Origin of the sequence: Streptomyces sp. NPDC058632, from assembly GCF_042717095.1 — a bacterium.
Lineage (GTDB): Bacteria > Actinomycetota > Actinomycetes > Streptomycetales > Streptomycetaceae > Streptomyces.
On the sequence record NZ_JBHXQZ010000034.1, the window covers coordinates 1 to 55495 of the forward strand.

A 55495-nucleotide genomic window follows, 5' to 3' on the forward strand; every position below is an offset into this window, starting at 1 on the left:
GTACGCGCCACCGTCGTCCTCGTCACCGAAGGTGCCGCGGTTGCCGAGGTGGCCGGGGCCGCCCGTCAGCTCGGGGCGCTGCTCGGAGGGCGGGGCCGCCTTCTGCAGGGAGAGCGCCGGTGCTCCGGCGGCCTGGTGCTCGGGGGCCGGCGGGATCAGCGTCGGCTCGATGCCGGCCGCCGCCAGACCCGCCGGGGCCGTCTCGGCGAGGGGGACGCCGAACTTGGCCAGGCGCAGCGGCATCAGGGACTCCACCGGGGCCTTGCGGCGCCAGCTCCGGCCGAAGCGGGAGCGCATGCGGGCCTGGTAGACGAGGCGTTCCTGCTCCAGCTTGATGACCTGGTCGTAGGAACGCAGTTCCCACAGCTTCATCCGCCGCCACAGCAGGAACGTGGGTATCGGCGAGAGCAGCCACCGGGTGAGGCGGACGCCCTCCATGTGCTTGTCCGCGGTGATGTCGGCGATCCGGCCGACCGCGTGCCGGGCCGCCTCCACGGACACCACGAACAGGATGGGGATCACGCTGTGCATGCCCACGCCGAGCGGGTCCGGCCAGGCCGCCGCGCCGTTGAAGGCGATCGTCGCCGCCGTCAGCAGCCACGCCGTCTGACGCAGCAGCGGAAAGGGGATACGGATCCAGGTCAGCAGCAGATCCAGGGCCAGCAGGACGCAGATGCCCGCGTCGATACCGATCGGGAACACGTAGCTGAAGTTGCCGAAGCCCTTCTGCAGGGCCAGTTCACGAACGGCCGCGTACGACCCCGCGAAGCCGATGCCGGCGATGACCACGGCTCCGGCGACGACCACGCCGATGAGAATCCGGTGCGTCCGTGTCAGCTGAATGGGCGCTGCCACCCGTACTCCCCTCCTCAAGCGTGTTGTTGCGCGCAACAGAGTGGCACATGTGTGCGGACAACGAGTGGCCGGTTCCGTATCGGAGCTTCACCACGCGCCTTCGGGCACGTCGCCGCGGCCGCCGGACCTCAGTCCTTGGACGGCGCCGAGGAGGACGCCGAGGAGGACGCCGACTTCGACGGCGGAGCGCTCTCACCGGACCCGGTCACGGTCGTCACCGCTTCCTTCGCCGCCTTCTTCGCGTCCTTCATCAGGTCGTCGGCGCTCGGCGCCTTGTCACCGGCGAGACCCGCCCCGTTGTAGTCGAGGGTGATGACCACGTTCTCGACGCGGGCCACGACCGTCTGCTGCTTGAAGGTGCCTTCCTTCTTCTTCAGGTCGTAGCGCACGGCCGTCGCCTCGTCGCCGGTACCCGTGACCGGCTCCGCCTTCGTGCCCCTGGCATCCTCGGCGGCCTGGACGTCCTTGACCTGCTTGTCGTAGTACTCCTTGGCCAGTTCGTCGCCCGCGCCACGCGTGGTGTCCGACTCGAAGCGCAGCATCGACACGCTCAGCCAGCGGAACTGCGAGCCGTCCACACCGTTGTTGGCGAGGCTGTCCCAGGAGCAGCCGGCCCGCGTCGAGATGTCGTCGGACTGGCTCTCCTTGCCCGACTTCGCCTTCGGGACGAGGTCGTCCAGGGTCTTCTCGGACAGGACGTCGCACGCGTCCGGCAGGTCCTTGTACACCGCCGCCCGCACCGTCGGGGACGGGCTCGCCGACGCCGACGCCGGGCTGTCGGCCGCCTCGCCCTTGCCGTCGTCGGAACCGGAGTCCGAGGAGCAGCCCGCGACGATCAGCATCGCCGGGACGGCCGCGGCGCCGACAAGGGCGCGGCGGAGGCGCTTCGCTCCCCCCCACTGCCTGAACGACGTGGGAGCTACCCCCACGTCTCGCTGTGCTCGTCGCTGCATGGTTCCTTCACTCATGACGCTTGTGTTCCCTGCGGTCAGAACGGGGGCCGAGGGGCCACGGTACGCGGTGAGCCATCCGTGTGGTCTTCCTTCGGACGCTTTGCGCGGGGCCGTGAAGGAGGCGTGTACGAGGCTCAGCCGCCCAGCGAATCGGCCAGCAGGAACGCCAGTTTCCGTGCCCTGTCCTGCATTTCCTTGCTGTCCGGGACGGCGCCGACGGTCGTCGGCTGCTCCGCGTACTCGATCGTCACGATCACGTTGGACGTGCGGAACGCCACAGTCACCGTGCGCTGCTTGACGGTCGATCCGGAGCTGCTCAGCTCGTCGTCGATGAAGGCCTCGTCGCCGAACTCGTCCAGGAGACGGGGCTGGAGGTCGGCGGGCGGGACGGACGGCGACGCGGATCCGGAGGTCCCGGACGTCCCGGCGGACGACGGGGAGCCGGAACCGGAGGCAACGGAAGAACCGGAAGGATCGGGGGAGTCGGGGGAGTCGGATGCGTCGGTCGAAGGGGACTCGGACGCGTCCGGATCGGCGGACGCGGTGCCGCCCTCCTCGTCGGCGCCGTCGGCGTCGTCCGGGCCCGCGGAACCGGACTCGGTGGCCGGCGGCTCCGGAAGGCCGGCCGCGTCCTGCTTCGTCGCGAAGAGCTCCTCGGCCTGGTTGTCGTCGCTGACGGCGTTGTCGTAGGAGACGACCCGCTCGAAGTCGATCGCCAGGCGGCTGGTCGCCCCGGCCGACTCCACCTTCCAGCCGCAGCCCACCTTGCGGTCGGTGTCGTACGTGAGCGTCGGCTCGCCCCCGTACGCCTTCGTCCGCTGGGCCTCGTCGGTCATCTCCCGGATGCCGGGAAGGAGTTGGTCGAGCGTCTCGGCGCCGACCGCGCCGCAGGGCTCCGGAAGCGTGGCGTACCTGCCCGGCTGGGCCGCCTGCGACGCCGTACCGGCGCTGCCCGGGTTGGAGTCGTCCGACTGGCTCCCGTCGCCCGAGCTGCCGGTGCATCCGGCCAGCAGGGCCGCGAGGAGCGCGGCGACGCCGGGTACGTAGGCCCTCCGCTGCACGGCCGGGCTCCTCTCGACGGTGGGCGCGGGCCTCGGCCCGCCGGGTCTACCAGTGTCCCCGCTGGTTAATCGCTTGCCGCACGGGGGCACCCCCGGCAGACAATGTGTACCGCACGCACCGCCGTGAACGCCGGTTCGAAGTCCCTTTCGTCGATCCTGGCGCCGGTTTTTGCGCTTTCGCACTTCTGTTGCTTTTCGGGGGAATGAGGAAAACATGTCGTACGTGGAGATGCCGGGTGCGAAGGTGCCCATCCGCATGTGGACGGACCCGGCGTCGGTGGAGGAGGTCGCCCTCCAGCAGCTGCGGAACGTGGCGACCCTGCCCTGGATCAAGGGCCTCGCCGTGATGCCGGACGTGCACTACGGCAAGGGGGCGACGGTCGGCTCGGTCATCGCGATGCGGGGCGCCGTGTGCCCGGCGGCGGTGGGGGTCGACATCGGCTGCGGAATGTCGGCGGTGAAGACGTCCCTGACGGCGAACGACCTGCCGGGCGACCTGTCCCGGCTGCGCTCGAAGGTCGAGCAGGTGATCCCGGTCGGACGCGGGATGCACGACACTCCCGTGGACCCGGGCCGCCTGCACGGTTTCGCGACCGGCGGCTGGGACGACTTCTGGGGACGCTTCGACGGCGTGGCGGAAGCGGTCAAGTTCCGCCAGGAGAGGGCCGGAAAGCAGATGGGAACGCTCGGCGGAGGAAATCATTTCGTCGAAATATGCACAGATACGACCGGTTCGGTCTGGCTGATGCTGCACTCCGGTTCCCGGAACATCGGCAAGGAACTGGCCGAGCACCACATCGGCGTGGCCCAGAAGCTCCCGCACAACCAGGGCCTGGTCGACCGCGACCTCGCCGTCTTCGTGGCGGACACCCCGCAGATGGCGGCGTACCGCAACGACCTGTTCTGGGCGCAGGAGTACGCGAAGCGGAACCGTTCGATCATGATGGCGCTGCTGAAGGACGTCGTCCGCAAGGAGTTCAAGAAGGCGAAGCCGACCTTCGAGGCGGAGATCAGCGCGCACCACAACTACGTGGCCGAGGAGCGCTACGACGGCATGGACCTGCTCGTCACCCGTAAGGGGGCGATCCGCGCGGGCTCCGGCGAGTTCGGGATCATCCCGGGCTCCATGGGCACGGGTTCGTACATCGTCAAGGGCCTCGGGAACGCCGCCTCCTTCAACTCGGCGTCCCACGGAGCCGGCCGCCGTATGAGCCGCAACGCGGCGAAGCGGCGCTTCTCGACCAAGGACCTGGAGGAGCAGACACGGGGTGTGGAGTGCCGCAAGGACTCCGGTGTCGTGGACGAGATCCCGGGCGCGTACAAGCCGATCGAGCAGGTCATCGACCAGCAGCGGGACCTCGTGGAGGTCGTCGCGAAGCTGAAGCAGGTCGTCTGCGTGAAGGGTTGAACGGGTCCGAGCGGGTCCGAGCGGGTCCGGTCGGACCCGCTCGTCAGCGTTCCCGGTGGACCTTGCTGTTCGACGCCTGGGCGCGGGGGCGGACGACCAGCAGGTCGATGTTGACGTGGCTGGGGCGGGTCACCGCCCAGGTGATGGTGTCGGCGACGTCCGCCGCGGTGAGGGGCTCGGCGACGCCGTCGTACACCTGGGCGGCCTTCGTCTCGTCGCCGCCGAAGCGGGTGAGGGCGAACTCGTCGGTCTTCACCATGCCGGGCGCGATCTCGATGACGCGGACCGGCCGGCCGACGATCTCGAGGCGCAGGGTCTCGGCGAGGACGTGGGCGCCGTGCTTGGCGGCGACATAGCCGGCGCCGCCCTCGTAGGTGGCGTGCCCGGCCGTCGAGGACACGACGACGACCGTGCCGTCGCCGCTCGCCTCCAGCTTGGGCAGCAGGGCCTGGGTGAGGTGCAGGGTGCCGATGACGTTCGTCTCGTACATCCGGCGCCAGTCATCGGGGTCGCCGGTCGCGACCGGGTCGGCGCCCAGCGCGCCGCCGGCGTTGTTGACCAGGACGCCGATGCTCTTGAACGCGGTGGCGAACTCGTCGACGGCCGCGCGGTCGGTGACGTCGAGCGGGTACGCGGTCGCCGCGTGGCCCGCCGCGTTCAGCTCCTCGGCGAGTGCCTCGATCCGGTCCTTGCGGCGGGCGGTGAGGACGACGCGGTAACCGGCCTCGGCGAGTCCACGTGCCGTGGCGGCCCCGATCCCGCTGCTCGCGCCGGTGACGACGGCGATGCGCGACGCTGCGGACGGTGTTGCGGCGGCCATGGGGCTCCTCCATGCGGGTGGCTGCGGTACCGGGCCCGGTCAGGATATGCGGGGGTGTCCGGGCCCGGCCGGCCGCGGCCGGCCCTTTCGTCCGCCCGGCCGGTCAGCCGTTGCGCGGGGCCCACATGATCACGGCCATCCCGGTCAGGCAGATCAGCGCGCCCGCGATGTCCCAGCGGTCCGGACGGTAGCCGTCGGCGACCGCGCCCCACAGGAGCGAACCGGCGACGAAGATCCCCCCGTACGCGGCGAGGACGCGGCCGAAGTGCGCGTCGGGCTGGAAGGTCGCGACGAACCCGTACGCGCCGAGGGCGAGGACACCGCCGGCCGCCCACATCCAGCCGCGGTTGTCCCGTACGCCCTGCCAGACCAGCCAGGCGCCGCCGATCTCCAGGATCGCGGCGAGGACGAACAGGGCGGCGGAGCGGACGATCGGCATGCGGGCAGCTTCGCACGCGGATTCCGGAATAACGGGGGCAGGGGACCTGTTCACCAATGTAGTTGAATCATGAACAATCTGGAGGGTGAGCGGTCATGCAGTTCGGGATCTTCAGCGTCGGCGACGTCACGCCCGACCCCACGACGGGGCGTACCCCCACCGAGCGCGAGCGGATCAAGGCCATGGTCGCCTTCGCGCTGAAGGCCGAAGAGGTGGGCCTGGACGTGTTCGCCACCGGCGAGCACCACAACCCGCCGTTCGTCCCGTCCTCGCCGACGACCATGCTCGGCTACATCGCGGCGCGCACCGAGCGGCTGATCCTCTCCACCTCGACCACCCTCATCACCACCAACGACCCGGTGAAGATCGCCGAGGACTTCGCCATGCTCCAGCACCTGGCCGACGGCCGGGTGGACGTGATGATGGGGCGCGGCAACACCGGGCCGGTCTACCCCTGGTTCGGCAAGGACATCCGCGAGGGCATCAACCTGGCCATCGAGAACTACGCCCTGCTGCGCCGTCTGTGGCGCGAGGACGTCGTCGACTGGGAGGGCACGTTCCGCACCCCGCTGCAGGGCTTCACCTCCACGCCCCGCCCGCTGGACGACGTACCGCCGTTCGTCTGGCACGGGTCGATCCGCTCGCCCGAGATCGCCGAGCAGGCGGCCTACTACGGCGACGGCTTCTTCCACAACAACATCTTCTGGCCCGCCGACCACACCAAGCGGATGATCGAGCTGTACCGCGCCCGGTACGCGCACTACGGGCACGGCACGCCCGAGCAGGCGATCGTCGGCCTCGGCGGCCAGGTGTTCATGCGGAAGAACTCGCAGGACGCGGTGCGCGAGTTCCGTCCGTACTTCGACGTCGCCCCCGTCTACGGGCACGGACCCTCGCTGGAGGAGTTCACCGAGCAGACCCCGCTGACCGTGGGCTCCCCGCAGGAGGTCATCGAGAAGACGCTGGCCTTCCGTGACTACGCGGGCGACTACCAGCGCCAGCTGTTCCTCGTGGACCACGCGGGGCTGCCGCTGAAGACCGTGCTCGAGCAGCTCGACCTGCTCGGCGAGGAAGTGGTGCCGGTGCTGCGCAAGGAGTTCGCGAAGGACCGTCCGGCCGACGTGCCCGACGCGCCGACCCACTCCGCGCTGCTGGCCGGCCGGAAGGTGGGCAGGGCATGAGCATCGTCGTCGTGTCGGCCGGGCTGAGCGTGCCGTCGTCCACCCGGCTGCTCGGGGAGCGGCTGGCCGCCGCGGCCACCGGGCAGGCTCCACAGGACGCGCGCGTGATCGAGTTGCGGGACCTCGCGGTCGACATCGCCCACAACTTCACCAGCGGCTTCCCCGCGCCGGCGCTCGCCGACGCGATGGACGCGGTGACCGGGGCGGACGGGCTGATCGTGGTCACGCCGGTGTTCTCGGCGTCGTACAGCGGGCTGTTCAAGTCGTTCTTCGACGTGCTCGGCGTACGGGACCGCCGGGCGCTGGCCGGCAAGCCGGTGCTGATCGCCGCGACCGGGGGCACCCCCCGGCACTCGCTGGTGCTGGAGCACGCCCTGCGCCCCCTCTTCGCCCACCTGCGCGCGCTCGTCGTCCCCACGGGGGTGTACGCCGCGTCCCAGGACTGGGGCGACAAGGGCCTGGACGCCCGGATCGAGCGGGCGGGGGGTGAGCTGGCCGCGCTGACGGGCGCGCTGCCGGCCGCCTCCGGCGGTGCGGACGGTGGTGCGGACGGTGGTGCGATCGGTGTCACGCGCGGGGGCGCGGCCGGCGACAGGTTCGACGCGCGCAACGTGGTGCCGTTCGAGGAGCAGCTGGCCGCGCTGCGGTCGGCGGGCTGAGCACGGCGCGGGGGTACTGAACGTGCCCCACGTGCTCAGCACGGAACTCCCGGCGGTCTTCCACGGACAGCGGCCGTCGGGTGAGGCGACCGGTTCCCGCCGGTTCCGGTCGCTCGCGAGGGTCCGGTCGCGGACGGGGACGCCTGCGACCGGACCGCGATCCGGATCGCGAGAACAGTCCGGATCGCGAGAACAACGAGAACAACGAGAACAACGAGAACAACGAGAACAACGAGAACAAGCAGGAAGGCGGTCTGCGGGCCACCGGTCGTTCGCCGGGGCGGCGGTGCTTGGCAGACTGGCCCCGTGCCCCCTACCGCGCCCCACACCCCCACCGTGCTGCTCGCCGAGGACGACCGTGCCATCCGCAACGCCCTCGGGCGCGCCCTGACCCTGGAGGGCTACCGGGTCACCGCGGTCGCCGACGGCGTCGAGGCGCTGGCGCAGGTCCACCGCAGCCGGCCCGACGTCCTCGTGCTCGACGTGATGATGCCCGGCATCGACGGGCTCCAGGTGTGCCGGGTGCTGCGCGCCGAGGGCGACCGTACCCCCGTACTGATGCTGACGGCGCTGGTGGAGACCGCCGACCGGATCGCGGGGCTGGACGCGGGCGCCGACGACTACGTCGTCAAGCCGTTCGACGTCGAGGAGGTCTTCGCCCGGTTGCGCGCCCTGCTGCGCCGGGTACCGCCCGTTCCGCCCGTACCCGCCGGGCCGCCGGCTGAGGAGGCGCAGCCTCCCAGGACGCCACCGGGGGCGCCCGGGGTCCCGGACGGGCAGCCGGGCGTCCCCGCGGCGGGGCGCTTCGTCGAGGCGGCCGGGCTGCGCATGGACCCGCGGGCGCGCCGGGCCTGGCGGGGCCGGCGGGAGCTGGAGCTGACCCGCACCGAGTTCGAGCTGCTGGAGCTGCTGATCCGTAACGCGGGCATCGTCCTCGACCACTCCACCATCTACGACCGCATCTGGGGTTACGACTTCGGCCCCGGTTCCAAGAACCTCGCCGTCTACGTCGGTTACCTGCGCCGCAAACTCGACGAGCCCGGCGCGCCGCAGCTGATCCACACGGTGCGCGGTGTGGGTTACGTGCTGCGGGAGGACTGAGTGGCACGCGGCACCTCCGATACCCCGGGTACCTCAGGCACCCCGGGTACCTCACGCACCTCACGCACCTCACGCACCTCACGCACCTCACGCACCTCACGCACTCCGGCGGGTGCCCCGGCCGGGCGGCGCCGGCTGCGGCTGCTGTCGCTCGGCGCCAAGTTCGCGGTGGCGTTCGCCGCGGTGACGGCCACGATCACCGTCCTGGTCGGCCTCCTGTCGTACAGCGCCGCCGCCCGGCTGCTGCGGGTGGACCAGCAGATGGTGTTCGACGAGGTCGTACAGGACCTGCGCGGCGAGGTCCGGGCGAACCGGATGTCGCCGGTCGACTTCTCCTCCGCCGCCCCCGGCCACGACCTGGTACGGCCCGCCCGGACGGACGTCCAGGTGCTCGGGCCGGACGGCCGGATCGTCGACCCGGGCGACCCGGGGCTGCCGGTGGTCGCCGCGGACCGCGCGGTCGCGGGCGCCGCCGTCGCGGGGCGGGTGGTCGAGCACGCGGACGTCGACGTCGGCGACGACGTCTACCGCGTCGCGACCGTCGCGCTGGGCGGCGGCCGGGGCGCGGTGCAGGTCGCGCAGGAGTTCAGCGACATCGAGGACCTGTTGCGGACTCTCCAGCGGCGCACGCTCGTCCTGATGGTGGCGGTGGTGATCGCGGCCGGTCTGTCCGGCTGGTGGCTGGCCCGGCGGATCACCCGACGCCTGGTCGTCCTCACCGCCGCCGCCGAGGACGTCGCCCGCACCCGCAGGCTCGGCATCCAGGTCCCCGTCGCCGGTCACGACGAGGTGGGGCGGCTCGGCCGTGCCTTCGACCGGATGCTCGGCCGGCTCGCCCAGTCCGAGGACGACCAGCGCCGGCTCGTCCAGGACGCGGGCCACGAACTGCGTACGCCGCTCACCTCGCTGCGGACCAACATCTCCCTGCTGCGCCGTATCGACGAGCTCGCGCCCGACACCCGCGAGGAACTCGTCGCCGACCTCACCCAGGAGGCCCGTGAGCTGACCGATCTGGTCAACGAGCTCGTCGAGCTCGCCGCCGGCCAGTCCGACACCGAGCCGCCGTGCCGGGTCGACCTCACCGTCATCGCCCAGGGCGTGGCCGAACTGGCCCGGCGCCGGGGCGGACGCGAGATCACCGTCCACGCGAGCGGCGACACCACGACCGACGGACGGCCCGGGATGCTGACGCGGGCGGTGTCCAACCTGGTCGAGAACGCCGTCAAGTTCGACCGGGACGGCACGGCGCCCATCGACATCACGGTCGCCGGGCCCGCGCGGCCGGGCACGGTACGGGTGGAGGTCCGCGACCGGGGGCCCGGCATCGCCGCGGGCGACCTGATCCGCGTCTTCGACCGTTTCTTCCGTGCCGCGGACGCCCGCTCCCTCCCCGGTTCGGGCCTCGGCCTTTCCATCGTCCGCGAGGTGGCCCTGGCCCACGGGGGCGCCCCGTACGCCATCCGCCGGCCCGGCGGCGGCACGGTGATCGGCTTCACCGTGGGCGGCGGTCCGCTGCCGCACCCCGACGCCGGCGAACCGGGCCCCTGACCGCGCCCGCGCCGGTGCCCGCTGGTCCGCGCGGCGGACGGTGACGGCGCTCACAGCCACGCGCGGGGCCCTGTGCCACACTCGCCCCGCGGTGACCGAACGCGCGTACGCACGTGGGGACTCGCGCGTACGGGAACGACTCCCGCGCTTTGTGTTATCCGGTCCCCGGCGACGGCTCTCCTCCTGTGACAGGGCAGTACCGGCCAGGACCGAGAAGGAGCGTGGACGAGCGTGTCATCGAGCAGCGAACCCGGCGGGGAGACGGTCGAGGCGGCACGGCGCGGCGACATGCGGGCCCAGGACGAACGCGTCGCCGCCTACCTCCCGTTGGTCTACAACATCGTGGGCCGGGCCCTGAACGGGCACCCCGACGTCGAGGACGTGGTGCAGGAGACCATGCTCCGCGCCCTCGGCTCGCTCGGCTCGCTGAAGGACCCCGGGCGCTTCCGGTCCTGGCTGGTCGCCATCACCATGAACCAGATACGCCACCACTGGCGCAGCGAGAACAACAGCCGGTCGGTGCCGGTCCGTTCGGGCCTGCACGACGCGCACGACGTCGCCGATCCCGGTGCAGACTTCGTGGACCTGACGATCCTGCGGCTCGGCCTGGAGGGCCAGCGGCGCGAGGCCGCCGAGGCCACCCGCTGGCTGGACCCCGACGACCAGGCCCTGCTGTCGCTGTGGTGGCTGGAGGCGGCGGGCGAGCTGACCCGGGCGGAGGTCGCTGCCGCGCTGGAGCTGCCGCCGCAGCACACCGCGGTCCGCGTGCAGCGGATGAAGGCGCGGCTGGAGACGGCCCGGCTGGTGGTACGGGCACTGTCCGCGCGGCCGCGCTGCGTACTGCTGGACGACATCACCGCGGCCTGGGACGGCGCCCCCTCGGCCCTGTGGCGCAAGCGCATCGCACGCCACGCCCGGGACTGCACGGTCTGCGCGGGCTTCCAGTCGGGGCTGGTCCCGGCGGAGGGCCTGCTGGTCGGGCTGGGTCTGGTGCCGGCGGCGGCGGGCCTGCTCGCCGCTCTCGACGCCGGGACGGCGGAGGCGGCGCCGATGTCCTTCGCGGGCCACGCGACGACGGGGCCGGGGGAGACACCGGGGGCGTACGGGGACACGCCGACGGAGCCGTACGGGGACACGGGCGGCCCGGCGCCCGACGGCTCCCCGGCCGGGATTCCCGGGACGGTGGAGGTGGGCCGACGCCGTACGAACCACGGCGCGGGCCGCCGGGCCGGCGGCCCCGCGGGCAGCCGCGCGCAGAGCCGCGCACGCAGGCGGCGGAGCCGGAACATCACGGCCGTGGTCGCGGCGCTGCTGGTCACCGGCGGTGCGATATCCGGGTGGGCCCTCCTGACGCCGGACGGCGAAGCGGACAAGGTGCAGTCGGCCTCGGCGGGCGCCCCGAAAGCCACGGCATCGGATCCCTCGTCGCCGGAACCCTCCACCTCGGCCCCACCCTCCGCTTCCGCCTCGTCCTCGGCCTCCGCCTCGCCGGACGCGTCGCGGAGGCCGAAGTCCTCGCCCACGCCGAGCGCCGACACGTCCCGGACGGAGTCCGCCGCCCCGGCCCCCGCGCGGCCCGAGAGGACGACGACGCGCCCCCCGGCGGCACCGGCCACCGAGTCCGCGCCCACGGCCGCCCCGGGAGGCGGCCACGCCGCCGAGGTCCTGGCCCTCACCAACACCGAGCGGTCCAAGGCGGGCTGCTCACCGGTGACGCCCGACGACCGCCTGAACAGGGCGGCCCAGCTGCACAGCGAGGACATGTCCGCCAACGACTACTTCTCCCACACCGGGCAGAACGGCAGCAGTTTCGTCGACCGGGTCACCGCGCAGGGTCACCCGAGCCCGGGTGCCGAGAACATCGCCCGCGGCCAGAGCTCCGCCGAGAGCGTCATGGAGTCGTGGATGAACTCCGAGGGCCACCGCGCGAACATCCTCAACTGCTCGCTGAAGACGATGGGCGTGGGCGTGGTCACGAGCGACTGGACGTGGACCCAGGTCTTCGGACGCTGACCGGGGCCCCGGGCCACCGCGTGCTCAGTGCGCGGACGGCGACAGGTGGGCGCGCTCTCCCTGAGGGCCGAACAGGGTGAGCAGTTCCGCGGGCCGGCTGCCGGCACTGCCGATCCAGTGCGGCACGCGGGTGTCGAACTCCGCGGCCTCGCCGGGGCCGAGCCGGAGATCCTGCTCGCCGAGCACGAACCGGACGTGTCCGTTGAGGACGTAGAACCATTCGTGTCCCTCGTGGGTCTGCGGGTTCGTCGTGGGCGACCGGCCGGCGGGTGGATAGACCACCTTGTAGGCCTGGACGCCTCCGGCCCGCCTGGTCAGCGGCACCACCGTCAACCCGTTCCGTCGCACGGGCCGCAGGTGGATGCGCGGGTCGCCGGTGAGCGGCGCAGCGACCAGGTCGTCGAGCGGGACGCCGTGCGCCCGGGCCAACGGCAGCAGTTGCTCCAGAGTGGGGCGGAGCTTTCCGTTCTCGAGGCGCGACAGCGTGCTCGCCGTGAGACCGGTCTCGGTCGCCAGGCCGGCCAGCGTGGCGCCCCGCGCCCGGCGGAGGGCGCGCAAGCGCGGCCCCACTCCCGCGAGAACGTCTCCTTCGGTACGGTCCATGGCCCCATCATGCGGATCCGCAATTTTTCTTGCAAGGGTGAAACGACCGCGACGATGCTGGCCGCGGAGGTGATCGTTCGATGCTCCCCACCGTGGGAACAGCCCAGAACACCGCGGCCGCCGCCACTTCGGCGACCGGATCGCGATGGTCGCGCGGCGCGGCGACGGTCGTGGCCGCTCTCGTGCTGACGACAGCGTGTACGATGGGGAACGGACCCGTGCCGGGAGAGACCCCGAGCCGGCCGGCCGTCCACGCCGGTGCCCCGGCGTTCGAGTCCGCCACCCGCGACGACGCCGGGTTCAACCGTCGCTTCCGGCACGGGACGGCCGATGTCGACGGCGTGAAGATGCACTACGTCACCGGCGGGAAGGGCGAGCCGCTCGTCCTGCTGCACGGCTGGCCGCAGTCCTGGTACGCGTGGCGCGGGATCATGCCGGCCCTCGCCGAGCGGTACACGGTCTACGCGCTGGACCTGCCGGGGCTCGGTGACAGCGAGGGAGCGCCGCCCGGCTACGACAAGGCCACCCTCGCCCGGTTCGTACACGGTCTGCTCGCCGACGAACTCGGCCTGCGCGACGTCCACCTCGTCGGCCACGACCTCGGCGCCGGTGTCGGATTCCAGTACGCCGCGCAGTACCCGGACGAGGTCCTCACGTACGCGCACCTGGACTACCCGCTCCCCGGTCCCGCCCTCAGCGCCGACACGTACCGGTCGCTGAGCTGGCATCTCGCCTTCCACGACCAGGACACGTTCCCGGAGGCGATCGTGGCCGACGACGTGCGCGAGTACCTCGCGTTGTTCTACCCGTATGTCGCCCACGGCGGGGTGAGCTTCGGTGGGTCCGGCGCGAAGTCCCCGTTCACCGACGGGCAGATCGACGAGTTCGCGCGCACCTACCGCCGGCCCCAGGTCCTGAGCGGCGGGTTCGAGCTGTACCGCACGCTGGAACAGGACGAGCGCGACAACGTGGCCGCCGCACCGGTCACCGTGCCGACGCTGCTCATGACCGCCGAGGGGATGCTGCCGTTCACCCGGTCCACGGTCGAACCCCGGATGACCCGCATCACCCGGGCCGTCGAAGTCCCCGCGGCGGGTCACTGGCTGGCCGAGGAGAACCCGGAGTTCGTCACCACCGAGCTGCTGGCGTTCCTCGCCGGCGAAGCAGCCCGCTGACCGCCCCCGGACACGCCATGCCCGGACACGCCATGCCCGGACGCACCACCCATCGGTGCGCCGGGCGGCCAGACCGACCAGACCGGCCAGACCGACCAGACCGACCGAGGAGTCGCAACGGATGAACACCACCGGAAGCCCACACCCGCACGCCGGCACCGCGGACGCCGGGCAGTTCTGGGAGAAGCACTACGGAACCCGGAGCGCCCGGGGTGAGCGGGCCAACCCGCTGCTCGTCGAGACCGCCGGGTCACTGCCTCCCGGCGCCGCGGTGGATCTGGGATGCGGTACCGGCGGCGACACCCTCTGGCTCGCCCGGCACGGCTGGCAGGTCACCGCCGTCGACATCTCCGGCACCGCCGTCGAGGGGGTGCGTGCGCGCGCCCGCGAGCTCGGCCTGGGGGACCGGGTCACCGCCGAACAGCACGACCTGGCCCGGAGCTTCCCGGGCGGAACCTTCGACCTCGTCTCGGCGCAGTACCTCCACACCCCGTTCCCGTTGCCCCGCGGCCAGGTCCTGCGCACCGCCGCCCGGCAGCTGCGTCCCGGCGGACTGCTCCTCGTCGTCGACCACGGCTCCACCGCGCCCTGGTCCTGGAACCAGGACCCCGACACCCACTACCCCACCCCCGACGAGATCGCCGCCGGCCTCGGTCTCGATCCCGGGCAGTGGCGTGTCCTGCGCGCCGACATGCCGCGACGCCGGGCCGTGGGGCCCGCCGGCGAGACCGCCACCGTCACCGACAACGTCCTGCTCATCCGGCGAACCGCCCCATGAGCGCCCCACCGCACGACGAGACCGCGAATCGGAGCCGCCCGATGCCACGCGAGCACGCACCGGAAACCAGGCCGCGGGTGAAGGACACAGGACCCCCGCGGACCGGCGCCGACGAGAAGGCGACCCTGCTGGGATTCCTCGACCACCTGCGCGAGTCGATCGCGGACAAGGCGGCGGACGTGCCGGAACCGCAGGTCCGCACCGGCAAAACGCCTTCCGGTACCAGTCTCCTCGGGTTGGTCAAGCATCTGACCCACGTCGAGCGGTTCTACTTCACCGGCGAACGGGCCCACGACTGGGACCGCACCATGCGGCCCTCCCCCGAGGACACGGTCGACAGCGTTCTCGCCGGCTACCGGGAGGCCGTCGAACGATCGAACCAGGTCGTCGGAGCCTGCCCCGACCTGACGCTTCCCGCCCCAGGCCCACCGCGCCGGGGACCGGCACCGTCCATGCGGTGGGTCCTGGTGCACATGATCGAGGAGACCGGTCGGCACGCCGGTCACGCCGACATCCTCCGCGAGCAGATCGACGGCTCCACCGGCCGCTGACCCCGGTGCCACGGCCGCCACGGCGTGGACTGCCCCGAGCACACCTGCTTCGAGGGGGAACGGCCGCGGTCATCAGGTGCCTCACGGGATCAGCTCCTGCTGGTGACCGCCACGCCACTCCGTGAGAAGCACGGTGGCGTCGTCGTCGAGCGTGCCGTGGTGATGGTCCAGCACCGCTGCCATGAGCCGGCGCAGCGTCTCGTGCAGGGTGTGCCGGCCCGAGTGCTGGCGGAGGATGAACTCGATGAACCGGTCCCGCCCGAACTCCCTGCCCCGGGCGTCACGGGCCTCGACGATGCCGTCGGTGTACAGCAGCAGACGGTCACCGGGCTCCAGCTGCTCCTGGCACTCGGTCACCGGCAGCCCGAGATCGGCACCCATGGGTCCGGCCGGCGGGCAGGCCAGCTCCGTGGTCCACCGATTGCCGCGCAGCAGGATGGGCAGGTGGTGGCCACGGTTGACCCACGTCAGCCGGCCGGTCTCCATGTCGAGGTCGGCCAGGATGCCGGTGACGTAGCGTCTGCCGCCGAACTGTTCGAGGAGGGTCTCCTCCACCTGCCGGCTGGTCCCGGTCAGCGATGCGCCCTGGCGCCGGGCGTTGCGGCAGGCGGCCACGGCGACGTTGGCGGTGATCCCGGCGGTGGTGTCGTGGCCCATGGCGTCGAACACGCTCAGATGGAGGGTGCTGCCGGCCACGGCGTAGTCGAAGGCGTCACCGCCCATGTGGTAGGCGGGTTCCATCACCGCGCCCACGGTGACGTCATGACCGGCGTAGGCGGGCGGCGGGGTGAGGTTCCACTGCATCTCGGCCGCCACGTTCATCGGCTCGGTGCGCACCAGACGAGCGTAGGAGTCGCTGAAGGAACGCTTGCTCAGCAGCAGCAGGGCAGTCATCGACGCCCAGTCGCGCAGCGTCCGACGGACGGGCTCGTCGTCGGTATCGGTGTCGGCCCGCAACACCCCCAGGCGCTCCACACCGTCGGTGACGGCCACCCACCACCGATGCCGTGGACCGTCACCCGCCCCGCCCTGTTCGGCGAGCAGGTCCACGCGCTGGTAGGCCAGGCCGGGCAGGCTGCCGGTGACGGTGAAGTCCTGTCCGCCGTCTCCGGCGTCCACTCCCTTGCCGGTGATCTGGCGCAGCACGGTCTCGCGGAGATCCACGACGAAGACGGCCGTGTCCCACAGGCCGGCCTCCTCGGCGTGCTCGGCGATCATCTCCGGAAGCTGTTCGAGGGTGACTGTGCGACTCGCCTGCATCAGCCTCATCAGCGCTGCCGAGGACCTGTCGGCCATCACCACTCCTCTCGCCGAGCCGGTCGGGGGAGCCGCCCGTACGCTGCGGCGCGATCCCGTGGAGCGCGAGCAGGCGCTTCGGCAGCGACTACCCGCCACCGGATGGCATACGCACCCCCGGTGGCCGCGGAGGGTGGGTTCCTGGTCGAGCCCGCCGCCCCTGGGCAAGGTGCCCGAACGGCGGCCGGCGAACGGCACCACGGCGACGATCGCCTGTGAGCCGCACCGGCGGGGGCGGCGGGGGAGGCTCGTGAGCAGAGGTCGCGGAAAGGACAAAGTGAGGTGATGGATACCGCCCTTCGTGGGGGACCCGGACTCCACGGACCGACCAGGAGCCGATACGAGCAGTTCCCACGGGGACGAGTCGAACCCTCCCCGCTGATGGACGGCACCGGCCCGGGCACAGAGGACACCACCGCAGGGTAGGAGCGACCATGACCGTCTCGATCACCCGTCAGGATGCCGCCGCGCTCGGAGGCGGCGGCAGCATCCTGATGCGCCAGCGCCGGGACCACGCGCGGCTCGACGCGATGATGAACCGCTGGCCGGCCGGCGGCGCGGATGAGGAGCCGGACGCCCTGTGGCAGGACATCGTCCAGTTGGTGTTCAGCCATGCCTTCGCGGAGGAGACCGTCCTGTGGCCGGTCCTGCGCCGCCTGACTCCCCACGGCGAGGAGCTCACCGGCCGGGTGGAAGAGGAGCACCAGGCGATCAACGACCTGATCGCACAGGTCGAGAAGTCGCCCGACGACCCCCGGCGCGCCGAGTGGATCCAGCAGGCGTTCACGCTCATCCGCCAGGACATTCGCGATGAGGAGGACGAGCTGCTGCCCCATCTGCGGGCTGCGTTCGGCGATCGCCGGTTGCGGCGTATCGGCGCCGTGTGGGAAGCGGTACGGGCAACCGCCCCGACCCGCCCCCACCCCGGCGTCCCCCGGCGCCCGCCGGGCAACGCCCTGCGAGGCGTCCCCCTCAGCGTCTTCGACCGGCTGCGCGACCTCACGCCGGGCAGCGGCCCCGGCGCCCGCCGCGCTTCCCTGGTGGTCTCCGGCGCCGCGGTGGCCGCGGGCGCCGTCGTCCTGGTGGTCCGTGCCGCCCGTCGTCCGGGGCACGCCTGACCTCCGACGGAGCTCTGTCCTGTCACCCCGCACCGGCTGTCCGGCGCCGTGCCACCGACCGCCACGGCCGCCGCTCCCGGCGGTCAGGGCATGCCGCTGGCTTCGATGATCATGGCCGTGAGGGCGTCGGGGCCGCTCTCGGCCAGCGTCTGGCGCTGGCGGTCCGCTCCCGTGCCCTGCTGCAGCAGCCGGTGGACCAGTGAGGTCACCTCGCGGCTGTCGCCGGTCTCCTCCAGGGCGGGGCCGACATGCTCCAGAAGTCCGTACACGGCGTCCCCCGCCCGCCGGCGCCGGCCGCTCGGATCGATCAGCTCACCGCTCAGCCCGTAGCGTGCGGCCTGCCACATCGCCGCGTCCACCAGTTCCGGAGCGGGATCCGGCTCCTCGATGCCGTCCGCCGCCTCGCGCAGGGCGGTGTCGACCAGGGCGCGCATCAGCCCGGCGAACATCACCGCCTCGTCCGTGCGCAGCTGGACGTCGAGGCAGCGGATCTCGACGGTGGGGTAGTCCTCGGACAGACGTGCCTGCCAGTACAGCTGGCCGGTGTCGCCGATCACCCCGGCCGTCAGCAGGCGGCGTACCCGTGCGTCGTAATCCGTGTCGTCGACGAAGCGCGGCGGGATGCCACTGACCGGCCAGCGGCCGAAGACAACGGTGCGCCAGCTGGCGAAGCCGGTGTCGTTGCCCTCCCACAGGGGGGAGTTCGCCGACATGGCGGTCAGGAGCGGCAGCCAGACGCGGATCCGGTTCAGTACCTGGACGCCGACGTCCCGGCCGGGGACGGCGACGTGGACGTGCATGCCGTTGACCAGCTGCTCGGCCACCAGCTGCGGGGCCTGCTGCTGAAGGGCCCGGTAGCGGGCCTGGTCGGTGACGGGGACCGACAGCGCCTCGCTCAGCGGTGGCGTGCCGCTCGCCATGATGCGGCAGCCGTGCGCCTCCGCGGCCCCGGCCACGGCGTGCCGCAGACGCAGCAGATGCCCGCCGACCTCCTCCAGCGTGCCGCACACCGGGGTGGCCACTTCGATCTGCGCCTGCAACAGCTCCGACTGGATCTCCCGAGCGGTGACGAACGGCTTCACGCCGGCCGCGGCCCGCACCTTCTCCGCGTGTGGCGCCGGCCGGCCGGTGACCGGCTCCACCAGCATGTACTCCTCTTCCACACCAATGGTCGTGGTCATTGCCGGCCTTTCGTCACTGCCGCACGGCGCCTCCACGGTCGTGGACGCGTTCCGGACCGAACGTCACCGCTCGGCACCCGGACCTACCGTCGTCTGCCCAGTGGTGCTCGTGAAATGCCACTGGCGTGCCCATTCACACCTGGTGCGACCGGCCCGCCACCGCCACCGGAGCCCCGCGACCGGCCCGGCCCCGGGCCCGGCGTCGGCCGGTGGCCGCGTACCACTGGACGGCGAGAGCCAGCGCGAGGACGACTTCGACCGCGTCCCCGCCGTAGTACATGACCTGTGCGCCGAGGCGCAGGTCGTGCGTCTCGAAGGAGGTGCCCGGCGGTCCGGTGGCATAGAGGCTCTTGGCGAGGACGGCGTGGGCCGTCCCCGCGACGAGCAGCGTCGTCGCCCGCAGCGGCAGGCCCCACCGACGGCGGACGGGGTCGCACTGACAGACGGCGAAGGAGAAGAGCAGGCCCGCGACCAGCATGTGCAGATCGAGGACACCGCTCAGGGCGGGGCGGTGGTGCGCGGCGGACAGCAGATCAGTGCGGTGGAGCGCCCACAGCCCGCCGATGTCGACGGCCGCGGCCACCGGAGGAAACAGCAACCACGCGGCGAAGGCCGAGTGCGCCGCGCGCAACAGTCCTCGGCGGAGGGCACCCGGCGGCAGCACGCGCAGGGCAAGGGTGAGGGGACGTGCGACCACGAGCAGGACGGGGCCGGCCATGGCCAGGAGCAGGTGACGGGCCGCGTGGGCGGTGAACGGCCCGCCCGGCAGCCACCCGCACAGCCCCCAGACCAGAGCCACGCCCCCGGCGACGAAGGCGCAGTCCCGTCGCCACGGCCAGGTGTCGCCACGACGCCTCAGCGCGGCGGCGGCCAGGACGTACCCCGCACAGACCGGGCCGCACCCGAGGACGGCCACCACGACGACGGCCGGAAGCGGACCGGCCGTCACGACGACCGACGCCCCCACCGCCCGGCACGGACGACGAAACCCACGCCGACCAGGAGCAGGACGAGGCCCGCCAGGTTCCACGCCCAGTCGTACGGGGCGATGTCGACGCCGTAGCGGATCTGGTGCAGGCGCAGCAGTTTGTGGTCGACGACGCCGTCGAAGACCTGGAAGGCGCCGAGCCCCAGGAAGAACCCGCCCCAGGCGTGGGCGGGCGACAGGGCCCGGCGGCGCCGCAGGTCCGCGAGGAGGAAGAAGCCGGCGACCAGCGCCAGCAACTCCGCGGTGTGCAGCAGACCGTCGGAGACCAGTCCCGCGCCGAAGGTGGAGCGGTCGTAGAAGTGGTGCCAGTGCAGGATCTGGTGGAAGACGATCTCGTCCACGGCCGCCATGACGGCCGCACCGATCAGCGCGCACACGAGCAGCGATCGCCGGGGCTCGGGCCGTTCCGTGCTTCCTGGGTCCGCCCGGTGTTCACGGGTCCTCACGGTACGCGTCCGCCTTTCCGAACGGGTCGGCTGCCGCTCGCCGGCCACCCCGCGCCCGAGCCGGCCCCGGCCGACCGCGACGCCCGGCCGGGGCCCCTCGTGGCTTCAGTCCTTGCCCATGGCTTTGCGCACGGTGTCCTTGGTGCGGTCCATGAGGGCGGCGACGGGCCCGAGGGCCACGTTGGCCGCGCCGGATTCGACACCCGGGTGGGGCCGGGTGGGTGCCATGGCCTCGGCGGCCTTGATGGCCTTGGCCATCGCGGCGAGACCGGTGGCGTCGGTGCTGCGGCGGATGTGGGTGAACTCGTAGCGCTCCTCGGCCCGCGCGTGTTCCTGGACGTCCCGGCGCAGCGCCAGGAGCCGGGGCATGAACGTGGGGTCGTCGGTGTCCGTCTCGTCGAGGGCCGCGAGGGTCTCCTTGGCCGCCTTCTCCTCGGCGAGGCGGTCCTCGACGACCTGCTCGCCGCCGGGGAAGCCGCGCCGGGCGAAGGGGTGGACGACCTCCTCCTCGGCGGTCTCGTGCACGGCCAGCAGACGCACCAGGCGGCGGAAGGCATCGCGGCGTTCTTCGCCGGCGGTGGCCTCGACCTCGTCGAAGAGGTTGCGGATGTCGCCGTGCTGACGCATCAGCAACGCGACCACGTCGTCGTCCTCGGCCCTGTCGTCCCCCGCGTGCGGGGTGTGCAGTTCGGGCATCTCGGCTCTCCCCTACTTCTCGCGCTGCGCGGGGTCGGGGTGCTCGCCCTCGGACTGGACCCGGTACTCGCGGCCGAACATCTCACCGTGCTCCGTGATGACCCGGTCGCTCGGCGGCGCCTCCCCGCCGTGGATCCGCTCCTGCATCTGCTCGAACCGCTCGTGCGCCTCGCGCACGTAGCCGGCCCCGAGCGTGGTCAGGTCGATCTGGGTGTCCAGCAGCTCCCGCACGTAGTCCTTGTTCGGCTCGAAGGTCAGCACGTCGGGCAGCTCCGGAGCCAGCACCGAGGCGGGGTCACGGCCGTCGTGCCGGCGCATCAGGTCACAGGCCGCGTGCAGGTGCTCCAGCTCCATGTTCAGATGCAGCTCCCAGATGGCCTTCACCTTCGGGTCGCTCTCCTGCTCCATGAAGGAGTAGTACAGGTAGCACTCGTTGTACTCGTGGTTGACGAGCTGCTCCCACCACGTCTCACCGGGGTCCACGAGAGACTCGTAGTGGGTGACGTGCTCCTCCTCGATCAGCCCGATCTCCTGGTACAGCTGGCGGGCGATCGGCTCCATGTAGGTGGGGCCGGTGTTCATGTAGAAGTTCATGGTCTGCTGCTCCGTCGACATGATCGTCAGCGCGTGCAGCTTCGACAGCGGGTCCGTCCGGTCCTTGGCGTACGGGTCGCGGACGTTGTCGACCGGGTCGCGGTGCTGGAACCTGGTGGGCCGGCCGGGCATGACCTCGGTCAGGCCGTCGACGATCGACTCCGCCTTGCGGTGCTCGATCATCTCGTACAGGTTCGCGTACCGGTACAGGTGGTCGAAGTCCTCCAGCACACCGAACTGGTACGCCTGCTTCAGATACGGATCCGGCTCCATCCGCGCCACCCACGCCGTCAGGTCCACCGCGACCTGCTCGTAGGCGATCGTCGTCTCCAGTACCGACGACACGCCCGGAAGGAGCCAGTTCACCACCCTCTGCTGCTGCGCCTCGATGTAGCGCACCCGCGCCAGCTGCCGCTTGACCTCCGGGTCGGCCGTGTGGCGGGCGAACTGGTGGCTGAACAGGATCGCCTCCACCTCGATGCCGTTCATCGTGATGATCCGGCAGCGGGTGTACGGGTCGCAGTGGTCCGGGTCGATCGGCTCCACGTCCAACTCACGCCAGCTGCGCAGCTGGCGGTCGAGCGGGATACCCCGCTGCTCCAGCGGATTGAACGTCATGGGGGTGCCTCCTGGGGGCGAGGGGGACCCGCGCGTCGCCGGGGTATCCCGTTTCGGGCGACGTGCGCAGACCTGCTCCCCAGTCTGTTCACCATGGGCGCTTTCGGGCCACCGCTCACACCCGCAGGCCGGACGGTCCGCCCTGATGGGTCAACCGGGCGGGCGGATGCCGTGCTCGCCGGCGTAGCGTGTCCGCGCCCCGCCGGACGACGTGCCCGCATCCTGCGTCCCGGAAAGCCGTCGTGCTCGCACGGCCGCTGCCCCGGCCGCGAGGACCGGGAGGAACCGGAGCAGGTGAGCCGGGGAGGAGCGGGTACCCGCCGCACATGATGAAGCGCGCGCTGTGGCAGGGACCGGTCGCCGGCACAGCCGGGGTGCTGGTGATGACGCTGGGCGAGAAAGTGGAGCAACGGCTGACCGGCCGTCGTGACTCCCACGTGCCCGCCCGGACCCTGGAACGCCTGACCGGCATGCCGGAGCGACCCGGCCGCCGGCCCGTGCCGGTGAACCTGACCATGCACGTGGGGCAGGGTGCCCTCCTCGGAGTGCTGCGGTCGGTGATGTCGCACGCCGGGCTCCGCGGGCCCTGGTCGTCGGCGAAGTTCGCCGTCGTCCGTCTCACCAGCGACCAGATCCTGGAGAACGCCACCGGCGTCGGCGCCCCGCCCCAGACCTGGCCGCGCCGCGAACTCGTCGTCGACCTGCTCCACAAGACGGTGTACGCCTTCGCCACCGGCGTCGTCGCCGACGCCCTGGCCGCCCGGTCGGGGCCCGGCCCCGGGCAGCGCCACGCCGCGATGCGCCCCGGCCGCCACGCCGGCGTGGGCCCCCTGCCCCGGGGACGGTGACCGCGAAAGGACGATTACTTACCGGTCGTCTTCTCCACCAACGCGCTGTACGCCAGCTGCAACGCGTCCGCACCGGCCAGCGCGGTGAGTGCCCCCATGGTGGTGCGGGTGGCGCGCGGCCAGAGCAGCTGCCCGGCGGTGAGGGTCGAGGACACCCAGACGCTCATGCAGAACGGGCAGGTCACCAGCTCGCCGACCGTGGCCCTGCCACCCTCGGACCGCGCTTCCTCGTGCAGTTCTGCCGGCCCTTCCGGGCCGTGGAAGGTGGTGAAGGGAGCTCTCAGCGGACTGGTCACCGACGCCTTGCTCAGCAGCCGGCTCAGCCGGAACGTCGCCACCGCGGTCAGAGCCACGTCCCAGGGCACGGGCCGGTCCGGCAGCGGACGCCCCCGTGTCCTCACCACCGTCCCCCAAGCTGCCGTGTACGCGCCGAAAGCCGCCATGGCCGCCAGATAGCCGCGCAGCGGACGCCCTTCCCCCGCGGCGTAGATGCGTTCGGTGCGTCGCAGCCGCCGCCCCAGACGGGCTGTGAAGCGGCCGTCAGCTGCTGTGCCCATGGCCCCTGTCCTCTTCCGTCCCCGTCCCTGTCGACGCCTCGTCCGCTCCGCGGCCGGCCGGCCTCTCCGTCCCGTCCTCCCGGCGCAGGCCGACCTCCACGTGCCCGTCGACGATTCGGGTGTCGAAGGCGGGCTGGGGCGCGGTCGCGGGGCCGCGGACGTTCCAGCCGTCCGAGAGCCGGAAGACGCTGCCGTGCCAGGGACACCGGACACACCCGTCGGCGACCGTGCCCTCGGACAGCGGCCCCGCCAGATGACTGCACCGTTCGGCCAGCGCGTGGAAGGTTCCGCCGAGTTCGCGCACCACCAGGACCGGCACGTCGTCCACGGTGCGCCGCACGGGCCGGCCGGCGGGGAACTCGTCCACGGTACCGATCCGGTGCCAGCCCTCCCTGACGACGTGCGGGACCTCCTCGGCGTGGTTGGCACCGGAAGCCTGCCGGTAGGCCATGTGGCCACCCAGCATGCCTCCCAGACCGACCGCGGTCAGCCCGAGGAAGCCGTACGCCCGGCCCGCTCCGGCCCGTCCGGTGAGGCGGCAGAGGAGGGAGGCGCCGTACAGACCCACGGCCGCCGCGTTGGCCACGGCGTGCACCAGCCCCACCCGCGTCTGCTGACGATGCAGCTCGGACCAGTCGACCGCGCCCGTCAACGCGGCGGGACCGGCCGCCGCCAGTCCGACGCCCACCAGGAGTGCGGACTCCCGGGAACGGCCGGGCCACAGGTCGAGCACCGCGGCGGACGTCCAGCTGCCGACCGGCACCTGGACCATCAAGGGGTGCACGGGATGGCCGAGCCACCTGCCGTGCAGCCCGTCCCGTGCGCGGCCGAGCGGCAGGGCCCGCACTCTCCTGGTCAGCACGTCGATCACCGCATCCGCCCTGGGATCACGCTCCAGGGCGTCCAGCAGCCACAGCATCCGGTTCTGCCCCGTACGGCGGCGATCTGGCTTTTTGTCCATGGGCGCAGGGTCCCCCCACGGACGAGGAACAAACAGCCGCTCCAGCCCCTTTGCCGGCCACGGAGCCGGCCGGGCGGACAGCCGCCTCGGCGCCCCGGCCGCCCGGCCGGGTGTGCCCGGCCGGCCGGGAAGGCGCGGAGTCGGTCCTTGCCCATGACCCCGGCGGTCTCGTGCACGGCCGGCAGGCGCACCAGGCGGCGGAAGACGTCGCGGCGTTCTTCGCCGGCGGTGGCCTCGATCTCGTCGAAAAGGGTGCGGATGTCGCCGTGCTGACGCATCAGCAGGGCGACGACGTCGTCGCCCCTGTGCCCCGGCCGCCCGGCGGCCCCTCTCCGGCACCGAAAAGGGCGAGGCCCGAAGCCCTCACCCGCTACCAGTGAAACCCCAGGTCAGGGCCACACCAGGCAGTACGCCTGGTGCCCCGCCTCGTGCAGCCGGTGGCTGAAGTCCTGCCACTCGTGCAGCAGTTGGTAGACATTGAAGGCGTCGCGGGGACCGCCGCGATCCGGGACCGTGGACCAGATGAAGGCGGCCGCGCCCACCGATTCCTCGCCTATGCCGCGGAGGGGGTCGACGACGGTCATCGGGAGTTTCACGACCGCGTAGTCGGGGTGCAGGACGACCAGTTCCAGCGGCGGCACCTTGTGCAGGGGGACACCCTCGATGCCGGTGAGGACCATGGCGGCCATCGTCTCCGGCTTGATCTTGGTGAACATGCCGTTCATGCCGAGCTCGTCGCCGCCGAGTTCCTCGGGGCGCATCGAGATCGGGACGCGGGCGGCGGTGGCGCCGTCCGGTGCGCCGAAGTACTTGTAGGTCACCCCCACTCGCCCACCACTCCTGCTCCCCGCACTCGACGGGGCGATCGACTCGGCCCCATCCGGAGCACCGCGTGCCCGACGGGCCTCGTCCGCCTCTTCCGCCTCGCGCCGGTGCTTTCCCCGCCGGGAACGCCGAGGGCCGAGGTCGTCAGTCCCCTCGCCCAGTCCGCCACCGCGATGCATATCTCCACCCGACTGCTTTTCTAGGCCGCGTGGCCCCGCCGCGCAACCCGATCATCGTGTCAGTGACCTCCCCCACGGCCGCCCGCCGAAACGTACGGTGTCGCATCTGCCCGCGGGTCCTTCCCAGCGTCCGGCCGCCCCGGACCGGTGAGCTGTGTGCACTCCCACGCCAGTTTCGCAGATCACGGGCGATCCGGGGCCGGACGCCCCTGCGGGTGGCCGGATATCCGAGCCCGTGAACGGCCGCGCGGGGCGACCGTGCTGAACAGGCGTGCGACATGGTTGTGCGAACAGGTGGTACGGGCAGGTGGGGCCGGATTACTCACCGGACCGCCGCGGGACCGCCGCGGGGCCGGCGGGCCCCGGCCCCCGGTCCCCCGCTCGCGCCTGGCCTACTCTGAACAGGTCACTCGCAGCCCGAGTCCGAGATGTCGGAGAGGTCGGAGAAGTCGCAGGTCATGAGCGAACTGCCATACCCATACGAAGCCCAAGCCTCGCAGGCGCTGTTCGATCGTGCCGCGGCCGTCACACCCGGTGGCGTGAATTCGCCGGTGCGTGCCTTCCGGGCCGTCGGCGGCACGCCCCGGTTCATGGTGTCCGGCACCGGCCCGTACCTGACCGACGCCGACGGGCGGGAGTACGTCGACCTCGTCTGTTCCTGGGGGCCGATGATCCTCGGGCACGCGCACCCCGAGGTGATCGCCGCCGTGCAGGACGCCGTCGCGCGCGGCACCTCCTTCGGGACGCCCGGGGAGGGCGAGGTCGCGCTCGCCGAGGAGATGGTCGCCCGGATCGAGCCGCTGGAGCAGGTCCGGCTCGTGTCCAGCGGCACCGAGGCCACCATGTCGGCCATCCGGCTCGCCCGCGGTTTCACGCGGCGCGCCAAGGTGGTCAAGTTCGCCGGCTGCTACCACGGGCACGTCGACGCGCTGCTCGCCGCCGCCGGGTCGGGCGTCGCCACCTTCGCCCTGCCGGACACCCCCGGTGTCACCGGCGCCCAGGCCGGCGACACGATCGTCCTGCCCTACAACGACCTCGACGCCGTGCGCGCGGCCTTCGCCGCGCACCCCGGTGAGATCGCCTGCGTGATCACCGAGGCGTCCCCGGGCAACATGGGTGTCGTACCGCCGCTGCCCGGGTTCAACCAGGGACTCAAGGACGCCTGCGCCGCGAACGGCGCGCTGTACATCTCCGACGAGGTCATGACCGGGTTCCGTACCAGCCGCGCCGGGTGGTTCGGCGTCGACGGCGTGCGGCCCGACCTGATGACCTTCGGCAAGGTGATGGGCGGCGGCTTCCCGGCCGCGGCCTTCGGCGGGCGGGCCGACGTCATGGCGCACCTCGCCCCCGCCGGGCCCGTCTACCAGGCCGGCACCCTCTCCGGGAACCCCGTCGCCACCGCCGCCGGGCTCGCCCAGCTGCGGCTGCTCGACGACGCCGCGTACGAGAAGGTGGACGCCGTCTCCGCGCGGATCCAGGCCCTCGTCACCGAGGCGCTGGCCAAGGAGGGCGTCGCGCACACGCTGCAGAACGCCTCCAACATGTTCTCCGTCTTCTTCACGGACCGGCCGGTGAGGAACTACGAGGACGCCAAGGCGCAGGAGTCGTTCCGCTTCACCGCCTTCTTCCACTCCCTCCTCGAGAACGGCGTCTATCTGCCGCCCTCGTCCTTCGAGTCCTGGTTCGTGTCCACCGCGCACGACGACCGGGCCGTCCAGCGGATCGCCGACGCCCTCCCCGCGGCGGCCCGAGCGGCAGCGGAGGCGACGGCATGAGCGACGGCACGGGCGCGGGGAAGAAGGGCGGGGACCTCACCGTCGTCCATCTCATGCGGCACGGCGAGGTCCACAACCCGGACGGTGTCCTCTACGGCCGGCTCCCCGGCTACCAGCTCTCCGAACTGGGCCGGCGGATGGCCGACCGGGTCGGCGAGCACCTCGCCTCCCGCGACATCGTCCATGTCGGCGCCTCCTCGTTGGAGCGGGCCCAGGAGACGGCGCAGCCGATCGCCAAGGCACACGGCCTGGACATCGCCACCGACGACCGGCTCCTCGAGGCGGAGAACGTCTTCCAGGGCAAGACCTTCGGCGTCGGCGACGGCGCCCTGCGCCGGCCCGGGAACTGGAAGCACCTGGTCAACCCGTTCAGGCCGTCCTGGGGCGAGCCGTACGCCGAGCAGGTCGTCCGCATGCTGGGCGCGCTCGACGCGGCCAAGGACGCGGCGCGCGGTCACGAGGCGGTCCTGGTCAGCCATCAGCTGCCGATCTGGATCGTGCGCTCCCACGTCGAGAAGCGGCGGCTGTGGCACGACCCGCGCAAGCGGCAGTGCACGCTCGCCTCGCTGACCACCTTCACCTACCTGGGCGACAAAATCGTTTCCGTCGGCTACAGCGAGCCGGCCCGCGATCTGGTCCCCGCCCATCTCCTCGCCGGCGCCAAACCGGTGAGGGGGAAGGACGGCGCCCCGCAGGGCAAGGCCTTCGGGGCGTAGGCCTGACCGGCGGGGCATGCCGGAGACGCGGGGGCCGCGGTACGCCCTGCCCGAGTTCTCCGGGCAGGGGAGAGACCCCGGCGGGGCCCGTGCGCGGGGCCCCGCCCCGCGTCGACACTCTCCTCCGCCCCGCGGCGGGACGCGCCGGTCCCCGCCGGCCCCGGCCGGACGGATACCGCCGGTCGCCTCCGGCCTGATCTGCCGGGCAGGCACTGACGCACTCGACGTGCGATGCCCGGCCCGTGCGGCGTGCGGCACACCCGGTGCCCGGCACACCCTCGTGACGTTCGTTGTCGAACTTTCGCACGAGACGGGGAACTCCCGTTCCCGTCGCGTCCTCTCAGTGAGTGACCACCGGAGGACGCGACGATCGGGGATGTCATGCGCGCGCTCACCCGCAGGGGAATGCTCGGACTCGGCGCGGGAGCCGCCGCGACGGTCCCGCTGGCCGGCTGCGGCAGCGGCAGCGGCACAGGCTCGGACGGCTCGAGGCGTACGGACGGTCCGAAGGGCGGTGACCGTCCCGGGAAGCCCGAGCCGACGAAGGCCGCCCGGCCGATCGGCGACGGCTCCACCGCCTTCACCGGCAAGCAGCCCCACCAGCCCTCCCGGCCGGTGCCGCTGGAGCCGGGACAGGCCCCGCCGCAGTTCGTCGTCTTCTCCTGGGACGGGGCCGGCGAGGTCGGCAACGGGCTCTTCCCGCGCTTCCTGGACCTCGCCAAGCGGCACGACGCCCACATGACGTTCTTCCTCTCCGGCATCTATCTGCTGCCCGAGTCGAAGAAGCGGCTGTACGACCCGCCCAACAACCCGCGCGGCGCCTCCGACATCGGCTACCTGACCGACGGCCACATCAAGGACACGCTGAAGAACGTCCGCCGCGCCTGGCTCGAGGGCCACGAGATCGGCACCCACTTCAACGGCCACTTCTGCGCCGGCTCCGGCAGCGTCGGCACCTGGACCCCGCAGCAGTGGCGCAGCGAGATCGACCAGGCGAAGTCGTTCGTGAAGGAGTGGCGGACCAACTCCGGCTGGACGGACCTGCCGTCCCTGCCGTTCGACTACGACAAGGAACTCGTCGGCGGCCGTACGCCCTGTCTGCTCGGCCAGGACAACCTGCTCACCACCGCCCGCGACCTGGGCTGGCGCTACGACGCCTCCTCGCCCGGCGGCCTTCAGGTCTGGCCGGCGAAACGCCGGGGGATGTGGGACCTGCCCCTGCAGCAGATTCCGTTCCCCGGCCGGTCCTTCGAGGTCCTGTCGATGGACTACAACATCCTCGCCAACCAGTCCGTCAACTCCACCAACGCGCCCGCGGGCAACCACCCCGCCTGGCGGGAGCAGGCGACCCGGGCGTACATATCAGGCTTCAAGCGTGCGTACGAGACGAACCGGGCGCCCTTCTTCGTGGGCAACCACTTCGAGCAGTGGAACGGCGGCATCTACATGGACGCCGTCGAGGGTGTCATCGAGCACATCGCGCGGGAGAAGGAGAAGGGCGGCGACGTCCGCATGGTCTCCTTCCGGCAGTTCGCCGACTGGCTGGACGTGCAGAAACCCGAGGTGCTGGAGCGGTTGCGCACGCTGGGGGTCGGGCAGGAACCGGCGGGTGGCTGGAAGGGCTTCCTGAGCGGTTCCGGCGGGACAGGCGGCTCCGGCGGGACGGGCGGTTCCGGTGGGACGGGCGGTTCCGGTGGGACAGCCGGCTCCAGTGGCTCGGGCGGCACCGCGGGGACGGGGACCGGCGCGGGCACGGGGGCCGCGAGCGGCGCCTGATATGCGGGTTTCCACCCGCAAGGGGGGTGCCCAAGATCCCCGGAACGGGCATGCGAAACTTTTCACATGAGTGCCGCCAGCCGCGCCCCCCAGCGCTCGAACCGCGCCACCGGTGTCCGTGCCGCCCGAGTTCACGCCGCCCGCGTGCGCGCCCCGCGCGTCCGCGGGCGCCGTGCCGCCCTGGCCACCGGAGCCGCGGTGGCGGCCCTGCTGCTCACCGCGTGCGGTTCCGGCGGAACGTCCGGCGGGGGCGGCAACACCAACTTCGTCACCGGCACCGACGGCATCTCCACCGTCGCCAGGGGCGAGCGCGTCGCCGCGCCCGACCTGTCCGGCAAGACGCTCGAGGGCGAACACCTCGACGTCGCCGACTTCCAGGGCAAGGTCGTCGTCCTCAACGTGTGGGGCTCCTGGTGCAACCCGTGCCGCGCGGAGGCCAAGTACTTCGCCAAGGTGTCCGAGGACTACGCCGGCCGGGACGTGCAGTTCGTCGGCATCAACACCCGCGACACCAGCACCGGGTCGGCGCTCGCCTTCGAGAAGGACTTCGGCATCACCTACCCGAGCCTTTACGACCCCACGGGCAAGCTGATGCTCCGCTTCGAGAAGGGCACCCTCAACCCGCAGGCGATCCCCTCCACCCTGATCCTGGACCGGGACGGCAGGGTCGCCGCCCGATCGCTCACCGCGCTCAGCGAGGAACGGCTGCTGAAGATGCTCGAGCCGGTCGTCGCGGAGAAGTGACGTGACCGTCCTCACCTCGCTCGCGGCCGACGCGGGCTCCCTCGCCGCCGGGACGGGCTACAACGGCACGGTGCTCAACGGCGCCCTGCTGGTGGCACTGCCCATCGCCCTGCTCGGCGGGCTCGTCTCCTTCTTCTCGCCCTGCGTCCTGCCGCTGGTGCCCGGCTACCTCTCCTATGTCACCGGCGTGTCCGGCACCGACCTGGCCGAGGCCCGGCGCGGCCGGATGGTCGCCGGCGCCTCGCTGTTCGTCCTCGGCTTCACCGTCGTGTTCGTCTCGGGCGGCGCCTTCTTCGGCTTCTTCGGGCAGACGCTGCAGGAACAGTCGGGCCTCCTCACCAAGGTGCTCGGCGTCCTCATGATCCTCATGGGCGTCTTCTTCATGGGGATGATGCCCTGGCTGACCCAGCGCGAGTTCCGCTTCCACAAGCGGCCGGCGGCCGGCCTGGCCGGCGCGCCCGTCCTCGGCGCCCTGTTCGGCATCGGCTGGACGCCCTGCATCGGCCCCACCCTCGCCTCCGTGCTGACGCTCTCCGCACAGCAGGAGAGCGCCGGACGCGGCGCCGTACTGACCGTCGCGTACTGTCTGGGACTGGGTCTGCCCTTCGTCCTCGCGGCCGTGGCCTTCCGCAAGGCGCTCGGTGCCTTCGGGTGGGTCAAGCGCCACTACGTCTGGGTCATGCGGGCCGGCGGCACGATGATGATCGTGACCGGAGTGCTGCTGCTCACCGGCGTGTGGGACAGCCTCGTGGTGGAGATGCAGACCTGGTCCAACGGCTTCACTGTGGGGATCTGACGGCGATGAGCACGACTTCCAAGACCGGGCGGGGGCACACCCCGGGGGAATCCGGGGGCGCCGCGGCCGACGCCGCGGCCCGGGACCGGGCCGCCCGCGAGCAGGACCAGGACCTCGGCGCGGCCGGCTCCCAGCTGTCCACCGCGCCCAGGGAGGACCTGCCGAATCTGCCCGCGCTGGGCGTCATCGGCTGGGCCCGCTGGTTCTGGCGGCAGCTCACCTCCATGCGGGTCGCGCTGCTGCTGCTCCTGCTGCTGTCGCTCGCCGCGATCCCCGGCTCGCTCATCCCGCAGACCGGCGTCGACGAGACCATGGTCGCCGACTTCCGCGAGCGGCACGAGTTCCTCGCGCCGCTCTACGACAAGGTCGGCCTGTTCAACGTCTACAGCTCGGTGTGGTTCTCGGCGATCTACATCCTGCTGTTCATCTCCCTCATCGGCTGCATCGTGCCCCGCACCTGGCAGTTCGTGGGCCAGCTGCGCGGACGCCCGCCGGGCGCGCCCAAGCGCCTGACCCGGCTGCCCGCGTACACCACCTGGCGGACCGGGGCCGAACCCGGGCAGGTCCGCGAGGCCGCGCTCGCCCTGCTGCGGAAGCACCGCTTCCGCGCCCACCTCGCCGGTGACGCCGTCGCCGCCGAGAAGGGCTATCTGCGGGAGGCCGGCAACCTCGCCTTCCACCTCGCCCTGATCGTGATGCTGATCGCCTTCGCCTGGGGACAGCTGTTCAAGTCCGAGGGCAACAAGCTGATCGTCGAGGGCAACGGCTTCGCCAACACGCTCTCGCAGTACGACGACTTCAAGTCCGGCAACCTCTTCGACGTCGCCGACCTGGAGCCGTTCAGCTTCGACGTGAAGTCCTTCACCGGCACCTACGAGCGCAGCGGCCCCAACAAGGGAACGCCGCGCACCTACGAGACCGAACTCGTCTACAGCGAGGGCGCCTACGGCGAGGAGAGGACGACCACCGTCAAGGTCAACGAGCCGCTGCGGATCGGCGACTCCAAGGTCTACCTCGTCAGCCACGGCTACGCGCCCGTGGTCACCGTCCGTGACGGCGACGGCAAGGTCGTCTTCAAGGACGCGGTGCCCCTGCTGCCGCTCGACTCCAACGTCACCTCCTCCGGAGTGGTCAAGGTCCTCGACGGCTACCGCAACGCCGAGGGCGAGAAGGAACAGCTCGGCTTCAACGCCTTCTTCGTGCCCACCTTCGGCGGCTCCCAGAGCGGCACGATGCTCTCCCAGTTCCCGGCCCTCGACTATCCGGTGCTCGCGCTGTCCGCCTACCACGGCGACCTCAAGGCCGATTCCGGCATTCCGCAGAGCGTGTACCAGATGGACAAGACCAAGATGAAGGAGTTCAAGGACTCCGACGGCGAGCTGTTCAAGAAGATGCTGACGCCCGGCGAGACCATGACCCTCCCGGACGGCGCGGGCACGGTCACCTTCGAGAACGACATCAGGGAATGGGCCGGCTTCCAGATGGTCCAGGAGCCGGGCGGCGGCTGGGCCCTCGGCGGCGCCCTCGTCGCGATCGCCGGTCTGGCCGGCTCCCTGTTCATCCAGCGGCGCCGGGTGTGGGTGCGCGCGGTCGAGGGCCCCGACGGCGTCACCGTCGTCGAGATGGCCGGGCTCGGCCGCAGCGAGTCCGCCATCGTGCCCGAGGAACTCGGCGACCTCGCCGGAATCCTCTACGACGGCGCCCCGGGCGCCCCGGACCCGGACCCGTCCGCCGGATCACCCGATGCGCCGGACTCGCCCGATACCCCCGACCCTCAAGCCGTACCTGCCGAAGGGGCTGAGAAGCCGTGACTCTTGCCGCCGCGACCGAACTGGTCACCGCCACGAGCCTGGCCGCCGCGAAGAACGAGAACCTCGCGGAGATCAGCAACGTCCTGATCTACTCCGCGATGGCGGTCTATACCCTGGCCTTCTTCGCGTACATCGCCGAATGGATCTTCGGCAGCCGAAGCAAGGTCGCCCGCACCGCCGCCGCGCTCACCCCGCGCGCGCAGGCGGCGGGGAAGGCCGCCCCCGCCGTCACCGTGAAGCAGGAGGGCGGCACCGCCGTACTGGAGCGGCCCAAGGTCGTCGTACGGGCCGCGGCCGGCGCGCGGGACGTGCCCGACGGGCCGGGGGCGCACGGCGGCGACGCGCAGGGCGACCTCTACGGGCGGATCGCCGTCTCCCTCACCGTGCTCGCCTTCCTGGTCGAGTTCGGCGGTGTGCTCACCCGGGCGCTGTCCGTGCAGCGGGCGCCGTGGGGCAACATGTACGAGTTCAACATCACCTTCACCACGGTCGCCGTCGGCGTGTACGTCCTGCTGCTGGCGCTGAGGAAGAACGTGCGCTGGCTCGGCCTGTTCCTGACCACGACGGTCCTCCTCGACCTCGGCCTGGCCGTCACCGTCCTGTACACAGCGAGCGACCAGCTGGTCCCCGCGCTCGACTCGTACTGGCTCTACATCCACGTCTCCACCGCGATCCTGTGCGGCGCGGTCTTCTACGTCGGTGCGGTCGGCACGGTCCTGTACCTCTTCAAGGACTCCTACGAGAACAAGCTCGCGCGCGGCGGCAAGCCCGGCGGCTTCGCCACCTCCGTCATGGAGCGGCTGCCCGCCTCCGCCTCGCTCGACAAGTTCTCCTACCGCGTCAACGCGGCCGTCTTCCCGCTGTGGACGTTCACGATCATCGCGGGCGCCATCTGGGCCGGCGACGCCTGGGGCCGCTACTGGGGCTGGGACCCCAAGGAGACCTGGTCCTTCATCACCTGGGTCGCCTACGCCGGCTACCTGCACGCCCGCGCCACCGCAGGCTGGAAGGGCCGCAAGGCCGCCTACCTGGCCCTGCTCGCCTTCGGCTGCTGGCTGTTCAACTACTACGGCGTGAACATCTTCGTCTCCGGCAAGCACTCCTACGCCGACGTCGGTCTGGACGCGCTCCGTTCCGTCGGGTTCTGACCCCCGTCCCGCCAAGGCCGGTTCCCGTGACCTGGGTCACGGGAACCGGCCTTCGTCGTCCGGACAGGCAGAAGGGCGTGGACATACATCTGCGGAGACGCATCCGTGCGGGGGACCACGACGCCTTCGGCGACCTCTTCGACGCGTACGCGCGCTCCGTCTACAACCACGCCTACCGGCTCACCGGCGACTGGGCGAGTGCCGAGGAGACCGTCTCCCTGACCTTCCTGGACGCGTGGCGGCTGCGCGAGCGGCTCGACGAGGAAGGCGGCTCGCTGCGCCCCTGGCTGCTGGGCATCGCCACCAACGTCACCCGCAACACCCGCCGCGCCGCCCGCAGACACGCGGCCGCCGTCGCCCGCCTGCCGCGCGACGGGACGGTACGGGACTTCGCCGACGAGGTCGCGGGGCAGGTGGACGACGCGGCACGGCTCGCCCTCGTCCGCACGGCGCTCGCCCGGCTGCGCCGTGCGGAACGCGAGGTGCTGGCGCTGTGCGTGTGGTCCGGGCTGGACTACGCCGCCGCGGCGGACGCGCTCGGCATACCCGTGGGCACCGTGCGGTCCCGCCTCTCCCGCGCTCGAACAAAACTCGCGAACCATCTCGAAAACCCGGAACTACCCGCGCTCCGCGGACAGATGAGAGATGACCGCGGCACCGCGGTCGGGCCCCTGAGGGAGGGAAACCGATGAACCAGCTCCCGGAACTCCCCGAGAGAGACCTTCCACCGGCCCGTCACCGACTCCTCAAGGAGCACCTGATGACCGAGATCCGGCGAGAAGACCAGGCACCCGCCCCCCGGTGGGACAAGGGGAACAAGTGGCTGCGACCCGCGCTCGCGGCGGCGGCCGTCGCGACCGCCGCCGTCACCGTGATGGTTCTCCCGTCCGGCGGCGGCGGAACGGACGACCGGCCGCCCGGCAAGGCACCGGCCGCCCAGCCCGGCACACCGACCGACGAGCGGTCCGGCACGCCGGCCGTCGCCCTGCTGGAGAACATCGCGCTCGCCGCCGAGCAGCAGACCGATTACAGCGGCATCGAGGACGACCAGTACGTGTACATCGACAGCAGGGTCTCCTACGCGCGGTACGAGGAGGGAGGGAGGACGACGATCCCGCCGCTGCACCGTTCGGAGCAGTGGACATCCGTCGACGGCAGCCGCAAGGGGCTGATCCGGGAACAGGGCAGGGGCCGGTGGGCCACCGACCCGGACCCGGGTCCGGGCGAACCGGGCGGCGAGGTCGCCACCCACTACCGGCATCTGTCCACACTGCCCACCGACCCGGACGGGATGTACGACTGGCTGCGCCGGACGGCCCCGGACCAGGGCGGTCAGGAGACCGAGCAGGCCATGTTCGTCCTGGTCGGCGACCTGATCCGGGACGCGATCGTGCCGCCGGAGCAGAATGCCGCCCTGTACCGGGCGGTGGCCCGCATCGAAGGGGTGACCGTGGTGGAGAACGCGGTGGACGCCCTCGGCCGGAAGGCGGTCGCCGTCGCCCGTCAGGATCCCGACAACCCGACCCGGGACGAGTGGCTCTTCGACGCCGGGACCCACGAGTTCCTGGGCGAGCGCAGCGTGGCCAGTGAGGACTACTCGGATGTGCGGAAGGGCACCGTCACCAGCAACACGGTGATCACGCGCAGGGCCGTCGTGGACGAGGCGGGCCGGCGGCCGTAGGGCCGTCGCCCCCGGGTCCCCGTCACACCCCGATGTCCTCGTTCCACACCTCGGGGCGCCGCGTGATGAAGTCCCTCGTCATCGCGGCGCTCCTCGTCGTCTGCCAGGACCATGCCACCGCACCGCCCGCTGGGCCCAGCAGGCGGTGTGCAGCGGGCCGCCCCGGATGCCCACCCTCACCCTCCAGCCCCTGGTCGCAGGCCCGCACAGCATGCCGGTGATCACCGACCCGCAGGAGGCACGTACCGACCTGGTCCTGGCCGGCCTGACGGCCATCACGCACGCCGCCGACACGGCCGTCAACGAGATACTGAAGGCGCTCTCCGCAGCACTGCGGGACACTCCCGAAGACATCGCGGACCCCCTCGTCGAATTCACCGCACAGGGGCTGGGCAACCGCCCGGCCGAGCACCTCTGGAGGAGTCTGGTGGTCGTGGACCTCTCCTTCCACAAGTCCTACATCTCCGAAGAAATCAGGGACGAAGGGCGTGAACAGGGGCGTGAACAAGGGCGTGAGAGAGGCCGAGCGCAAGGCCGTGCCGAGGATGTCCTGCCCGTTCTCGAGCAGCGCGGTCTTGAGGTGTCCGACGCCGTGCGCACGCGCGTCACAAGCTGCCTCGACCATGAGGTTCTCCGCGCATGGCTCACCCGGGCCATCACCGTGTCCGAGGCGGAGGAGATTTTCGAGGGCGGGTGATCCCGGCCCTCTGGGTTCGGACCGGCCCGCCCCCGCGCCGTGCGACCGCCCCTTCGACAGGGGATCGGGCGGGCCGCCGGCGTAGCGGCCATGCAGCCGGACGCGGATGACCCGACCGGGCGGGGGCCGGCCCCGCGCGGTCCCTCAGTCGGTCTCGGGCTTCTCGTCGCGTTCCCTGCCCTTGTCCCTGCCCGGGTCGGTGTTCTTCTCTCCGGGCCCCTCCGGCTCCTCGCCGAGCGACTTCAGGAACTCGGGGTTGTCGTCCGGGGCCACCCACTGCCGCCGGCTGCCGCCCCGGCTCCAGGCGGAGCCGATGGTGCCGCCCGCGCCCGCGGGGTGCCGCTTCTTGCCGGCGATGATCCACGAGATCGAACCGACGAGCGGGAACACCAGCACGAGGATCGCCCACAGCGGCTTGGGCATGTGACGAATGTCCTCGTCCTTCGTGCTGATGCAGTCGATGAACGCGTAGACGCTCAGGGCGAGGGGGACGAGGAACATCAGCACCCGGAGCATGGGCCTCTCCAGAGAAGGGGTCGTCGGGGACGTCGGCACAGCCACAGCCCCCAGGTACCTGGCAAGGGTAGCCGCTCGGGGATACTTGGCCCCATGGCTTACGACGATCTTCGCTCCCTGCTGAGGGCCCTGGACCGCGAGGGCGACCTCAAGCGCGTCAAGGCAGAGGTCGATCCGCACCTCGAGGTCGGTGAGATCGTCGACCGGGTGCAGAAGGCCGGCGGTCCCGCGCTGCTGTTCGAGAACGTGCGCGGTTCGAGCATGCCCCTCGCGATGAACGTGTACGGCACCGACCGTCGCCTGCTGAAGGCGCTGGGCCTGAAGTCGTACGCGGAGATCAGCGAGAAGATCGGCGGCCTGCTCAAGCCCGAGCTGCCGAACGGCTTCGTGGGCCTGCGCGAGGCGTTCGGCAAGCTCGGCTCGATGACCCACGTACCGCCGAAGAAGGTGAAGGACGCCCCGGTGCAGGAGGTCGTCCTGCAGGGCGACGACGTGGACCTCGACCGGCTCCCCGCCCTGTTCACCTGGCCCAAGGACGGCGGCTCCTTCTTCAACCTGGGCCTCACCCACACCAAGGACCCCGAAACGGGCATCCGCAACCTCGGCCTGTACCGGCTCCAGCGCCACGACAAGCGCACCATCGGCATGCACTGGCAGATCCACAAGGACAGCCGCAACCACTACCAGGTGGCCGCCCGGCGCGGTGAGCGGCTGCCGGTCGCCATCGCCTTCGGCTGCCCGCCCGCCGTGACGTACGCCTCCACCGCGCCGCTCCCCGGCGACATCGACGAATACCTCTTCGCCGGGTTCCTGCAGGGCAAGCGGATCGAGATGGTCGACTGCAGGACGGTCCCGCTCCAGGTCCCGGCGCACGCCGAGGTCGTCGTCGAGGGCTGGCTGGAGCCGGGCGAGATGCTTCCCGAGGGCCCGTTCGGCGACCACACCGGTTTCTACACCCCGCAGGAACCGTTCCCCGCCCTGACGATCGACTGCGTCACCATGCGCAAGCGTCCGCTGCTCCAGTCGATCGTCGTCGGCCGCCCGCCGACCGAGGACGGGCCGCTGGGCCGTGCCACCGAGCGTTTCTTCCTCCCGCTCCTCAAGATCATCGTCCCGGACATCGTGGACTACCACCTCCCCGAGGCCGGCGGCTTCCACAACTGCGCGATCATCTCGATCGACAAGAAGTACCCCAAGCACGCGCAGAAGGTGATGCACGCCGTCTGGGGCGCCCACATGATGTCGCTGACCAAGCTGATCGTGGTCGTCGACTCCGACTGCGACGTCCACGACCTGCACGAGGTCGCCTGGCGGGCCCTCGGCAACACCGACTACGCCCGCGACCTCAGCGTCGTCGAAGGCCCGGTCGACCACCTGGACCACTCCTCCTACCAGCAGTTCTGGGGCGGCAAGGCGGGCATCGACGCGACGAGGAAGTGGCCCGAGGAGGGCTATACGCGCGACGGCGGCTGGCCCGACATGGTCGAGTCCGACCCGGACACGGCCGCGCTGGTCGACCGCCGCTGGAAGGAGTACGGACTGTGAGTCCCGTCCCCGTGGGCGGCCCGGCCCTCTTCATCGGCACCGACACCGACTACGTGGCCCTCGTACGCCCCGAGCTGGACCCGGCCGACCCCGGAGTCCGGCAGGCCGCCGAGCAGGCGGGCGTCACGCCGGAGGAGTTCGTGGGCGCCGGTGACACCTGGGCGGTCCTGATCGAGCACGACGGCGAGGGCGGCGGATTCGAGCTGCCCGGGGTGCGCGATGCGGAACCCGCCGACTTCGCCGAACGGCTGCGCGCCGGGCTCGCCGCCGCGGCGGGCGGGCCGTTCACGGTCGACGGCGGCTCGCTGCTGCGCCTGGACGCCCGCCCGGCCGCCGCCCCGGACACGGGAGGGGGCACAGTCACAGGCACGGATGCGTACGTCTTCACCGCCCACCTCACCCCGCCCGAGGACCCGTCCGGCGACGACGCCGGGACGCCGCTGACCGTGGAGACGGGCCCGCTGCCCGTCGCCGCACTGCTGGCCGACCTCGACGCGTTCCTCGGGAGCCTCGCATGATGACCACCGCCGACGGAATCGTGGGCTCGGGCGCGGCGCCGCAGCCGACGGGCAGGGTGAAGGCCTTCCTGCGCCTGGTGATGATCGAGCACTCCGTGTTCGCGCTGCCCTTCGCCTACATCGCCGCTCTCACCGCGATGTACGAGTGGGACCGGAACATCCACTGGGGCCGGCTGCTCCTGGTCACGATCGCCATGGTCGGCCTGCGCACCTTCGCGATGGCCGCCAACCGGATCATCGACCGGGAGATCGACGCCCGTAACCCGCGCACCGCCCACCGCGAGCTGGTCACCGGCGCGATGTCGGTCAGGCACGCGTGGACCGGCGCGATCGTCGCCCTGGTGGTGTTCCTGGGCGCGGCCGCCCTGCTCAACCCGCTCTGCCTGGCCCTCGCGCCGGTCGCGGTGATCCCGATGGTGGTCTATCCGTACGGCAAGCGGTTCACCGACTTCCCGCAGGCCATACTCGGACTCGCCCAGGCCATGGGCCCGGTCGGCGGCTGGCTGGCCATCACCGGTTCCTGGTCCTGGGACGCGGTCGTCCTCGGCCTCGCGGTCGGCGTCTGGATCGGCGGCTTCGACCTCATCTACGCCTGCCAGGACGTGGAGACCGACCGCGAGGTCGGCGTGAAGTCGGTCCCGGCCCGCTTCGGCATCCCGGCCGCCGTCCGGGGCGCCCGCGCCTGTCACGCCGTGACGACGGCCCTGTTCGTCTGGTACGCGGTGCTCACCGGCGCCGGCGCGTTCTTCTGGCTCGGCCTCCTGGTCGTCGCGGCGGCCTTCGTCTACGAGCACACCATCGTCCGTCCGAACGACCTGACCCGCCTGAACCGCGCCTTCTTCAGCGTCAACGGCTTCATCGGCATCGCGCTGTTCGTCTGCGCGCTGCTGGACCTTCTGGTGCGCGGACTGACGGTCTGAGGCCCCGTCGTCCTCTCGTACGACGGGCCCCCGGCGCCCGGACAGCCGGACCTCCGTTCAGCCCGCACGACCGCCCGCAGGGGCCCCGCACGAGCCGACGCACCGCCCCTGTGCGCTCACCGCATCAGGACTCGCCCTCACGCGGTGAGCGCGCCCCGGCGGTCCGGCCGGCGCCGGAACAGGAAGGCCGAGGCCACGCCGGCCAGCAGGCCGATGAGGTGGCCCTGCCAGCTCACGCCGGTCTGGCCGGGCGCGATGCCCGCGAGGATCGAACCGCCCCAGACCGCGCCGACCAGCACGGCGACCACGACGCCCATGGGCCGGCGCTCCACGAAGCCACTGCACAGCAGGAAACCGAAGAGACCGAAGACCAGGCCGGAGGCGCCCGCCGTGTTGGTGTGCGCCGGGGCTATGAGCCACACCCCCAGGCCGTCGCAGACGATGATCAGCGCGCACACGGCGGCGAACCGGCGCAGCCCGCCCAGGGCCGCGAGGAAACCGAGCACCAGCAGCGGCACACTGTTCGCCGCGACATGGGCGAAGCCGAAGTGGATGAAGGCGGAGGGGACGACGTCGACCAGCTCCGAGGTCGTGCGCGGCACGACGCCGAAGTCGTCCAGCGCGTGACCGGAGGCCGCGTCGGACACTTCCAGCAGCCACAGCAGCGCGACCCAGGCCACCATCACCCCGGCCGCCGTCTTCGCCCGCTCGCGCCCCGACCACCGTGTATCGATGTCGGACACGGCACACCCCCTCGCCTTGACCGTCCCCCGGGAGACGGATCGATCGTCCGTCGGGGAAACGGACCGGACCCCTTGGCCGGTTCCCCTCCCACGATGCCGGATAGGCTCGGTGTCGTGAACCATCTCAAGCCAGGAGAGACGACGCGAACGCCTTGGATCCTGGGGGTGTCCGGCGCTTCCGGCACGCCATATGCGGCAGCCGTCCTCCGTGCGCTCCTCCAGGCGGGGGAGAGTGTCGACCTCGTCGTCAGCCGTGCCTCACGGCTCACCCTGCTGGACGAGACCGGCATCTCCTTCCGGGACGCCCACTGGCGGGACGACCTGCGGGAATGGCTGTCCCGTGGAGCGGACGGCAATCCGGACACCTTCACCGTGGACCTCGACGGCGTACGGCACTGGGCCGCCGGTGACCTCGCCGCGGGCCCCTCCTCCGGCTCGTACCCGAGCAAGGGCATGCTGATCGTGCCCGCCTCCACGGCCTGTGTGGCCGGGGTGGCGCTCGGGCTGTCCAAGGACCTGCTGCAACGGGCGGCGAGCGTGACCCTCAAGGAGGGGCGCACACTGGTCGTGGCCGTACGGGAGACCCCGCTGAACGGCCAGACGCTGCGGCACCTGGTCTCCCTCGACGACGCGGGCGCGACCGTGGTGCCCGCCTCACCGGCCTTCTACGCGGGCGCGACGCACATCCAGGACCTGGTGGACTTCGTCGCCGGACGCGTCCTCGACGCGGCGGGTGTCGAGCACCGGCTGTACCGCCGCTGGAAGGGCGGGCTCGGGGGTGGAGCATCACCGTCCCGTACCGCCTGAGCAGCGCCCGCGCCCCCGGTGCACTCCCCGTGCGCCCCCGTACACCCCGCAGTGGCACTCACCGATTCTCAATCATGTTCAGACCTCTTCAGCGGAAGGCTTCGATCGCATGGACGCGGTGGACAGGCAGCTCATCCAGGCCCTGAGAGAGAACGGCCGGGCCTCCTACGCCGAGCTGGGGCGCCTCGTCGGCCTGTCGGGCCCCAGCGTCACCGACCGGATCAACCGGCTGGAGGCGGCCGGTGTCATCACCGGCTACCGGGCCACCGTGGACGCCGCCTCGCTCGGCCTCGGGGTGACCGCCCTGATCGGCATCTCGCTCTCCGACGCCGCCGACCACGAGGACGTGGCGCAGCGGCTGAAGGACCTGCGGGAGATCGAGGACTGCTGGTTCATCGCCGGTGACGACTCCTTCATGCTCAAGGTGCGGGCGGCCGACGTGGACGGGCTGGAGCGGATGATCCGCCGGCTGTCCGGGACCAAGGGGGTCTCCCGGACGCGTACCACCATCGTGCTCTCCACGAAGTGGGAGAACCGCGTCGGTGAGCTGCCCGAAGAGGTCCAGTAGCCGGGGCGTTACGGTTGACGGAGTCTGTCTCAGAAAAGGGGTATCCGCATGGACGTCGGGCTCAAGCGCGAGCTGGAGGAGAAGGTCCGCTCCGGTGAGCGGCTGTCCCGCGAGGACGGCATCGCGCTGTACGAGTCGGACGACCTGGCCTGGCTGGGCGGGCTGGCGCACGAGGTACGGACGCGGAAGAACGGCGACGTCGTCCACTTCAACGTCAACCGCCACCTCAACATGACGAACGTGTGCACCGCCTCCTGCGCGTACTGCTCCTTCCAGCGCAAGCCGGGGGAGAAGGACGCGTACACGATGCGGATCGAGGAGGCGGTGAAGCTCGCGAAGGCGATGGAGGGGGAGAACCTCACCGAGCTGCACATCGTCAACGGGCTCCACCCCAATCTGCCCTGGCGCTACTACCCGCGCTCCCTGCGCGAGCTGAAGGCCGCGCTGCCGGACGTGTCGCTGAAGGCGTTCACCGCCACCGAGATCCACCACTTCGAGACCATCTCCGGGATGTCCGCGTCCGAGATCCTCGACGAGCTGATCGACGCCGGGCTCGAGTCCCTCACCGGCGGCGGCGCGGAGATCTTCGACTGGGAGGTCCGGCAGCACATCGTCGACCACCGCACCCACTGGGAGGACTGGTCGCGGATCCACCGGCTGGCCCACGAGAAGGGGCTGAAGACCCCCTGCACCATGCTCTACGGCCACATCGAGGAGCCCCGCCACCGCGTCGACCACGTGCTGCGGCTGCGTGAGCTCCAGGACGAGACCGGCGGCTTCCAGGTCTTCATCCCGCTGCGTTACCAGCACGACTTCGTGGACATGAAGGACGGGAAGGTGCGCAACCGCCTCCAGGCCCGGACGCAGATGGCGACCGGCGCGGAGGCGCTGAAGACGTTCGCCGTCTCCCGTCTCCTCTTCGACAACGTCCCGCACGTCAAGGTCTTCTGGGTGATGCACGGCGTCAACACCGCCCAGCTCGCCCTCCAGCACGGCGCGGACGACATGGACGGCTCGGTCGTCGAGTACAAGATCACGCACGACGCGGACGACTTCGGCACGCCGGACAAGCTCACCCGCGAGGACCTGCTGGACCTGATCCGCGACGCCGGTTTCCGCCCGGTGGAGCGCAACACGCGGTACGAGATCATCCGCGAGTACGACGCCGCCGATCCCGCCCGCCGCGAGTCCCCGCAGCCGATGCGGGTCTGAGGAGGAGTCCCCGTTCCATGCCGGAGAGCCCCCGTTCCATACCGGAGGACCCCCGTTCCACGCCGCTGACCTTCGCGCTGGATCCGCCCGTCACTCCCGGACTCCGTGACGGCATCCTGGAGTTGTGGGTGGACGTCACCCACGCGGGCGGAGCCGTCGGCTTCGTGCCGCCGGTGACGCGGGAGGACGTCCGCCCGGAGCTGATGCGGCAGTTCGTGGCGATGGAGGAGCGGCGGTCCCGGCTCCTCGTCGGGTTCGACGAGGAGGGGAGGGTCGCCGCGACGGCGTTCCTCACCCTCAACACCCACCGTCTGATGACGCACTGGCTCTGGCTGTACACGGTGATGGTCCACCCCCGCCACCAGGGCAAGGGGTACGGCCGTGACCTGCTCGCCGCCGCCGAACGGGCCGCCCGCACCCTTCCCGGCATCGAGGCGATCCGGCTCACCTGCCGCGGCGGCCTCGGCCTGGAGCGCTTCTACGGCTCCTGCGGCTACAAGGAGGTCGGACGGGTCCCCGGCGCGATCCGGGTGGCCCCGGGCGACGAGCGGGACGACGTGGTCATGCTGCTGCCGCTGACCTGACGGCACGCACCCGCCCCGGACCCCGCTTCGGTTGTCCGGGGGCGGGCGTGCTTCACTGGAGGGTGTCCCATTGGGAACCCCTTGGGATACGTTCTGGCCGTTCGTCCGGGAGAGTGGAAGAAGATGCTCCGCTACACGTTGATGCGCTTCGGGATCTTCGTGGGCTGCCTCCTGGTCGTCTGGGGCCTCGTCCACTCCGGCCTCGCCCCGCGCGGCCTGGGCGACTCCAACGGGCTGTGGATCGTCCTGCTCGCCCTGGTGTTCTCGGCACCGATCAGCTTCGTCGTCCTGCGCAAGCAGCGGGACCTGGCCTCCGAGAACATCGTGCGCCGCGTCGACCGGGCGAAGGCCAACCTGGAGGCCAACCGCAACCAGGAGGACGGCGCCGACGACGACGCCCGCGGCACACAGGCGCAGGCACAAGGGCAGGGACAGGCGCAGGTCTCGTAGCACCCGGGGCATGCGCCCGGTCCGGTCCGGACGGGGTGGGTTTCCCGTGCGGGCGGGTGAGGATGCCCTCGCCCCGTAGGCTGATCCGTATGGGTGCCGTGAAGAGCAAGCGGATGCCGCGTGCGGTCCGCGAACAGCAGATGCTGGACGCCGCCGTGCAGACCTTCGGCCAGCGCGGATACATGGCCGCCTCGATGGACGAGATCGCCGAACTGGCCGGCGTTTCCAAGCCGTTGGTCTACCTGTATCTGAACTCCAAGGAAGACCTCTTCCTCGCGTGCATCCGCCGCGAGGCGAAGGCTCTCGTCGAGGCGGTGCGCGCCGGCGCCCGTCCCGTACGGCCCGCGGACCGCCAGCTCTGGTCGGGCCTGACGGCGTTCTTCACCCACACCGCGCGGCACCCGGACGGCTGGGCCGTCCTGCACCTCCAGGCCCGTACCCACGGCGAGGTCTTCGCCGCCGAGGTCGCCGCGATGCGCGCGGACATCGTGACGTTCGTGACCGAGCTGATCCTCGCCGCCGCCCGCGAGGCGCATCGCGACCCCGATCTCCCCGGCGGCGAGGTCGCCGGGCTCGCCGAGGCCCTGGTCGGCGCCGCCGAGGCCCTCGCGGACTGGGCCAACAGGACCCCGGGCGTCACCGCCCGGCAGGCCTCGGCCACCCTGATGAACTTCGCCTGGGCGGGGCTGGGCGACCTGATGGCGGGCCGCCCCTGGTCACCGCCCGACGACGAAGCCCCGGACGCCGGTGCCGGTGCCGATGCGGATGCCGAAGGCGCCGGGGCCGGTGCGGTCGTTCACGCCGGGCGGACGTCACCGGTGAGGTGAAGGCGGTCGCCGGGGCCGCGCAGCTCGAAGCGCCCGTCCCGTGCCCCGTACGTCACCGTGCCCGGCAGCAGGACCGGCGCCCTGAAGTCGGCCCGGACCGTCACCGCTTCCGGGACGCCGTGCGCGGCGAGGCAGCGGGCCACGGTCCACATGCCGTGCGCGATGGCGCGGGGGAAACCGAAGAGCCGTGCGGTGAGCGGGTGCAGATGGATCGGGTTGCGGTCGCCGGACGCGGCTCCGTACCGCCGCCCCGTGTCCCCGGCCAGCAGCCACGCGTCGACGACGGGCAGCGGCTGCGGAATCCCTGACGTCTTCCCCCCGGGCGGGGCGGTGGGCCCGAAGGTGCGGTGCCGGGCGAGATACGTGCTCCGGGACTCCCATACGAGGTCACCGCCGGGCGTCCGCATCCCGGTGACCACGGCGGCCTCCGTACCGCGCCGGTGCGGCGCCAACCCTTCGACGCGCACGCTCAGTTCGTGCGTCCCGGTGACGCGCACGGTCCGGTTCCGGGTGATCTCGATCGACGTGTGGACGAGGCCGGGCAGCGGCAGCGGGAAGTCCCGGCGGCTCATCAGCCGCATGGCCGCCGGGAAGCCCAGCACATGGGGATACGTCAGCGGCAGCGCGTCCTCCCCGGTCGGGAAGCCGCAGATCCGCTCGTACGCCGCCAGCCGCGCCAGATCCACCCGCAGGCCGGGCAGCACCAGTGGGGTCTGCGGGAACGCGGCGTCGGGGCGGGGCCGTTTGAACGGCGACAGCAGCGCACCGCGTGCCATCAGGGGCGCGAGGGCGGGGGAGCGGGCGAGGGTCACCGGGGCCGGAGACGCGGCGGGGGGCACGGCGGGAGGCACGGCGGGGGGCACGGCGGGGGGCACGGCGGGAGGTACGGAGGTCATGTTGGTCACGCCCCCAGCAGGCTCTGGCCGCAGACCCGTACGACCTGCCCGTTGACCGCGCCCGAGGCCGGGTGGGCGAGCCAGGCGGTGGTCTCGGCGACGTCGACGGGCAGGCCGCCCTGGGACAGGGAGTTCATGCGCCGGCCCGCCTCGCGGATGACCAGCGGGACCGCTGCCGTCATCTTCGTCTCGATGAACCCGGGGGCGACCGCGTTCACCGTCACCCCGTGCTCGGCCGCCGCGCGCGGGGCGAGGGCGCGGACCAGGCCGATGACGCCGGCCTTGGAGGCCCCGTAGTTCGTCTGGCCCGTGTTGCCGGCGATCCCGGCGATGGACGCCGTCGCCACGATCCGCCCGCCCCGCTTCAGGGTGCCGGCGGCGAGCAGCGCGTCGGTGGTGCGCAGCACGCTCGCCAGGTTCACCTCCAGCACCGGGGCCCAGCGCTCGGCGGGCATGTTGGCCAGCCGTCGGTCACGGGTGATGCCCGCGTTGTGGACGAGGACGTCCAGGCCGTCGGGCAGTGCCTCGGCGATCCGGGCGCCCGCGTCGGGGGCCGTGATGTCGAGGGGGAGGGCGAGGCCGCCGAGCCGTTCGGCGACGCGCCGGGCGTCCGCCCCGGCCTGCGGCACGTCGAGCACGACGACCTTGGCACCGTCCCGCGCCAGCGTCCCGGCGACCGCCTCGCCGATCCCGCGGGCACCGCCGGTGACCAGGGCGGTGCGTCCCGCGAGGGGGAGGTTCCCCTGGCCGGACTGGTTCCCCTGGCCGGCGACCGCTGTGGTGGCGGTGGCGTCGGCGCCCACCTCGATCACCTGTCCGCTGACGTACGCCGACTTGGGCGAGAGCAGGAAACGCAGGGTGGACTCGGCGGCGTCCGGGTCGGTGAGGCGGACCAGGTTCACCGTGCCGCCCCGGCCGATCTCCTTGCCCAGGGAGCGCGTGAAGCCCTCCAACGCCTGCTGGGCGGCGGCCTGGTGGTGGTCGGCGGTGTCGAGCGGGGCGCCGAGCAGGACGACCCTGCCGTTCGCGGCGACCGACCGTACGACGGGATGCAGGGCCGCGTGCACTTCGGCGAGGCCGTCCACGTCCCGCACCCCGGTGGCGTCCAGGACGACGGCTGCGGGCCGGCCGGTGTCGTCCCCGCCCAGCCCGGCGCGGGCGAGGACGGGCGCCGGGTCGAGGCCGGACGTGCCCGCGGTGAGGTGGAGCAGGCCGCCTTCCAGGCCCGGCCGCGCCGGTGACCAGCGCTTCAGCGCCACGGGCCGGGGGAGCCCCAGCCGGCGGCCCAGGAAGCGGCCCGGCGTGGTGGCGGTGAAGCTCAGATAGCGGTCGGCCATGTGCGACTCCCAGCGGGGTGTGCGTGCTCACTCACTACGAACACTTTGCTTACTCTAGAGTAAGGTTACCGGAGGTAAGGTCATGTCGCGGTGAGGAGCAGGTCGAAATGAGCCCCCTGAAGCCGGCTGTCGTCCGGCGCGTCGCGGTCATCGGCGGCACCCGGATCCCGTTCGCCCGCTCCGACGGCCCCTACGCCACCGCCTCCAACCAGGAGATGCTGACCGCCGCCCTGGACGGCCTCGTCGAGCGGTACGGGCTCCAGGCGCCGGGCGCGGTCGGGGAGTTCGTCGCCGGTGCGGTGCTCAAGCACAGCCGCGACTTCAACCTCGCCCGCGAGACCGTCCTCGGCTCCGCGCTGGACGCCCGTACCCCCGCCTACGACATCCAGCAGGCCTGCGGCACCGGCCTCCAGGCCGTCGTCGCCGCCGCCAACAAGATCGCCCTCGGCCAGACGGAGTCCGCGGTCGCGGGCGGCGCCGACACGGCGAGCGACGCGCCCCTCGCCGTCAACGACAGCCTGCGACAGGTGCTGTTGGAGGCACGGCGGGCGAAGTCGCTCGGCGCCCGCCTCAAGGCGCTGTCGAAGGTGCGCCCCGGACACCTCGTCCCCGACATCCCGCGCAACGCCGAACCGCGCACCGGCCTGTCCATGGGCGAACACGCCGCGGTCACCGCCCGCACCTGGGGCATCACCCGTGAGGCCCAGGACGAACTGGCGGCGGCCAGCCACCAACGGCTGGCGGCGGCGTACGAACGCGGCTTCTTCCAGGACCTGGTGGTGCCCCACCGCGGACTGGCCCGCGACCAGAACCTCCGGCCGGGCTCGACCGTCGGGAAACTCGCCACGCTGAAGCCCGTGTTCGGCACCGGGGGCCCCGACCCGACGATGACAGCGGGCAATTCGACCCCGCTCACCGACGGTGCGGCGGTGGTACTGCTGGCGAGCGAGGAGTGGGCGCGGGCACGGGGCCTGGAGCCGCGGGCGTACCTGACCGCGTACGGGAGCGCCGCCGTGGACTTCGTGCACGGCGATGTGGCGGACGGCGAGGACGGCCTGCTGATGGCCCCCGCGTACGCGGTCCCGCGCATGCTGGAACGCGCCGGGCTGGACATCGCGGACTTCGACCTGATCGAGGTCCACGAGGCCTTCGCCTCCCAGGTGCTGGCCACCCTGGCCGCCTGGGAGAAGCAGGGTCTGAGTCCGGTCGACCGCGCCCGGATGAACGTGGCCGGCTCCTCCCTGGCGACCGGTCACCCCTTCGCCGCCACCGGCGCCCGCATCGTCGCGACCCTCGCGAAGCTCCTGGCCGAACGGGACGCTCCCGGCCGCGGCCTGATCTCCGTCTGCGCGGCGGGCGGGCAGGGCGTGACGGCCGTTCTGGAGCGCACGTGAACCACCCCGGGCGACCCCCGACGCTGCACATCCCCGGCCCCGGATCCTCCCCGAACCCGCACGAACCCACCACGTCGGGGCCGTACGATCCCGAGGCCGAACCGGTGGCGACTCCGTGACTCCCGTCCTTCCCGTAACGCCGGAGGGTGCTGGAGGACGCCGGAGGGCGCCGGTGAGCGCCCCGGCGTGCGAGGTACGTACGTCATCGCAGCAAGCAGGTCCGCTGCACGCCCCAGGAGCCGCCCGTGTCCGCCGTCCCGCCGTCAGCCGTCCCCTCCAGCTCTTCCGTCCCCTCCAGCTCTTCCGCCCCTTCCAGCTCTTCCGCCCCTTCCAGCTCTTCCGCCCCCTCCAGCCTTTTCGTCCCGTCCGTCGTCCGCTCCACCGCCGCCAGGGGTGACGCCTTTGCCGAGCCGGTCCTGGTCGAGCCCGAGACGCGGCGGCTGGACGGGGTCGTACGGGAGGTGGCCGTTCCGCCGCTCGCGAAGCCGGTGCGGCACGGATCGCTCGCCGACCTGCCCTTCGACAACGCGAACGCGGCCCCGCACACGGTGGTCCTGAGCCGCCGCCCCAAAGGCCCAGGAGGTTCGGGGAGCGGCAGGAGGGACGGTGGGAACGGTGGGAGCGGCGGCTGGACGGATGTGACGGCCGCAGAGTTCGCCGCCCAGGTGATGGCCGTGGCGAAGGGGCTCATCGCCGAGGGCCTGACCCCGGGTGACCGGATCGCCGTCATGGCCCGCACCCTCTACGAGTGGACGGTCCTCGACTTCGCCGCCTGGGCGGCCGGACTGGTCACCGTCCCCGTCTACCCGACCTCCTCCGTCTACCAGGCCCGCTGGATCCTGCAGGACTCGGGCGCGGTCGCCCTGATCACGGAAACGGTCGCCCAGGCGGCCGCCCTCGGCCCCGAACTGGGGCACCTCCCCGACCTCCGGCACGTCTGGGTCGTCGAGAAGGACCACGTCGAGCGGCTCGCGGAGGCCGGCACCCACCTCTCCGACCAGGAGGTGGAGGTACGCCGCGGCGTCCTCGGCCCGGACACCCTCGCCACCCTCATCTACACGTCCGGCACCACCGGCCGCCCCAAGGGCTGCGCCCTCACCCACGGCAACTTCTTCGCCGAGGTGGACAACGCCATCGAACTGCTCTACCCGATCTTCAAGGCCCGCACCAGTGAGGAGGCCTCCGTCCTCCTCTTCCTCCCCATGTCGCACGTCTTCGGCCGCATGGTCGCCGTCGCCTGCGTCCGGGCCCGGGTACGGCTCGGCCACGCGCCGAGCCTGAAACCCGAGGAACTGCTCCTGGACCTGGCGAGCTTCCGGCCCACCTGCCTGCTGGCCATCCCGTACATGCTGGAGAAGATCTACAACACCGCCCGCGCCAGGGCGGAGTCGGGCGGACGGGCGGCCGCCTTCGACCGCGCGGCCTCGGTGGCCCGCCGCTACGGCGAGGCCGTCGACGCCCGCCACACCGGTACGGGCCCCGGCCCGAGCGGGTCCCAGAAGGTCGCCCGCGCCTTCTACGACCCCCTGGTCTACCGCCGTATCCGCAACGCCATGGGCGGCAGGGTCCGTTACGCCATCTGCGGCGGCTCCCCGCTCGGCCGCGACCTGAGCGCGTTCTACGCCGGCGCGGGCATCGAGATCTTCGAGGGCTACGGCCTCACCGAGACCACCGCCGCGTCGACGGTGACGCCCCCGCTGAGGCCCCGGCTCGGCACGGTGGGCTGGCCGCTGCCCGGCACCAGGGTCCGTATCGCGGCGGACGGCGAGATCCTCGTCGCGGGCGAGCACATCCTGCGCGGCTACTGGGATCCCCAGGCCGGCGGAGTGGTCCCCGCGGCACGTGACGGCTGGCTCGCGACCGGCGACATCGGCGAACTGGACGACGAGGGCTACCTGACCATCACGGGCCGCAAGAAGGAAATGCTGATCACGGCCGGGGGCAAGAGCGTCGCCCCCGCCCCGCTGGAGAACTGGCTCCGCTCGCACCCCCTGATCTCCCAGTGCATGATCCTGGGCGACCGCCGCCCCTACGTCTCCGCCCTGATCACCCTCGACCCCGACGGCATCGCCCACTGGCGCCGGATGAACGGCAAGCACCCGGTCCCGGCCGAACTCCTGGTCGACGACGAGGAACTGCGCGCGGTCCTGCAACGCGCGATCGACGAGGCCAACAAGATGCTCTCCCGCCCCGAGTCCATCCGCCGCTTCACCGTCCTCCCCCTCGACTTCCGGGAGGACGCGGGCCATCTGACCCCGTCCATGAAGCTGCGCCGCGACGCGATCCTGCGCGACTTCGCGGAAGAGGTGGAAGAGCTCTACACGGGCTCATGAGCGGTGGGCGGTGGGGTGATCGGCGGTGGGACGACCGGCGGTGGAGGGGGTCGAGCGGTCGGCGTGCGGTCTGCGGGCGATGAGGAACGCCTGGGGCGTCGACTCGCCCTGTTCCTCGTCCGCGGCCCGCTCGGATCGCAGGACGAGGGTGAACCCGGCCGTCTCCAGGGCGTCGGCCATCCGGTCCGGACGACGACGCTGGAAGTCCAGGGCGACCGGGTGACCGAATGGACGTTCGAGGTGGCGGGCTTTCTCACCGGCCTGGAAGGCGAGCATCAGATGACCCCCGGGCACCAGGAGCCGGCGGAATCCGGCGAAGAGCGCCGGCAGGTCGTCCTGCGGGAGGTGGATGCTCGAATACCACGAGACGACGCCGGCCAGCGTGCCGTCCGGAATACCCGGCTCCAGCATCGAACCCTGCTCGAACCGCAGGCCGGGATTCTCGCGGCGGGCGATCCTGAGCATCGGTTCCGACAGGTCGAGGCCGAAGACGTCCAGCCCGCAGGAGGCCAGATGGCCCGTCACCCATCCGGGACCGCATCCGAGGTCGGCGACCTTGCCGCTGACGCCGCTCGACCCGCCGGTCCCGGTCCCGGTGCCGCCCGCCGCTTTGACGAGTCCGGCGAAGCCGGCCAGCAGCGCCAGCTCCAGGGTCTGGGCGGCGAAAACGTCGCGGAAGTGGTCGGCGTAGTCCTCGGCGATGGCGTCGTAGAAGGCGCGGGTGGCGACGATGTGGCCCGGGCCGGAATCCGGGCCGGAATCCGGGGCGGTGGTGGCAGCGGCGTCCGTCATGGGCGCGGAGCCTAGCCGCGATCACCCTCCACGGGGGCTCCACGGCGGGAAAAGGCAGGAGCCCCTTTCGCCTGACGGCGGGGGGCTCCTTGGGTACTGCTAGTCGTTCCCGGATCGGAGAGGATCAGACCGGGGTGACATTCTCCGCCTGCGGGCCCTTGGGACCCTGCGTGACGTCGAAGGACACCTGCTGGTTCTCTTCGAGGGAGCGGAAGCCGCTCGCGTTGATCGCCGAGTAGTGGACGAAGACGTCGGGGCCGCCGCCTTCCTGGGCGATGAAACCAAAGCCCTTTTCGGCGTTGAACCACTTCACGGTTCCGGTAGCCATAAGCCCTCCTTGGGCCCAAAGGGTTGCCCTGCTCCAGAACCCAGCAAGTGTGAAGAGCAAGTTCTGCACAATCGCATCCGTCTGAGAACGACGAGAGCCCGCGGTCACATGCTCCGCAGGCTCTGTACTGCAAGGGAAACCAAACTGCAACTTGCGGACGAGCCTAGCACGCGACCGCCCGCGCGCAATAGAGGTCAAGATCACGTCACCCGAATGTTTGAATGTTCACTTCCGCTTCATGCGTCGGGGCGATACCGGGCCCGGGGAGTCCGCCCCGCGGCACGAGGTCTAGCCTCGCGATGTGGACAATCCTCGCACCCGGCCGCGCGTCGGACACATTCAGTTCCTGAACTGCATGCCCCTCTACTGGGGGCTTGCGAGAACGGGCACTCTCCTCGACTTCGAGCTGTCGAAGGACACCCCCGAGAAGCTCAGCGAGAAGCTCGTGCAGGGAGATCTCGACATCGGGCCGATCACCCTGGTCGAGTTCCTCAAGCACGCCGACCAGCTGGTCGCCTTCCCCGACATCGCCGTCGGCTGCGACGGCCCGGTGATGTCGTGCGTGATCGTCTCGCAGGTCCCGCTGGACCGCCTGGACGGCGCCCGCGTCGCCCTCGGGTCGACCTCGCGCACGTCCGTCCGCCTCGCCCAGCTCCTGCTGGCCGAGCGGTTCGGTGTACAGCCCGACTACTACACGTGCCCGCCCGACCTCAGCCTGATGATGCGGGAGGCCGACGCGGCCGTCCTCATCGGCGACGCCGCCCTGCGCGCGACCATGATCGACGGTCCCCGCTTCGGGCTCGACGTGTACGACCTGGGCGCGCTGTGGAAGGAGTGGACGGGGCTGCCGTTCGTCTTCGCCGTCTGGGCGGCGCGCCGCGACTACCTGGAGCGCGAGCCGGCCCTCACCCGGAAGGTGCACGAGGCCTTCCTCGCCTCCCGCGACCTCTCCCTGGAGGAGGTCGGCAAGGTCGCCGAACAGGCTTCCCGCTGGGAGGCCTTCGACGAGAAGACGCTGGCCCAGTACTTCACCACCCTCGACTTCAGCTTCGGCCCGCCGCAGCTGGCGGCGGTCGAGGAGTTCGCGCGCCGGGTGGGACCGACGACGGGCTTCGCGGCGGACGTGAAGGTCGACCTGCTGCAGCCGTGAGGACGTGGGGGCCGACCACTACCCTGCTGAAAGGTTCCCGGGTACGGGTGCGACGGGGGAGAGGCGGACGGGGTGGACGGAGCGGACGGGGCGCAAGGGGCGCACGGGGTCGACTCCCTGCGGCCGCTCGATGCCGACGAGCCCACGGCCGTGGGGCCGTACCGGCTGCTGGGCAGGCTCGGGGCCGGCGGCATGGGCCGGGTCTACCTGGGCCGCAGCACCGGCGGACGCACGGTCGCGGTGAAGATCGTGCATCCGCACTTCGCGCTCGAAGAGGAGTTCCGCGCCCGGTTCCGGCGCGAGGTCGAGGCCGCGCGCCGGGTGGGCGGTGCCTGGACGGCCCCGGTCCTGGACGCCGACCCCGAGGCGCGCGTGCCCTGGGTCGCCACGGCCTACGCGGCGGGCCCGTCCCTCACGGCGGCGGTCACGCACGGCGACCCGCTGCCCGCCCACACCGTGCGGGTGTTGGGCGCGGGCCTGGCCGAGGCGCTGACCGCGGTGCACGAACTGGGCCTGGTGCACAGGGACGTGAAGCCGTCGAACGTCCTTCTCACCCTCGACGGCCCGCTGTTGATCGACTTCGGCATCACCCGCGCGTTGGACGGCACGGTCTCCCTCACCTCGACCGGTGTGTCGATCGGCTCGCCCGGCTACATGTCGCCCGAGCAGATCCTGGGCAAGGGCGCCACGGGAGCGGCGGACGTCTTCTCCCTGGGCGCCGTACTGGCGTACGCGGCCACGGGCAAGCCTCCCTTCTCCGGTGACTCCTCGGCGGCACTGCTGTACAAGGTCGTTCATGAGCCGCCGGAACTGGGGTGGCTGGAAGGGCCGGCCGCGCGGGACGGCTCGGGCGGCGAGGACGGCCCCGGGGGCGAGCTTCGCGCCCTGGTGGCGGCCTGCCTGAGCAAGGACCCCGGCACCCGCCCGACCCCGGCCGAGGTGGCCCGGCGGCTGGCCCCCGAGGGCGGCGCGGCCCGGCTGGTGGCGGGTGGATGGCTGCCGGGGGCACTGGTGGAGCAGGTGAGCCGCTCGGCGGTGCGTCTGCTGAACCTGGAGGCGGGGCAGGACGGTCCGGTGGGCGGCGCCCCGGTGTCCGGTCCCGTGGACTTCAGCAGCCCGTCGGTGGACGGGGCCCCGACGGGGAGCGGCCCCGGATCGGCGGGTGGCGGCGCGGGCGCCTGGGGGCCCCGGGCGCCCGCGGCTTCCGGCACCTCCGCCGCCGTGGACGCCCCCGGTGCCGGGGTGTTCGGTCCGCCGCCGGTGATGCCGGACCACGACGCACCGGCGAACACGCCGGCCGCCGCGGTTTCCGCACCCCGGTCCCCGCACCCGCCGACCGAGCCGGTCGAAGGCCCCCGCCCGCCCCGTCCCGGCATGCTCTCGGTCTCCGTCGCCGCGTCGTCCGACCAGGGGCGGAGCGGGGGCGGCCGGGTCAGACGGATGAGCTGCACGGTGGCCCTCGCCGTGGCAGGGGCGCTGGCCGCGGTGACCGTCGGCTCGGCGTTCGTACTGGACCTCATGCCGGGCGGCTCCGGTGACGACAACGCGGACTCCGGCACCGGAGCCTCCTCCGAGGCCCCGGCCGCCACCCCCGCCGCCTACCTCGGCACCTGGGAGGGCCAGGCCAACTCGCGGGAGGGCATCGCCATTCCGCTCGGCACGTTCCGGGTGACGGTGAAACAGGCGAAGACGGGCGAGCAGGTGGCCACACTCCGGCACACCGACATCTTCGGCGGCGTCTGCGACGACGTACTCACCCTGAAGCAGGTCACAGAGAAGCAGCTCGTCGCGACCTCCGTCGGCGCGAAGTCCAACCGCGACGTCTGCAACCAGGCCCGCCACACCGTCCGCCTCACCCCGATCGGCGACGACCTCGTCTACGAGTCCGACAGCAAGGACTCGGGCAGTCCGAAGGCACGGCTGTCGAAGATCGAGTAGCGACTCACCCCGGCACCACCACCGTCCGCAGCTCTCCGTCC

Annotated in this window: 55 protein-coding genes and 2 pseudogenes (1 of these 57 cut by a window edge); 34 read left to right on the forward strand and 23 right to left on the reverse strand. The window is 71.9% G+C overall.

The annotated features are described in order from the left end of the window. The 3 genes from ACFWVE_RS15255 to ACFWVE_RS15265 all read right to left on the reverse strand — a co-directional run. On the reverse strand, positions 1-855 hold an 855-nt coding region (locus ACFWVE_RS15255; RefSeq protein ID WP_384013380.1), incomplete at its 3' end, for a DUF2637 domain-containing protein. A 128-nt stretch (positions 856-983) separates the two neighbouring features. Beyond that, on the reverse strand, positions 984-1823 hold the full coding sequence (locus ACFWVE_RS15260; RefSeq protein WP_384013383.1) for a DUF3558 family protein: 840 nt from the start codon (positions 1821-1823) through the stop codon (positions 984-986). A gap of 119 nt (positions 1824-1942) precedes the next feature. Continuing rightward, positions 1943-2869: a DUF3558 domain-containing protein gene (locus ACFWVE_RS15265; protein WP_384013386.1), complete on the reverse strand. Its 927-nt coding sequence runs from the start codon at positions 2867-2869 to the stop codon at positions 1943-1945. A gap of 214 nt (positions 2870-3083) precedes the next feature. On the opposite strand from ACFWVE_RS15265, the gene ACFWVE_RS15270 reads away from it, so the two are divergent. Beyond that, positions 3084-4277, forward strand: a complete 1194-nt coding sequence (locus ACFWVE_RS15270) for an RtcB family protein (RefSeq protein ID WP_384013388.1) — start codon at positions 3084-3086, stop codon at positions 4275-4277. Positions 4278-4320: 43 nt separating this feature from the next. Here ACFWVE_RS15270 and ACFWVE_RS15275 read toward each other — a convergent pair whose 3' ends face one another. After that, entirely contained in the window at positions 4321-5097 is a 777-nt protein-coding gene (locus tag ACFWVE_RS15275) for an SDR family NAD(P)-dependent oxidoreductase (RefSeq protein ID WP_384013391.1), read from the reverse strand. A 103-nt stretch (positions 5098-5200) separates the two neighbouring features. After that, positions 5201-5536, reverse strand: a complete 336-nt coding sequence (locus ACFWVE_RS15280; protein WP_384013394.1) for a YnfA family protein — start codon at positions 5534-5536, stop codon at positions 5201-5203. Between the two features lie 95 nt (positions 5537-5631). Between ACFWVE_RS15280 and ACFWVE_RS15285 the strand changes: the two genes are divergently transcribed. From ACFWVE_RS15285 to ACFWVE_RS15305, 5 genes are all read left to right on the forward strand, one after another. Then, complete coding sequence (locus ACFWVE_RS15285) at positions 5632-6717, forward strand: LLM class flavin-dependent oxidoreductase (RefSeq protein WP_384013397.1); 1086 nt, start codon at positions 5632-5634, stop codon at positions 6715-6717. Continuing rightward, entirely contained in the window at positions 6714-7376 is a 663-nt protein-coding gene (locus tag ACFWVE_RS15290) for a CE1759 family FMN reductase (protein WP_384013400.1), read from the forward strand. Before ACFWVE_RS15285 ends, ACFWVE_RS15290 begins: the two co-directional genes overlap by 4 nt. Before the next feature lie 306 nt (positions 7377-7682). Beyond that, on the forward strand, positions 7683-8477 hold the full coding sequence (locus tag ACFWVE_RS15295) for a response regulator transcription factor (protein ID WP_384013403.1): 795 nt from the start codon (positions 7683-7685) through the stop codon (positions 8475-8477). A gap of 135 nt (positions 8478-8612) precedes the next feature. After that, positions 8613-10025, forward strand: coding sequence for an ATP-binding protein (locus tag ACFWVE_RS15300; protein ID WP_384013550.1), 1413 nt, complete (start codon positions 8613-8615; stop codon positions 10023-10025). Between the two features lie 288 nt (positions 10026-10313). Beyond that, positions 10314-12038 (forward strand): sigma-70 family RNA polymerase sigma factor, encoded by a 1725-nt coding sequence (locus ACFWVE_RS15305; protein ID WP_384013553.1) that lies wholly within the window; start codon positions 10314-10316, stop codon positions 12036-12038. Positions 12039-12062: 24 nt separating this feature from the next. Here ACFWVE_RS15305 and ACFWVE_RS15310 read toward each other — a convergent pair whose 3' ends face one another. After that, entirely contained in the window at positions 12063-12641 is a 579-nt protein-coding gene (locus ACFWVE_RS15310) for a helix-turn-helix domain-containing protein (protein ID WP_384013405.1), read from the reverse strand. A gap of 92 nt (positions 12642-12733) precedes the next feature. Here ACFWVE_RS15310 and ACFWVE_RS15315 point away from each other — a divergent pair, with 92 nt between their 5' ends. The 3 genes from ACFWVE_RS15315 (at position 12734) to ACFWVE_RS15325 (ending at position 15145) form a co-directional block, all read left to right on the forward strand. Continuing rightward, positions 12734-13816, forward strand: a complete 1083-nt coding sequence (locus ACFWVE_RS15315) for an alpha/beta fold hydrolase (RefSeq protein ID WP_384013408.1) — start codon at positions 12734-12736, stop codon at positions 13814-13816. Between the two features lie 121 nt (positions 13817-13937). After that, positions 13938-14594: an SAM-dependent methyltransferase gene (locus ACFWVE_RS15320; protein WP_384013412.1), complete on the forward strand. Its 657-nt coding sequence runs from the start codon at positions 13938-13940 to the stop codon at positions 14592-14594. 41 nt (positions 14595-14635) lie between these two features. Continuing rightward, on the forward strand, positions 14636-15145 hold the full coding sequence (locus ACFWVE_RS15325) for a DinB family protein (RefSeq protein WP_384013414.1): 510 nt from the start codon (positions 14636-14638) through the stop codon (positions 15143-15145). A gap of 81 nt (positions 15146-15226) precedes the next feature. Here ACFWVE_RS15325 and ACFWVE_RS15330 read toward each other — a convergent pair whose 3' ends face one another. After that, positions 15227-16441 (reverse strand): PP2C family protein-serine/threonine phosphatase, encoded by a 1215-nt coding sequence (locus ACFWVE_RS15330; RefSeq protein WP_384013417.1) that lies wholly within the window; start codon positions 16439-16441, stop codon positions 15227-15229. Positions 16442-16875: 434 nt separating this feature from the next. Here ACFWVE_RS15330 and ACFWVE_RS15335 point away from each other — a divergent pair, with 434 nt between their 5' ends. Further along, positions 16876-17559, forward strand: a complete 684-nt coding sequence (locus ACFWVE_RS15335) for a hemerythrin domain-containing protein (RefSeq protein ID WP_384013420.1) — start codon at positions 16876-16878, stop codon at positions 17557-17559. An 83-nt stretch (positions 17560-17642) separates the two neighbouring features. On the opposite strand, the gene ACFWVE_RS15340 is transcribed toward ACFWVE_RS15335, so the two are convergent. From ACFWVE_RS15340 to ACFWVE_RS15360, 5 genes are all read right to left on the reverse strand, one after another. Then, the gene (locus ACFWVE_RS15340; protein ID WP_384013422.1) at positions 17643-18740 is read right to left on the reverse strand and encodes a glutamate--cysteine ligase; all 1098 of its coding nucleotides are present in this window, start codon (positions 18738-18740) and stop codon (positions 17643-17645) included. 133 nt (positions 18741-18873) lie between these two features. Beyond that, a complete protein-coding gene (locus ACFWVE_RS15345; RefSeq protein WP_384013425.1) occupies positions 18874-19689 on the reverse strand; it encodes a cytochrome c oxidase assembly protein in 816 nt (271 codons plus the stop codon). Then, positions 19686-20078, reverse strand: a complete 393-nt coding sequence (locus tag ACFWVE_RS15350; protein ID WP_384013556.1) for a DUF2243 domain-containing protein — start codon at positions 20076-20078, stop codon at positions 19686-19688. The genes ACFWVE_RS15345 and ACFWVE_RS15350 overlap by 4 nt, the downstream gene beginning before the upstream one ends. 201 nt (positions 20079-20279) lie before the next feature. After that, on the reverse strand, positions 20280-20870 hold the full coding sequence (locus tag ACFWVE_RS15355) for a hemerythrin domain-containing protein (protein WP_384013427.1): 591 nt from the start codon (positions 20868-20870) through the stop codon (positions 20280-20282). A gap of 12 nt (positions 20871-20882) precedes the next feature. Next, positions 20883-22082, reverse strand: a complete 1200-nt coding sequence (locus ACFWVE_RS15360; protein ID WP_384013430.1) for a hypothetical protein — start codon at positions 22080-22082, stop codon at positions 20883-20885. 326 nt (positions 22083-22408) lie between these two features. Here ACFWVE_RS15360 and ACFWVE_RS15365 point away from each other — a divergent pair, with 326 nt between their 5' ends. Then, positions 22409-22930 carry a hypothetical protein gene (locus tag ACFWVE_RS15365; protein ID WP_384013433.1) on the forward strand — a complete coding sequence of 174 codons (522 nt, stop codon included), beginning with the start codon at positions 22409-22411 and terminating at the stop codon, positions 22928-22930. Positions 22931-22944: 14 nt separating this feature from the next. Here the strand turns inward: ACFWVE_RS15365 and ACFWVE_RS15370 are convergent, their stop codons facing one another. From ACFWVE_RS15370 to ACFWVE_RS15385, 4 genes and pseudogenes are all read right to left on the reverse strand, one after another. Continuing rightward, a complete protein-coding gene (locus tag ACFWVE_RS15370) occupies positions 22945-23487 on the reverse strand; it encodes a DUF1360 domain-containing protein (protein WP_384013436.1) in 543 nt (180 codons plus the stop codon). After that, positions 23471-24448 carry a Rieske 2Fe-2S domain-containing protein gene (locus tag ACFWVE_RS15375; RefSeq protein ID WP_384013439.1) on the reverse strand — a complete coding sequence of 326 codons (978 nt, stop codon included), beginning with the start codon at positions 24446-24448 and terminating at the stop codon, positions 23471-23473. Before ACFWVE_RS15375 ends, ACFWVE_RS15370 begins: the two co-directional genes overlap by 17 nt. A 161-nt stretch (positions 24449-24609) precedes the next feature. Next, positions 24610-24726, reverse strand: a pseudogene (locus ACFWVE_RS15380) (hemerythrin domain-containing protein); the annotation flags it as partial. A gap of 111 nt (positions 24727-24837) precedes the next feature. Next, positions 24838-25275 (reverse strand): hypothetical protein, encoded by a 438-nt coding sequence (locus tag ACFWVE_RS15385; protein WP_384013442.1) that lies wholly within the window; start codon positions 25273-25275, stop codon positions 24838-24840. Between the two features lie 635 nt (positions 25276-25910). Between ACFWVE_RS15385 and hemL the strand changes: the two genes are divergently transcribed. The 10 genes and pseudogenes from hemL to ACFWVE_RS15435 all read left to right on the forward strand — a co-directional run. Further along, positions 25911-27227: a glutamate-1-semialdehyde 2,1-aminomutase gene (hemL, locus tag ACFWVE_RS15390; protein ID WP_384013445.1), complete on the forward strand. Its 1317-nt coding sequence runs from the start codon at positions 25911-25913 to the stop codon at positions 27225-27227. Next, positions 27224-27943, forward strand: a complete 720-nt coding sequence (locus ACFWVE_RS15395) for a histidine phosphatase family protein (protein WP_384013448.1) — start codon at positions 27224-27226, stop codon at positions 27941-27943. The genes hemL and ACFWVE_RS15395 overlap by 4 nt, the downstream gene beginning before the upstream one ends. A gap of 381 nt (positions 27944-28324) precedes the next feature. Beyond that, a complete protein-coding gene (locus tag ACFWVE_RS15400) occupies positions 28325-29719 on the forward strand; it encodes a hypothetical protein (RefSeq protein ID WP_384013450.1) in 1395 nt (464 codons plus the stop codon). 66 nt (positions 29720-29785) lie between these two features. Beyond that, the gene (locus ACFWVE_RS15405) at positions 29786-30463 is read left to right on the forward strand and encodes a TlpA family protein disulfide reductase (RefSeq protein WP_384013453.1); all 678 of its coding nucleotides are present in this window, start codon (positions 29786-29788) and stop codon (positions 30461-30463) included. A gap of 1 nt (position 30464) precedes the next feature. Continuing rightward, complete coding sequence (locus ACFWVE_RS15410) at positions 30465-31259, forward strand: cytochrome c biogenesis CcdA family protein (protein ID WP_384013455.1); 795 nt, start codon at positions 30465-30467, stop codon at positions 31257-31259. 5 nt (positions 31260-31264) lie between these two features. Continuing rightward, a complete protein-coding gene (locus ACFWVE_RS15415) occupies positions 31265-33070 on the forward strand; it encodes a cytochrome c biogenesis protein ResB (protein ID WP_384013457.1) in 1806 nt (601 codons plus the stop codon). After that, positions 33067-34218 carry a c-type cytochrome biogenesis protein CcsB gene (gene ccsB, locus ACFWVE_RS15420; RefSeq protein WP_384013460.1) on the forward strand — a complete coding sequence of 384 codons (1152 nt, stop codon included), beginning with the start codon at positions 33067-33069 and terminating at the stop codon, positions 34216-34218. Before ACFWVE_RS15415 ends, ccsB begins: the two co-directional genes overlap by 4 nt. A gap of 77 nt (positions 34219-34295) precedes the next feature. Continuing rightward, positions 34296-34910 (forward strand): RNA polymerase sigma factor, encoded by a 615-nt coding sequence (locus ACFWVE_RS15425; RefSeq protein WP_384013463.1) that lies wholly within the window; start codon positions 34296-34298, stop codon positions 34908-34910. Beyond that, on the forward strand, positions 34907-35899 hold the full coding sequence (locus tag ACFWVE_RS15430) for a CU044_5270 family protein (protein WP_384013465.1): 993 nt from the start codon (positions 34907-34909) through the stop codon (positions 35897-35899). Before ACFWVE_RS15425 ends, ACFWVE_RS15430 begins: the two co-directional genes overlap by 4 nt. 86 nt (positions 35900-35985) lie before the next feature. After that, a pseudogene (locus tag ACFWVE_RS15435) lies at positions 35986-36596 on the forward strand (hypothetical protein); the annotation flags it as partial. 144 nt (positions 36597-36740) lie between these two features. On the opposite strand, the gene ACFWVE_RS15440 reads toward ACFWVE_RS15435, so the two are convergent. After that, on the reverse strand, positions 36741-37112 hold the full coding sequence (locus ACFWVE_RS15440; RefSeq protein ID WP_384013468.1) for a PLD nuclease N-terminal domain-containing protein: 372 nt from the start codon (positions 37110-37112) through the stop codon (positions 36741-36743). A 93-nt stretch (positions 37113-37205) separates the two neighbouring features. Between ACFWVE_RS15440 and ACFWVE_RS15445 the strand changes: the two genes are divergently transcribed. Genes ACFWVE_RS15445 through mqnP form a run of 3 tightly spaced genes read left to right on the forward strand, consistent with a single transcriptional unit; the run spans position 37206 to position 40095 of the window. Then, positions 37206-38657, forward strand: a complete 1452-nt coding sequence (locus ACFWVE_RS15445) for a menaquinone biosynthesis decarboxylase (RefSeq protein WP_384013471.1) — start codon at positions 37206-37208, stop codon at positions 38655-38657. After that, a complete protein-coding gene (locus ACFWVE_RS15450) occupies positions 38654-39175 on the forward strand; it encodes a hypothetical protein (protein ID WP_384013474.1) in 522 nt (173 codons plus the stop codon). The genes ACFWVE_RS15445 and ACFWVE_RS15450 overlap by 4 nt, the downstream gene beginning before the upstream one ends. Then, entirely contained in the window at positions 39172-40095 is a 924-nt protein-coding gene (mqnP, locus tag ACFWVE_RS15455; RefSeq protein ID WP_384013477.1) for a menaquinone biosynthesis prenyltransferase MqnP, read from the forward strand. The genes ACFWVE_RS15450 and mqnP overlap by 4 nt, the downstream gene beginning before the upstream one ends. A 137-nt stretch (positions 40096-40232) precedes the next feature. Here mqnP and ACFWVE_RS15460 read toward each other — a convergent pair whose 3' ends face one another. Continuing rightward, positions 40233-40778, reverse strand: coding sequence for a rhomboid family intramembrane serine protease (locus ACFWVE_RS15460; RefSeq protein WP_384013558.1), 546 nt, complete (start codon positions 40776-40778; stop codon positions 40233-40235). A gap of 153 nt (positions 40779-40931) precedes the next feature. Here ACFWVE_RS15460 and ACFWVE_RS15465 point away from each other — a divergent pair, with 153 nt between their 5' ends. From ACFWVE_RS15465 to ACFWVE_RS15490, 6 genes are all read left to right on the forward strand, one after another. Then, positions 40932-41645 (forward strand): UbiX family flavin prenyltransferase, encoded by a 714-nt coding sequence (locus ACFWVE_RS15465; RefSeq protein ID WP_384013479.1) that lies wholly within the window; start codon positions 40932-40934, stop codon positions 41643-41645. Positions 41646-41754: 109 nt separating this feature from the next. Then, a complete protein-coding gene (locus ACFWVE_RS15470) occupies positions 41755-42213 on the forward strand; it encodes an Lrp/AsnC family transcriptional regulator (protein ID WP_384013482.1) in 459 nt (152 codons plus the stop codon). A gap of 48 nt (positions 42214-42261) precedes the next feature. Then, entirely contained in the window at positions 42262-43425 is a 1164-nt protein-coding gene (gene mqnE, locus ACFWVE_RS15475; RefSeq protein WP_384013485.1) for an aminofutalosine synthase MqnE, read from the forward strand. Positions 43426-43442: 17 nt separating this feature from the next. After that, complete coding sequence (locus ACFWVE_RS15480) at positions 43443-44009, forward strand: GNAT family N-acetyltransferase (protein WP_384013488.1); 567 nt, start codon at positions 43443-43445, stop codon at positions 44007-44009. A 123-nt stretch (positions 44010-44132) separates the two neighbouring features. Continuing rightward, positions 44133-44459 carry a DUF4229 domain-containing protein gene (locus ACFWVE_RS15485; RefSeq protein ID WP_384013560.1) on the forward strand — a complete coding sequence of 109 codons (327 nt, stop codon included), beginning with the start codon at positions 44133-44135 and terminating at the stop codon, positions 44457-44459. 89 nt (positions 44460-44548) lie between these two features. Then, positions 44549-45286, forward strand: coding sequence for a TetR/AcrR family transcriptional regulator (locus ACFWVE_RS15490; protein ID WP_384013492.1), 738 nt, complete (start codon positions 44549-44551; stop codon positions 45284-45286). On the opposite strand, the gene ACFWVE_RS15495 is transcribed toward ACFWVE_RS15490, so the two are convergent. Further along, positions 45256-46062: a MaoC family dehydratase gene (locus tag ACFWVE_RS15495; protein ID WP_384013562.1), complete on the reverse strand. Its 807-nt coding sequence runs from the start codon at positions 46060-46062 to the stop codon at positions 45256-45258. The genes ACFWVE_RS15490 and ACFWVE_RS15495 overlap by 31 nt on opposite strands. Before the next feature lie 125 nt (positions 46063-46187). Further along, positions 46188-47519, reverse strand: a complete 1332-nt coding sequence (locus ACFWVE_RS15500; protein WP_384013495.1) for a 3-oxoacyl-ACP reductase — start codon at positions 47517-47519, stop codon at positions 46188-46190. A gap of 107 nt (positions 47520-47626) precedes the next feature. On the opposite strand from ACFWVE_RS15500, the gene ACFWVE_RS15505 reads away from it, so the two are divergent. After that, positions 47627-48913 carry an acetyl-CoA C-acetyltransferase gene (locus ACFWVE_RS15505; RefSeq protein WP_384013498.1) on the forward strand — a complete coding sequence of 429 codons (1287 nt, stop codon included), beginning with the start codon at positions 47627-47629 and terminating at the stop codon, positions 48911-48913. Positions 48914-49329: 416 nt separating this feature from the next. After that, positions 49330-51246 carry an AMP-dependent synthetase/ligase gene (locus ACFWVE_RS15510; RefSeq protein ID WP_384013565.1) on the forward strand — a complete coding sequence of 639 codons (1917 nt, stop codon included), beginning with the start codon at positions 49330-49332 and terminating at the stop codon, positions 51244-51246. On the opposite strand, the gene ACFWVE_RS15515 is transcribed toward ACFWVE_RS15510, so the two are convergent. Together ACFWVE_RS15515 and ACFWVE_RS15520 are read right to left on the reverse strand one after the other, a co-directional pair. Further along, positions 51241-52038: a class I SAM-dependent methyltransferase gene (locus tag ACFWVE_RS15515; protein WP_384013501.1), complete on the reverse strand. Its 798-nt coding sequence runs from the start codon at positions 52036-52038 to the stop codon at positions 51241-51243. The genes ACFWVE_RS15510 and ACFWVE_RS15515 overlap by 6 nt on opposite strands. A gap of 124 nt (positions 52039-52162) precedes the next feature. Then, positions 52163-52366 (reverse strand): cold-shock protein, encoded by a 204-nt coding sequence (locus ACFWVE_RS15520; protein WP_003992177.1) that lies wholly within the window; start codon positions 52364-52366, stop codon positions 52163-52165. 301 nt (positions 52367-52667) lie between these two features. Here ACFWVE_RS15520 and ACFWVE_RS15525 point away from each other — a divergent pair, with 301 nt between their 5' ends. Beyond that, entirely contained in the window at positions 52668-53516 is an 849-nt protein-coding gene (locus ACFWVE_RS15525; RefSeq protein WP_384013504.1) for a menaquinone biosynthetic enzyme MqnA/MqnD family protein, read from the forward strand. Between the two features lie 117 nt (positions 53517-53633). After that, on the forward strand, positions 53634-55454 hold the full coding sequence (locus tag ACFWVE_RS15530) for a protein kinase (protein WP_384013568.1): 1821 nt from the start codon (positions 53634-53636) through the stop codon (positions 55452-55454). Positions 55455-55458: 4 nt separating this feature from the next. Here the strand turns inward: ACFWVE_RS15530 and ACFWVE_RS15535 are convergent, their stop codons facing one another. Then, positions 55459-55495: the end of an FtsK/SpoIIIE domain-containing protein gene (locus tag ACFWVE_RS15535; RefSeq protein WP_384013507.1), read on the reverse strand. It continues 4655 nt past the right edge of the window; only the last 37 of its 4692 coding nucleotides appear in the window; its start codon lies beyond the right edge, outside the window — the gene reads right to left on this strand; the stop codon is at positions 55459-55461.

Coding starts and splice junctions, on each gene's coding strand:
- ACFWVE_RS15515 (WP_384013501.1), bottom strand. CDS start 52,038: ATGACGGACGCCGCTGCCACCACCGCCCCGGATTCCGGCCCGGATTCC.
- ACFWVE_RS15350 (WP_384013556.1), bottom strand. CDS start 20,078: ATGGCGGCCGTGGACGAGATCGTCTTCCACCAGATCCTGCACTGGCAC.
- ACFWVE_RS15520 (WP_003992177.1), bottom strand. CDS start 52,366: ATGGCTACCGGAACCGTGAAGTGGTTCAACGCCGAAAAGGGCTTTGGT.
- ACFWVE_RS15325 (WP_384013414.1), top strand. CDS start 14,636: ATGCCACGCGAGCACGCACCGGAAACCAGGCCGCGGGTGAAGGACACA.
- ACFWVE_RS15480 (WP_384013488.1), top strand. CDS start 43,443: ATGCCGGAGAGCCCCCGTTCCATACCGGAGGACCCCCGTTCCACGCCG.
- ACFWVE_RS15365 (WP_384013433.1), top strand. CDS start 22,409: ATGATGAAGCGCGCGCTGTGGCAGGGACCGGTCGCCGGCACAGCCGGG.
- ACFWVE_RS15400 (WP_384013450.1), top strand. CDS start 28,325: ATGCGCGCGCTCACCCGCAGGGGAATGCTCGGACTCGGCGCGGGAGCC.
- ACFWVE_RS15485 (WP_384013560.1), top strand. CDS start 44,133: ATGCTCCGCTACACGTTGATGCGCTTCGGGATCTTCGTGGGCTGCCTC.
- ACFWVE_RS15320 (WP_384013412.1), top strand. CDS start 13,938: ATGAACACCACCGGAAGCCCACACCCGCACGCCGGCACCGCGGACGCC.
- ACFWVE_RS15460 (WP_384013558.1), bottom strand. CDS start 40,778: ATGGTGGCCTGGGTCGCGCTGCTGTGGCTGCTGGAAGTGTCCGACGCG.
- ACFWVE_RS15465 (WP_384013479.1), top strand. CDS start 40,932: ATGCCGGATAGGCTCGGTGTCGTGAACCATCTCAAGCCAGGAGAGACG.
- ACFWVE_RS15395 (WP_384013448.1), top strand. CDS start 27,224: ATGAGCGACGGCACGGGCGCGGGGAAGAAGGGCGGGGACCTCACCGTC.
- ACFWVE_RS15370 (WP_384013436.1), bottom strand. CDS start 23,487: ATGGGCACAGCAGCTGACGGCCGCTTCACAGCCCGTCTGGGGCGGCGG.
- ACFWVE_RS15310 (WP_384013405.1), bottom strand. CDS start 12,641: ATGGACCGTACCGAAGGAGACGTTCTCGCGGGAGTGGGGCCGCGCTTG.
- mqnP (WP_384013477.1), top strand. CDS start 39,172: ATGATGACCACCGCCGACGGAATCGTGGGCTCGGGCGCGGCGCCGCAG.
- ACFWVE_RS15375 (WP_384013439.1), bottom strand. CDS start 24,448: ATGGACAAAAAGCCAGATCGCCGCCGTACGGGGCAGAACCGGATGCTG.
- ACFWVE_RS15270 (WP_384013388.1), top strand. CDS start 3,084: ATGTCGTACGTGGAGATGCCGGGTGCGAAGGTGCCCATCCGCATGTGG.
- mqnE (WP_384013485.1), top strand. CDS start 42,262: ATGGACGTCGGGCTCAAGCGCGAGCTGGAGGAGAAGGTCCGCTCCGGT.
- ACFWVE_RS15505 (WP_384013498.1), top strand. CDS start 47,627: ATGAGCCCCCTGAAGCCGGCTGTCGTCCGGCGCGTCGCGGTCATCGGC.
- ACFWVE_RS15360 (WP_384013430.1), bottom strand. CDS start 22,082: ATGACGTTCAATCCGCTGGAGCAGCGGGGTATCCCGCTCGACCGCCAG.
- ACFWVE_RS15340 (WP_384013422.1), bottom strand. CDS start 18,740: ATGACCACGACCATTGGTGTGGAAGAGGAGTACATGCTGGTGGAGCCG.
- ACFWVE_RS15355 (WP_384013427.1), bottom strand. CDS start 20,870: ATGCCCGAACTGCACACCCCGCACGCGGGGGACGACAGGGCCGAGGAC.
- ACFWVE_RS15405 (WP_384013453.1), top strand. CDS start 29,786: ATGAGTGCCGCCAGCCGCGCCCCCCAGCGCTCGAACCGCGCCACCGGT.
- ACFWVE_RS15330 (WP_384013417.1), bottom strand. CDS start 16,441: ATGGCCGACAGGTCCTCGGCAGCGCTGATGAGGCTGATGCAGGCGAGT.
- ACFWVE_RS15495 (WP_384013562.1), bottom strand. CDS start 46,062: ATGGCACGCGGTGCGCTGCTGTCGCCGTTCAAACGGCCCCGCCCCGAC.
- ACFWVE_RS15490 (WP_384013492.1), top strand. CDS start 44,549: ATGGGTGCCGTGAAGAGCAAGCGGATGCCGCGTGCGGTCCGCGAACAG.
- ACFWVE_RS15260 (WP_384013383.1), bottom strand. CDS start 1,823: ATGAGTGAAGGAACCATGCAGCGACGAGCACAGCGAGACGTGGGGGTA.
- hemL (WP_384013445.1), top strand. CDS start 25,911: ATGAGCGAACTGCCATACCCATACGAAGCCCAAGCCTCGCAGGCGCTG.
- ACFWVE_RS15430 (WP_384013465.1), top strand. CDS start 34,907: ATGAACCAGCTCCCGGAACTCCCCGAGAGAGACCTTCCACCGGCCCGT.
- ACFWVE_RS15290 (WP_384013400.1), top strand. CDS start 6,714: ATGAGCATCGTCGTCGTGTCGGCCGGGCTGAGCGTGCCGTCGTCCACC.
- ACFWVE_RS15445 (WP_384013471.1), top strand. CDS start 37,206: ATGGCTTACGACGATCTTCGCTCCCTGCTGAGGGCCCTGGACCGCGAG.
- ACFWVE_RS15335 (WP_384013420.1), top strand. CDS start 16,876: ATGACCGTCTCGATCACCCGTCAGGATGCCGCCGCGCTCGGAGGCGGC.
- ACFWVE_RS15415 (WP_384013457.1), top strand. CDS start 31,265: ATGAGCACGACTTCCAAGACCGGGCGGGGGCACACCCCGGGGGAATCC.
- ACFWVE_RS15440 (WP_384013468.1), bottom strand. CDS start 37,112: ATGCTCCGGGTGCTGATGTTCCTCGTCCCCCTCGCCCTGAGCGTCTAC.
- ACFWVE_RS15275 (WP_384013391.1), bottom strand. CDS start 5,097: ATGGCCGCCGCAACACCGTCCGCAGCGTCGCGCATCGCCGTCGTCACC.
- ACFWVE_RS15285 (WP_384013397.1), top strand. CDS start 5,632: ATGCAGTTCGGGATCTTCAGCGTCGGCGACGTCACGCCCGACCCCACG.
- ACFWVE_RS15305 (WP_384013553.1), top strand. CDS start 10,314: ATGCGGGCCCAGGACGAACGCGTCGCCGCCTACCTCCCGTTGGTCTAC.
- ACFWVE_RS15500 (WP_384013495.1), bottom strand. CDS start 47,519: ATGGCCGACCGCTATCTGAGCTTCACCGCCACCACGCCGGGCCGCTTC.
- ACFWVE_RS15280 (WP_384013394.1), bottom strand. CDS start 5,536: ATGCCGATCGTCCGCTCCGCCGCCCTGTTCGTCCTCGCCGCGATCCTG.
- ACFWVE_RS15470 (WP_384013482.1), top strand. CDS start 41,755: ATGGACGCGGTGGACAGGCAGCTCATCCAGGCCCTGAGAGAGAACGGC.